The organism is Variovorax sp. CF313 (assembly GCF_000282635.1).
Lineage (GTDB): Bacteria > Pseudomonadota > Gammaproteobacteria > Burkholderiales > Burkholderiaceae_C > Variovorax.
The window spans coordinates 1-55493 of sequence record NZ_AKIW01000020.1; the positions used below are offsets into that span (position 1 = coordinate 1).

Annotated in this window: 51 protein-coding genes and 1 tRNA gene (1 of these 52 running past the window's edge); 28 read left to right on the top strand and 24 right to left on the bottom strand. The window is 66.7% G+C overall.

The window, feature by feature from the left end:
• Positions 1 to 46: 46 nt before the first annotated feature.
• The 5 genes from PMI12_RS06210 to PMI12_RS06230 all read right to left on the bottom strand — a co-directional run bounded on the left by PMI12_RS06210 (position 47) and on the right by PMI12_RS06230 (position 6798).
• A complete protein-coding gene (locus PMI12_RS06210) occupies positions 47 to 1057 on the bottom strand; it encodes an ABC transporter substrate-binding protein (protein WP_007830241.1) in 1011 nt (336 codons plus the stop codon).
• 43 nt (positions 1058 to 1100) lie between these two features.
• Complete coding sequence (locus PMI12_RS06215; RefSeq protein WP_007830244.1) at positions 1101 to 2120, bottom strand: LacI family DNA-binding transcriptional regulator; 1020 nt, start codon at positions 2118 to 2120, stop codon at positions 1101 to 1103.
• A 144-nt stretch (positions 2121 to 2264) separates the two neighbouring features.
• On the bottom strand, positions 2265 to 2780 hold the full coding sequence (gene lspA, locus PMI12_RS06220) for a signal peptidase II (protein WP_007830246.1): 516 nt from the start codon (positions 2778 to 2780) through the stop codon (positions 2265 to 2267).
• A complete protein-coding gene (gene ileS, locus PMI12_RS06225; protein WP_007830248.1) occupies positions 2780 to 5629 on the bottom strand; it encodes an isoleucine--tRNA ligase in 2850 nt (949 codons plus the stop codon). The genes lspA and ileS overlap by 1 nt, the downstream gene beginning before the upstream one ends.
• A 131-nt stretch (positions 5630 to 5760) precedes the next feature.
• Entirely contained in the window at positions 5761 to 6798 is a 1038-nt protein-coding gene (locus tag PMI12_RS06230) for a bifunctional riboflavin kinase/FAD synthetase (protein WP_007830250.1), read from the bottom strand.
• A gap of 165 nt (positions 6799 to 6963) precedes the next feature.
• On the opposite strand from PMI12_RS06230, the gene PMI12_RS06235 reads away from it, so the two are divergent.
• From PMI12_RS06235 to PMI12_RS06245, 3 genes are all read left to right on the top strand, one after another.
• Complete coding sequence (locus tag PMI12_RS06235) at positions 6964 to 7524, top strand: HNH endonuclease (RefSeq protein WP_007830252.1); 561 nt, start codon at positions 6964 to 6966, stop codon at positions 7522 to 7524.
• 143 nt (positions 7525 to 7667) lie between these two features.
• Positions 7668 to 8834, top strand: coding sequence for a DUF3182 family protein (locus PMI12_RS06240; RefSeq protein WP_237726051.1), 1167 nt, complete (start codon positions 7668 to 7670; stop codon positions 8832 to 8834).
• The gene (locus tag PMI12_RS06245; RefSeq protein ID WP_007830256.1) at positions 8818 to 9594 is read left to right on the top strand and encodes an alpha/beta hydrolase family protein; all 777 of its coding nucleotides are present in this window, start codon (positions 8818 to 8820) and stop codon (positions 9592 to 9594) included. Before PMI12_RS06240 ends, PMI12_RS06245 begins: the two co-directional genes overlap by 17 nt.
• Positions 9595 to 9628: 34 nt before the next feature.
• Here the strand turns inward: PMI12_RS06245 and PMI12_RS06250 are convergent, their stop codons facing one another.
• From PMI12_RS06250 to PMI12_RS06270, 5 genes are all read right to left on the bottom strand, one after another.
• Positions 9629 to 10060: a hypothetical protein gene (locus PMI12_RS06250; protein ID WP_007830258.1), complete on the bottom strand. Its 432-nt coding sequence runs from the start codon at positions 10058 to 10060 to the stop codon at positions 9629 to 9631.
• A 152-nt stretch (positions 10061 to 10212) separates the two neighbouring features.
• On the bottom strand, positions 10213 to 11001 hold the full coding sequence (locus tag PMI12_RS06255) for an enoyl-CoA hydratase (protein ID WP_007830261.1): 789 nt from the start codon (positions 10999 to 11001) through the stop codon (positions 10213 to 10215).
• Between the two features lie 13 nt (positions 11002 to 11014).
• The gene (locus tag PMI12_RS06260; protein ID WP_007830263.1) at positions 11015 to 12376 is read right to left on the bottom strand and encodes an alpha/beta fold hydrolase; all 1362 of its coding nucleotides are present in this window, start codon (positions 12374 to 12376) and stop codon (positions 11015 to 11017) included.
• A gap of 183 nt (positions 12377 to 12559) precedes the next feature.
• The gene (locus PMI12_RS06265) at positions 12560 to 13675 is read right to left on the bottom strand and encodes an acyl-CoA dehydrogenase family protein (RefSeq protein WP_007830269.1); all 1116 of its coding nucleotides are present in this window, start codon (positions 13673 to 13675) and stop codon (positions 12560 to 12562) included.
• 12 nt (positions 13676 to 13687) lie between these two features.
• Entirely contained in the window at positions 13688 to 14869 is a 1182-nt protein-coding gene (locus tag PMI12_RS06270; RefSeq protein WP_007830272.1) for an acyl-CoA dehydrogenase family protein, read from the bottom strand.
• A gap of 131 nt (positions 14870 to 15000) precedes the next feature.
• Here PMI12_RS06270 and purN point away from each other — a divergent pair, with 131 nt between their 5' ends.
• Both purN and PMI12_RS06280 read left to right on the top strand, forming a co-directional pair.
• Complete coding sequence (purN, locus tag PMI12_RS06275) at positions 15001 to 15597, top strand: phosphoribosylglycinamide formyltransferase (protein WP_007830274.1); 597 nt, start codon at positions 15001 to 15003, stop codon at positions 15595 to 15597.
• Between the two features lie 37 nt (positions 15598 to 15634).
• Complete coding sequence (locus PMI12_RS06280) at positions 15635 to 15952, top strand: I78 family peptidase inhibitor (RefSeq protein ID WP_007830276.1); 318 nt, start codon at positions 15635 to 15637, stop codon at positions 15950 to 15952.
• A gap of 69 nt (positions 15953 to 16021) precedes the next feature.
• Here PMI12_RS06280 and PMI12_RS06285 read toward each other — a convergent pair whose 3' ends face one another.
• Positions 16022 to 16255, bottom strand: coding sequence for a DUF1653 domain-containing protein (locus PMI12_RS06285; protein ID WP_007830278.1), 234 nt, complete (start codon positions 16253 to 16255; stop codon positions 16022 to 16024).
• Positions 16256 to 16305: 50 nt separating this feature from the next.
• Between PMI12_RS06285 and PMI12_RS06290 the strand changes: the two genes are divergently transcribed.
• The 3 genes from PMI12_RS06290 to PMI12_RS06300 all read left to right on the top strand — a co-directional run bounded on the left by PMI12_RS06290 (position 16306) and on the right by PMI12_RS06300 (position 20819).
• Complete coding sequence (locus PMI12_RS06290) at positions 16306 to 18159, top strand: M48 family metallopeptidase (protein WP_007830280.1); 1854 nt, start codon at positions 16306 to 16308, stop codon at positions 18157 to 18159.
• Between the two features lie 41 nt (positions 18160 to 18200).
• Positions 18201 to 19472, top strand: coding sequence for an RsmB/NOP family class I SAM-dependent RNA methyltransferase (locus PMI12_RS06295; RefSeq protein ID WP_007830283.1), 1272 nt, complete (start codon positions 18201 to 18203; stop codon positions 19470 to 19472).
• Between the two features lie 132 nt (positions 19473 to 19604).
• Positions 19605 to 20819: a DesA family fatty acid desaturase gene (locus PMI12_RS06300; RefSeq protein WP_007830285.1), complete on the top strand. Its 1215-nt coding sequence runs from the start codon at positions 19605 to 19607 to the stop codon at positions 20817 to 20819.
• A gap of 176 nt (positions 20820 to 20995) precedes the next feature.
• Here the strand turns inward: PMI12_RS06300 and rpmG are convergent, their stop codons facing one another.
• From rpmG to trxB, 3 genes are all read right to left on the bottom strand, one after another.
• Complete coding sequence (rpmG, locus tag PMI12_RS06305; RefSeq protein ID WP_007830291.1) at positions 20996 to 21169, bottom strand: 50S ribosomal protein L33; 174 nt, start codon at positions 21167 to 21169, stop codon at positions 20996 to 20998.
• An 11-nt stretch (positions 21170 to 21180) separates the two neighbouring features.
• Complete coding sequence (gene rpmB / locus PMI12_RS06310) at positions 21181 to 21414, bottom strand: 50S ribosomal protein L28 (protein ID WP_007830293.1); 234 nt, start codon at positions 21412 to 21414, stop codon at positions 21181 to 21183.
• A gap of 183 nt (positions 21415 to 21597) precedes the next feature.
• Positions 21598 to 22557: a thioredoxin-disulfide reductase gene (gene trxB / locus PMI12_RS06315; RefSeq protein WP_007830294.1), complete on the bottom strand. Its 960-nt coding sequence runs from the start codon at positions 22555 to 22557 to the stop codon at positions 21598 to 21600.
• A 180-nt stretch (positions 22558 to 22737) separates the two neighbouring features.
• On the opposite strand from trxB, the gene PMI12_RS06320 reads away from it, so the two are divergent.
• From PMI12_RS06320 to PMI12_RS06355, 8 genes are all read left to right on the top strand, one after another.
• Positions 22738 to 23412, top strand: a complete 675-nt coding sequence (locus PMI12_RS06320; protein ID WP_007830295.1) for a Crp/Fnr family transcriptional regulator — start codon at positions 22738 to 22740, stop codon at positions 23410 to 23412.
• Positions 23413 to 23512: 100 nt separating this feature from the next.
• Positions 23513 to 25945: a DNA translocase FtsK gene (locus PMI12_RS06325; protein WP_007830297.1), complete on the top strand. Its 2433-nt coding sequence runs from the start codon at positions 23513 to 23515 to the stop codon at positions 25943 to 25945.
• Between the two features lie 162 nt (positions 25946 to 26107).
• On the top strand, positions 26108 to 26740 hold the full coding sequence (gene lolA, locus PMI12_RS06330) for an outer membrane lipoprotein chaperone LolA (RefSeq protein WP_007830299.1): 633 nt from the start codon (positions 26108 to 26110) through the stop codon (positions 26738 to 26740).
• 10 nt (positions 26741 to 26750) lie between these two features.
• Positions 26751 to 28043 (top strand): replication-associated recombination protein A, encoded by a 1293-nt coding sequence (locus tag PMI12_RS06335; protein ID WP_007830301.1) that lies wholly within the window; start codon positions 26751 to 26753, stop codon positions 28041 to 28043.
• A 240-nt stretch (positions 28044 to 28283) separates the two neighbouring features.
• Complete coding sequence (locus tag PMI12_RS06340) at positions 28284 to 29213, top strand: branched-chain amino acid ABC transporter permease (protein WP_007830303.1); 930 nt, start codon at positions 28284 to 28286, stop codon at positions 29211 to 29213.
• 10 nt (positions 29214 to 29223) lie between these two features.
• A complete protein-coding gene (locus tag PMI12_RS06345; protein ID WP_007830305.1) occupies positions 29224 to 30432 on the top strand; it encodes a branched-chain amino acid ABC transporter permease in 1209 nt (402 codons plus the stop codon).
• 20 nt (positions 30433 to 30452) lie between these two features.
• The gene (locus tag PMI12_RS06350; protein ID WP_007830307.1) at positions 30453 to 31226 is read left to right on the top strand and encodes an ABC transporter ATP-binding protein; all 774 of its coding nucleotides are present in this window, start codon (positions 30453 to 30455) and stop codon (positions 31224 to 31226) included.
• Between the two features lie 16 nt (positions 31227 to 31242).
• Positions 31243 to 32004: an ABC transporter ATP-binding protein gene (locus PMI12_RS06355; protein ID WP_042672979.1), complete on the top strand. Its 762-nt coding sequence runs from the start codon at positions 31243 to 31245 to the stop codon at positions 32002 to 32004.
• Positions 32005 to 32013: 9 nt separating this feature from the next.
• On the opposite strand, the gene PMI12_RS06360 is transcribed toward PMI12_RS06355, so the two are convergent.
• Positions 32014 to 32472, bottom strand: coding sequence for a (2Fe-2S)-binding protein (locus PMI12_RS06360; protein WP_007830311.1), 459 nt, complete (start codon positions 32470 to 32472; stop codon positions 32014 to 32016).
• Between the two features lie 11 nt (positions 32473 to 32483).
• Complete coding sequence (locus tag PMI12_RS06365; protein WP_007830313.1) at positions 32484 to 34679, bottom strand: xanthine dehydrogenase family protein molybdopterin-binding subunit; 2196 nt, start codon at positions 34677 to 34679, stop codon at positions 32484 to 32486.
• A gap of 155 nt (positions 34680 to 34834) precedes the next feature.
• On the opposite strand from PMI12_RS06365, the gene PMI12_RS06370 reads away from it, so the two are divergent.
• A complete protein-coding gene (locus tag PMI12_RS06370; protein ID WP_007830315.1) occupies positions 34835 to 35611 on the top strand; it encodes a Crp/Fnr family transcriptional regulator in 777 nt (258 codons plus the stop codon).
• Here PMI12_RS06370 and PMI12_RS06375 read toward each other — a convergent pair.
• Entirely contained in the window at positions 35583 to 36563 is a 981-nt protein-coding gene (locus PMI12_RS06375; RefSeq protein ID WP_007830317.1) for a Bug family tripartite tricarboxylate transporter substrate binding protein, read from the bottom strand. The two genes, PMI12_RS06370 and PMI12_RS06375, sit on opposite strands and share 29 nt — an antisense overlap.
• Before the next feature lie 17 nt (positions 36564 to 36580).
• Positions 36581 to 37645, bottom strand: a complete 1065-nt coding sequence (locus PMI12_RS06380) for a CDP-6-deoxy-delta-3,4-glucoseen reductase (RefSeq protein WP_042672955.1) — start codon at positions 37643 to 37645, stop codon at positions 36581 to 36583.
• A gap of 76 nt (positions 37646 to 37721) precedes the next feature.
• Here PMI12_RS06380 and PMI12_RS06385 point away from each other — a divergent pair, with 76 nt between their 5' ends.
• Positions 37722 to 38663, top strand: coding sequence for an NAD-dependent epimerase/dehydratase family protein (locus PMI12_RS06385; RefSeq protein ID WP_007830321.1), 942 nt, complete (start codon positions 37722 to 37724; stop codon positions 38661 to 38663).
• Between the two features lie 124 nt (positions 38664 to 38787).
• On the opposite strand, the gene PMI12_RS06390 is transcribed toward PMI12_RS06385, so the two are convergent.
• A tRNA-Leu gene (locus tag PMI12_RS06390) sits at positions 38788 to 38872 on the bottom strand.
• Positions 38873 to 38914: 42 nt separating this feature from the next.
• Between PMI12_RS06390 and cysM the strand changes: the two genes are divergently transcribed.
• The 3 genes from cysM (at position 38915) to PMI12_RS06405 (ending at position 40678) form a co-directional block, all read left to right on the top strand.
• Entirely contained in the window at positions 38915 to 39817 is a 903-nt protein-coding gene (cysM, locus tag PMI12_RS06395) for a cysteine synthase CysM (protein ID WP_007830323.1), read from the top strand.
• 68 nt (positions 39818 to 39885) lie between these two features.
• Complete coding sequence (locus PMI12_RS06400; RefSeq protein ID WP_007830325.1) at positions 39886 to 40461, top strand: NUDIX domain-containing protein; 576 nt, start codon at positions 39886 to 39888, stop codon at positions 40459 to 40461.
• Positions 40451 to 40678, top strand: coding sequence for a sulfurtransferase TusA family protein (locus PMI12_RS06405; RefSeq protein ID WP_007830326.1), 228 nt, complete (start codon positions 40451 to 40453; stop codon positions 40676 to 40678). The genes PMI12_RS06400 and PMI12_RS06405 overlap by 11 nt, the downstream gene beginning before the upstream one ends.
• Before the next feature lie 70 nt (positions 40679 to 40748).
• On the opposite strand, the gene galU is transcribed toward PMI12_RS06405, so the two are convergent.
• Together galU and PMI12_RS06415 are read right to left on the bottom strand one after the other, a co-directional pair.
• Positions 40749 to 41639, bottom strand: a complete 891-nt coding sequence (gene galU / locus PMI12_RS06410) for a UTP--glucose-1-phosphate uridylyltransferase GalU (RefSeq protein WP_007830327.1) — start codon at positions 41637 to 41639, stop codon at positions 40749 to 40751.
• A 102-nt stretch (positions 41640 to 41741) separates the two neighbouring features.
• Positions 41742 to 44621, bottom strand: a complete 2880-nt coding sequence (locus PMI12_RS06415) for a valine--tRNA ligase (protein ID WP_007830328.1) — start codon at positions 44619 to 44621, stop codon at positions 41742 to 41744.
• Between the two features lie 105 nt (positions 44622 to 44726).
• Between PMI12_RS06415 and yaaA the strand changes: the two genes are divergently transcribed.
• The 6 genes from yaaA (at position 44727) to PMI12_RS06445 (ending at position 50128) form a co-directional block, all read left to right on the top strand.
• Positions 44727 to 45509 (top strand): peroxide stress protein YaaA, encoded by a 783-nt coding sequence (gene yaaA / locus PMI12_RS06420; protein WP_007830329.1) that lies wholly within the window; start codon positions 44727 to 44729, stop codon positions 45507 to 45509.
• Positions 45509 to 46351, top strand: a complete 843-nt coding sequence (locus tag PMI12_RS06425) for a 2OG-Fe(II) oxygenase (protein WP_007830330.1) — start codon at positions 45509 to 45511, stop codon at positions 46349 to 46351. The genes yaaA and PMI12_RS06425 overlap by 1 nt, the downstream gene beginning before the upstream one ends.
• A gap of 11 nt (positions 46352 to 46362) precedes the next feature.
• Positions 46363 to 47265, top strand: a complete 903-nt coding sequence (locus PMI12_RS06430; RefSeq protein WP_007830331.1) for an alpha/beta fold hydrolase — start codon at positions 46363 to 46365, stop codon at positions 47263 to 47265.
• Complete coding sequence (queF, locus tag PMI12_RS06435; protein ID WP_007830332.1) at positions 47262 to 48128, top strand: NADPH-dependent 7-cyano-7-deazaguanine reductase QueF; 867 nt, start codon at positions 47262 to 47264, stop codon at positions 48126 to 48128. Before PMI12_RS06430 ends, queF begins: the two co-directional genes overlap by 4 nt.
• Positions 48129 to 48252: 124 nt before the next feature.
• The gene (locus PMI12_RS06440) at positions 48253 to 49158 is read left to right on the top strand and encodes an SDR family NAD(P)-dependent oxidoreductase (RefSeq protein ID WP_007830334.1); all 906 of its coding nucleotides are present in this window, start codon (positions 48253 to 48255) and stop codon (positions 49156 to 49158) included.
• A 79-nt stretch (positions 49159 to 49237) separates the two neighbouring features.
• Complete coding sequence (locus PMI12_RS06445; protein WP_007830335.1) at positions 49238 to 50128, top strand: LysR substrate-binding domain-containing protein; 891 nt, start codon at positions 49238 to 49240, stop codon at positions 50126 to 50128.
• 62 nt (positions 50129 to 50190) lie between these two features.
• Here the strand turns inward: PMI12_RS06445 and PMI12_RS06450 are convergent, their stop codons facing one another.
• From PMI12_RS06450 to PMI12_RS06460, 3 genes are read right to left on the bottom strand one after another with little or no spacing between them, the layout of a single operon-like run.
• The gene (locus PMI12_RS06450; RefSeq protein WP_007830337.1) at positions 50191 to 51552 is read right to left on the bottom strand and encodes an MmgE/PrpD family protein; all 1362 of its coding nucleotides are present in this window, start codon (positions 51550 to 51552) and stop codon (positions 50191 to 50193) included.
• A gap of 18 nt (positions 51553 to 51570) precedes the next feature.
• A complete protein-coding gene (locus tag PMI12_RS06455; protein ID WP_007830338.1) occupies positions 51571 to 52734 on the bottom strand; it encodes an acyl-CoA dehydrogenase family protein in 1164 nt (387 codons plus the stop codon).
• A gap of 13 nt (positions 52735 to 52747) precedes the next feature.
• Positions 52748 to 53530: a citryl-CoA lyase gene (locus PMI12_RS06460; RefSeq protein WP_007830339.1), complete on the bottom strand. Its 783-nt coding sequence runs from the start codon at positions 53528 to 53530 to the stop codon at positions 52748 to 52750.
• A gap of 107 nt (positions 53531 to 53637) precedes the next feature.
• Between PMI12_RS06460 and PMI12_RS06465 the strand changes: the two genes are divergently transcribed.
• Positions 53638 to 55493, top strand: partial view of an acyl-CoA dehydrogenase gene (locus tag PMI12_RS06465; RefSeq protein ID WP_042672959.1) — the 5' portion only. Its footprint extends 472 nt past the window's final position; only the first 1856 of its 2328 coding nucleotides appear in the window; the start codon lies at positions 53638 to 53640; its stop codon lies off the right edge, out of view.

Sequence of the window (55493 nt, forward strand, 5' to 3'; positions counted from 1 at the left end):
CAAGGTACCCCGTCGGCGTGATCGAGCCCCGAACGAGCGCCGAGGCTTAGCGCACTTCCTTCAAATACTCATCAGAGAAGGCCTTCTGCGCGGCAGCCATCCGCCCGTAGTCCACGCTCTTGGCGCGGGCGTATTCGCTCGCCGGCAGGAACTGCGCTTCGATGTCCTTGGGCATGGCGCTCGCGCGCACCGGCCGCAGATAGGCCTTGGCCCAGATCGCCTGGCCTTCGTCGGACAGCGTGAAGTCGAGCACCTTCTTCGCATCGGCCGCGTGCGGGGCCTTGGCGACCAGGCTCATCACGTAGGGCACGGCCAGCGTGCCTTCGCTCGGGATCACGAAGGCGACGTTGGCCTTGTCCTTGTACTTGGCGCGGTAGGCGTTGAAGTCGTAGTCGAGCAGGATCGCGATCTCGCCCGACAGCACGCGCGCGTACGAGGTCTGCTTCGGCACGATGGGCTCGTTCTTCTGCAGCGCCTTGAAGTAGTCGATGGCCGGCTTGAAGTTGTCGAGCGTGCCGCCGCGTGCTTCGTTCACCGCCACCGCGCCGACATAGCCCACGAAGGCCGAGGCCGGGTCGAGGTAGCCGATCAGGCCCTTGTACTCGGGCTTGAGCAGGTCGGCCCACGACTTCGGGATCGGCTTGCCCTTGAGCGCGTCGACGTTGACCATGAAGCCGAGCGTGCCCGAGTGAATGGTGAACCAGTTGCCGGCCGGGTCCTTCAGGCCGTCGGGAATGTCTTTCCAGGCGGCGGGCTTGTAGGGCTCGACCACGCCGTCTTTCGCGGCCTGCACCGCGAAGGTCACGCCGAGGTAGGTGACGTCGGCCACGGGGCTGGCCTTCTCTGCGACCAGCTGCGCGAGCGACTGGCCCGAGTTCTTGTTGTCGGCCGGCACGGTGATGCCGGTCTTGGCCTTGATGGCCTTCAGCTGCGTGCCCCAGTCGGCCCATTCGGTCGGGCAGTTGTAGCAAATGGCGGTCTGGGCCATGGCGCTGCCGGCGGCGAGCGCGGCGGCCAGGATGCCGAGGCGAGCCAGGCGGTTGAAGCGAAGTGACATGGTGGGACTCCTTGGATGGATGTGGTCGGAGAACGAGGGAAGGTCAGGGAATCGCGGCGTTGTTGTCCTCGCGCGCCGAAGCGCACGACTCGCCGTCTCGGAAGGCATGGGCAAGCAGCAGGCTCGCGTCGGGCTGCAGCGTCGCGCCCCCGGCGATGGCCGGGATCAGCAGCTCGACGCTGTGGCGGCCGATGTCGCTGTTGGGCTGCGCGATGGTGGTGAGCGCAGGTGTGAGGTCTTCGCCGAGCGCGATGCCGTCGAAGCCGACCACGCTGAGGTCGTCGGGCACCGCCAGGCCGCTCAAGTGCGCGGCGCGGATGCTGCGGATGGCCAGCAGGTCGTTCGAGCAGATCAGCGCGGTGGGGCGGCGGCGCGCCTGCAGCTGGTGCGAGAGCGCATCGACCGCGGTTTCGACGAAAGGCACTTCGATCAGCGCGGGCGCGGCGAGCCCGGCCTCCGCCATGCCCCTGAGGTAGCCGCGATAGCGCTGCTGCGCACGGTCCGACGCGGCGAGCGTGCCGCTGACCATCGCGATGCGGCGATGGCCCAGCAGCACGAGGCGCGCGACGGCATCGGCCACGGCGCCTTCGCTGTCGACCGACACGCAGGGGTGGTCCGCGTGGCGGTTGTAGGCCAGCACATAAGGCACCTCCGCCGCCTGGAGCCGGGGCAGCGCGGCCGATGTCGAAGGATTCGACACTACGAGGATCAGCCCGTCGACATTGCCGGCCAGCAGCAGTTGCACCGCGCGTTCTTCTTCATCGAGCCGGTAGCCGGTGGTGACGGGAATGATCGCGTAGCCGCCCGCGATGGCCGCGCGCGCGATGCCCTGCAGGCACTCGGCGAAGGTCGGGTTGAGCAGTGTGGGGAGCACCACGCCGAGCACACGGCTGCGCTGGGTGCGCAGCGTGCGCGCGCTGGCGTTCGGCACATAGTTGAGCTCCCGCGCCACGCGCTCCACGAGTTCGCGGGTGACGGGCGTCACCTTGCCGGGAAAGTTGAAGGCCCGCGACACGGTGGCCACGGAGACCCCGGCTTTGGCTGCAACGGCTTGGATGCTCATCGTGCGGTGTTCATGTAATCGATTACATTGGACCGCCGCAGTATGACTTTGTTATGACATCGCGAGAAAGCGGGGAGAAACCCTCGGACTTTCGCGAGAGGGCAGACCCAAATAAGAAGGGGCCCGTAGGCCCCTGAGAACAAGTTACTTGCCCCGGCGAACCCGCCGGATCTCGTCCAGGATCAGGCAGATGGCGCCCAGCGTGATGGCGCTGTCCGCGGCATTGAAAGCAGGAAAGTACCAGTTGCCGGCGTGGAAGCTCAGGAAGTCCACGACATAGCCGTGCATCATCCGATCGACCACGTTGCCGATGGCGCCGCCCAGGATGCAGGCCATCGAAAACGAGAACAGCTTCTGCCCGGCGTGGGACTTCAGCATCCACACGATGAACACCGCGGCGCCCACGCCGATCACTGTGAACAGCCAGCGCTGCCACCCCGAGTGATCCGCCAGGAACGAGAAGGCCGCCCCGGTGTTGTGCGCACGCACGACGTTGAAGAAGCCCGTCACGTACGTTGCGTCACCGAGCTTGTAGTAGCCCAGGATCAGCGTCTTGGTGAACTGGTCGATGATCACGATGATCACTGCCAGCCCGAGCCAGGGCCAGATGCTGCTGCCGCCGCGTGAACGCGATGCCGACATGGAACGTGCCGCCGCCATCAGGCAACGCTCCGCGATTCGCCGGCGCCGAACAGGTTGCTCGTGCAACGGCCGCAGATCGTGGGATGCGCCGGGTCGTGGCCCACGTCGTCGCGGTAGTGCCAGCAGCGCTCGCACTTCTGCGCGGCGCTCGGCGTGACCACCGTCGACAGCGCGTCGCCGGCCGCCAGTTCGATGGCCGAGGCGATGAAGACGAACTTCAGGTCCTCGCCCAGGGTGCCCAGCAGCGCGAAGTCGTCGGCCGGTGCCGTCAGCTGCAGGTTGGCCTGCAGCGACGAGCCGACCTTGCCTTCGGCGCGCACGGCTTCGATGTCCTTGTTCACCGCGTCGCGGATCTCGCGGATGCGCGTCCACTTGGCGAGCAGGGCTTCGTCAGATGCGGGGAACTGGCTGTAGGTCTGCGCGAAGATCGATTCGCCCGGCTTGCCCGTGCCCACGATCTTCCAGGCCTCTTCGGCCGTGAAGCTCAGGAACGGCGCCATCCAGCGCAGCATGGCTTGCGAGATGTGCCACAGCGCGGTCTGTGCGCTGCGGCGCGCCAGCGAACCCGGGGCCGTCGTGTAGAGGCGGTCCTTCAGGATGTCGAGGTAGAAGCCGCCCAGGTCTTCCGAGCAGTAGATCTGCAGCTTGGCCACCACCGGGTGGAACTCGTACACCTTGTAGTGCGCGAGGATCTCGGCCTGGAACTGCGAAGCGCGCGCGAGCGCATAGCGGTCGATCTCGAACAGCTGGTCGAGCGGCACCGCATCCTTCTGGATGTCGAAGTCGCTCGTGTTCGCGAGCAGGAAGCGCAGCGTGTTGCGGATGCGGCGGTACGCATCGACCACGCGCGCCAGGATCTTGTCGTCGCCCGCGATGTCGCCCGAGTAGTCGCTCGCGGCCACCCACAGGCGGATGATTTCCGAGCCCAGCTTGTTGCTGATCTCTTGTGGGTCGATGCCGTTCTTGAGCGACTTGCTCATCTTGATGCCCTTGGCATCGACCGTGAAGCCGTGCGTCAGCAGGCCCTTGTACGGCGCACGGTCTTCCAGCATGCAGGCGATCAGCAGCGACGAATGGAACCAGCCGCGATGCTGGTCGTGGCCTTCGAGGTACAGGTCGGCCTCGGGGCCGGTGTCGTGGTGCACCGTGGGGTGCGTGCCGCGCAGCACGTGATAGAAGGTCGAGCCCGAGTCGAACCACACCTCCAGGATGTCGGTGCTCTTGGTGTAGTGCGGCGCGTCTTCGGCGCCGAGGATCTCTTCGACCGTCACGCGGCTCCAGGCCTCGATGCCGCCCTTCTCGACGATGTCGGCGGCCTGGTCGAGGATTTCCATGGTGCGCGGATGCAGCTCGCCCGAATCCTTGTGCAGGAAGAACGGGATCGGCACGCCCCAGCTGCGTTGTCGGCTGATGCACCAGTCGGGCCGCCCGGCGATCATGTCGTGCAGGCGGGCCTTGCCGTTCTCCGGGTAGAAACTGGTCTGTTCGATGGCGTCGAGCGCGGTCTGGCGCAGCGTCTTGGGTGCCTTGTCCTTGGTGAACACGCCTTCGCCCTCGTCCATGCGCACGAACCACTGCGCTGCGGCGCGGTAGATCACAGGCGTCTTGTGGCGCCAGCAGTGCGGATAGCTGTGGGTGATGGTCTCGGTGGTCAGCAGGCGGTTGGCATCGCGCAGCGCCGCGATGATGACCGGCACGGCTTTCCAGATGTTCTGCCCGCCGAAGAGCGGGAAGTCGGGGGCGTAGCTGCCGTTGCCCTGGACCGGGTTCAGGATGTCGTCGTACGCCACGCCATGGGCGATGCAGGAGTTGAAGTCATCCACGCCGTAGGCGGGCGAGGAGTGGACCAGGCCGGTGCCGTCGGTGGCGGTGGCGTAGTCGGCCAGGTACACCGGCGACAGGCGCTGGTAGCCGGCGTCCACGTCGTACAGCGGATGCTCGAATTCGAGCCCGCCGAGCGCCTCGCCCTTGACCGTGGCCAGCACCTTGCCGTCGAGCGCGTAGCGCGTCATGCACATCTCGACCAGCGAGTTGGCCAGGATCAGCAGGCCGCGCTCTGTGTCGACCAGCGAGTACTCCAGCTCGGGGTTCAGGTTGATCGCCTGGTTGGCCGGGATGGTCCACGCGGTGGTGGTCCAGATCACGGCGAAGATGTCGCCGAGGATCGTGTGGTCGGTGCCGAAGGCCTTGAGCACCTTCTCGCGCTCGTGCGCCTTGAAGGCCACGTCGAGGGTCTGGCTCTTCTTGTCGGCGTACTCGATCTCGAATTCGGCGAGCGAGGAGCCGCAGTCGAAGCACCAGTACACGGGCTTCAGGCCGCGGTACACGAAGCCGCGCTCGATCACGCGCTTGAACGCGCGCAGCTCGCCGGCTTCGTTGGCGAAGTCCATCGTCTTGTAGGGATGATCCCATTCGCCCAGCACGCCCAGGCGCTGGAAGTCGGCCATCTGCTGCGCGATCTGTTCCGTGGCGTAGGCGCGGCTCTTGGCCTGCATCTCGTCGCGGCTGAGGTTGCGGCCGAACTGCTTTTCGATGGCGTTCTCGATCGGCAGGCCGTGGCAGTCCCAGCCGGGCACGTAGAGCGCGTCGTAGCCTTCGAGCTGGCGCGCCTTGGTGATCATGTCCTTCAGGATCTTGTTCACCGCATGGCCCATATGGATCTGGCCGTTGGCGTAGGGCGGGCCGTCATGCAGGATGAACTTGGGCGCGCCGTGGCGGGCGTCGCGCAGGCGGTGGTAGCGGCCCTCGTCATTCCATTCCTTCACCCAACCCGGTTCGCGCTTGGGCAGGTCGCCGCGCATCGGGAAGGGGGTGTCGGGCAGGTTCAGCGTGGAACGGTAGTCGGTGGAGGTGGCAGCGTCAGACATGTTGGGGTGCGAAACAGGGGGCTTCGACAGGCTCGGCCCGAACTGCCCGGAAAAAAAGGAGCGCGTCGGTGCGGAAGGTAAAGCCGTTCACCCTGAGCTTGTCGAAGGGCGGCAGCACGGTGCGTGCAGGGCTAAATTCGATCGCGCGTGGTCTGGCGGTGGGTTTCGGCGTGGGTCGATGCAAAGAACGCACGTGCGTCGCGCCCATCCTTCGCGATGCCCGCAGTGAGGGCCTCGAGGCTGGTGTAGCGCAATTCGTCGTGCAGTTTGTGCAGGAGTTCCACGCGGACGATTTTACCGTAGGCCCCTTCGGCGCCCAGATGCGAGGGCCACTCAAGGCAATGCGTCTCCAGCAGAACCCGACCGGCGTTGACGTCGTTGGCGTCGAGCGAGGGCCGCACGCCGAGGTTGGCCACGCCCGGCAGCGGTTGCTCGGCCAGGCCGTGGACCAGCACCGCGAAGATGCCGCTGGCAGCCGGCTTCCAGTGCTTGAAGCGCAGGTTGAGGGTGCGAAAGCCATCGTCCTTGCCCGGCGAGGAGGCGCCCAGCGCGCGGCCCAGCTTGCGGCCATGGACCACGTGGCCCGAGATGGTGTACGGGCGGCCCAGCAGGGTGTGGGCGTCGGCCATGCGGCCTTCGGCCAGCGCATCGCGCACGGCGGAGCTGGACACCCGCAGGCCATGCACTTCGTAGCTGTTCATGCGTGCGACGTCGAAACCGCGGGCCTCGCCGGCCGCGTCGAGCATGGCGTAGTCGCCGGCCCGCTTGGCACCGAAGCGGAAGTCGTCGCCGACCAGCACGTAGCGCGCGCCCAGGCCGTCGATCAGCACGTTCTGGATGAACGCCTCGGGCGATTGGGACGCCAGCCGGCCGTCAAACGGCAGCACGATGGTCTGGGCCACGCCGCAGGCCGCCAGCTCGGTCAGCTTGTCGCGCAGCGTGCCGATGCGCGCCGGCGCCAGGTCGGGTTTCCTGGTGACGGCGGCGAAATAGTCGCGCGGGTGCGGCTCGAAGGTGAGCACGCAGCTCGGCAGCCCGCGGTGGCGGGCCTCGGTCTGCAGCAGCGCCAGCATGGCCTGGTGGCCACGGTGGACGCCGTCGAAATTCCCGATCGTGAGGGCGCAGGCCGGAGCTACGCCCGGGTGCCGGAAGCCGCGAAAAACCTGCATCGGTGAGTATCTTTTTGATAGCGCCTTTCGCCCGTCGAATGGGCGAATCAGGCCGATTTGTCACAAAGCCGGTATATTGTGACGCAGTGCGTGGTCTGGCGTGAGTCGCCGATGCACCCCGAGTCTCTGGTCTCTGCGTGGTTTTCTCGTTTCGAGGAGTCGTGTGTGAAGGTCTTGAAGCTGTCGGCCCAAGGGCTGCCCCAGTCATGGATTTCGCTGGAACAGGCGGTGATCCACTACGCGGCGGACGAAGTTCGCTGGGAAGTGGGCGCGCAGGTGGCGGTGTTCCGCGGCGGCCACAACGCGATCACGGGCGAGCAGTCGCAGATCGCGATCAACAGCATCATCGGCACCAAGGGCGTGCCGCGCATCAATCCCTTCACGCAGCGGCCCGGGCTCACCAACAGCAAGCTGTTCTCGCGCGACCGCAACGTTTGTGCTTACTGCGGCGGGCATTTCCATGAAGACGAACTCACGCGCGAGCACATCATCCCGTTTGCCCAGAGAGGCATCGACACCTGGATGAACGTGGTCACGGCCTGCAAGCCGTGCAACCATCGCAAGAGCAGCCGCACGCCCGAGCAGGCGAACATGCCGCTGCTCTACGCGCCCTACGTGCCCAGCCTCTGGGAAGACTTCATTCTGCGCAACCGCCGCATCCTGGCCGACCAGATGGAATTCCTGATGGCGCACCTGCCACAGAGTTCGCGGCTCCACGACGGCTAGGCCGAGGCGCTTCGCGCCAGACTGCTCCCACGCGCATCCGCTGCGCCCTCCGACCGGGCGCAGCATCGTTTTGCCGAACATGGCGGAACTTCTTCCTCCGTCGAGGAGGGGTGCACATGCGAGGAGGCGCCATGAGCATCGCCTTGAAACCGCTCCCCGGCTCCGGCCCCGAGGTGTCGGGTTCGTCCCGTCTGCCGCCAGGCCTTCGCAGCGTCGTGACCTGGGACGTGGACCCGCACGGCTACTGCACCGAGCACGAGCATGCCACGCGCGCCCACTTCGCACGGCGGCTGGCGGCCCTCAAGGGCTGCACTTTCGCGGGCGTCTACGATCCTCGGCAAGCCTACGGCAGCGTGCCCTACTTCGTGCCGAGCGACACCCTGACCGATCCGGCGCTCGTGCGCGCGACGGGCATCACCGGCGTGGACGACCTTTTCGGCGGGGTGGTGCCATACCCCTTCGTCGCCACCAAGGCGCTCACCCATCCGTTGATCGGTGCCGATGCTTCGCGGCCGGCGGGCTGGTCCCCGCGCTTCGCGACCGAGGCCGCGGAGGCGGTACTCCCCGGCTATTCGTGCTTCTCACGCGAAGAGGCGCGCAAGGCGGGGCGCATGCTGCTCGACGGCGGCCTCGCACGGGTCAAGCCGGTGATCGCGACCGGTGGACGTGGGCAGGTCGTCGTGGGAAGCGTCGATGCGCTCGACCGCTGTCTCGATGCCATGGACGAGACCGAGATCACGACCCGAGGCCTCGTGCTCGAGGAGAACCTCGACCGGCCGAGGACGTACAGCGTCGGACAGGTGAGCGTGGAGCACCTTGTCGCCAGCTATTGCGGCGAGCAGCGTTCGACCCGGGACAACGCCGGGCAGGAGGTCTACGGTGGTTCCGACCTCATGCTCGTGCGCGGCGATTTCGACAGGCTGCTCGCCGTCGTGAATCCGGCGCCGCCGCTTCGCCGTGCGATCGAGCAGGCGCGGCACTACCACCGGGCCGTGTCCGGTTGCTACCCGGGCTTCTTCGCCTCGCGGGTGAACTATGACGTGGCGCAGGGCATGGGCAGCCGAGGCGACTGGCGTTCGGGGGTGCTGGAGCAGTCGTGGCGCGTGGGTGGCGCCACGGGCGCGGAGATCGCGGCGCTCGAAGCGTTCCACGCGCATCCGAAGTGCGACCGCGTGCGCGCGTCCTCCTTCGAGGTCTACGGAGCGGCCGCGCCACCCGCGGATGCCATCGTGGCCTACCACGGCATCGACCGCGAGATCGGGCGGCTTTCGAAATTCACACTGCTGAAGCGACATGCCGACACGCCATAGCCTCATCGACATTGCCGTGGACGGCCAGCACATCCAGGGCACGCTGTTTGCCGCGTCGACCATGGTGCCCGGTGTGCTCCTGGTCCACGGCTGGGATGGAAGCCAGGAGCAATACCTGAAGCGGGCCAATGAAATCGCGGCGCTGGGCTGCGTGTGCCTGACTTTCGATCTGCGAGGGCATGCGCGCCACGCGGCGCAGCGCCTGGAGGTGACCCGCGAAGACAATCTGCGCGATGTGTTGGCTGCGTACGACGTGCTGGTCGGCCATCCGACCGTCGACCCCGGCGCCATCGCCATCGTCGGCAGCAGCTATGGCGGGTATCTCGCTTCGCTGGTAAGCGCCCTGCGGCCGGTGCGCTGGCTCGCGCTGCGTGCGCCGGCGCTCTACCGCGACCGCGAGTGGGACACGCCCAAGGGAAAGCTGAGCCGGTCCGACCTCGTGGCCTACCGCCGCTCGCTCGTGGGACCCGGCGACAACCGGGCACTGGCGGCATGCGCGGCCTTTGCCGGCGACGTCCTCATCGTCGAGTCGGAGGACGACCAGATCGTCCCCCACCCCGTGGTGGAGAACTACCTGGCTGCCTTCAAGCGGGTGAAATCGGTGACCTACCGCGTGCTTTCCGGCGCGGATCACGCGCTGTCCAAACAGGAGTCGCGGCAGGCCTACGGCTCGTTGCTGGTCTCGTGGATCACCGAAATGACGCTCGGAGCCCGGGCGACGGCGACCATCACGAAGCCGGTTGCCAGCAGTTCGGCCTGAGCAGGCGCGCGCCGCCAAGCCGAAAGCCGGCCAGCTACTTTTTCATCGCCTTGACTTCGGCCATGCCCCTGGCCTCGTCGGCCTTGGCCTGCTTCACGCATGCGGACTTCGCATCGCCCTTCTGGTCGTCGCATTTTTCCTTCGCGATACTGTAGGCCGCTTCCACCTTGGCCTCCGCCACCTTGCGTGCATTGCTGTCGCTGGGCTTCAGCTTCTGGTCGAGTTCAGCCTTGGCGATCTTTTCCTTGCCCTTGGCCTCTTCGATGCAGACGTCCTTGGCGTTGTCCTTCATGGCATCGCATGCCGCCCGGTCGGCCTTGTAGTCGGCGGCGATCTTGTCGCGGCCAGCCTTGAGTTCGGCGATGGCGGGGTCGACGGAGGCCGGCGGTGGCGTGTTCACTTGAGCTTGCGCGGGCAGCATCGCAAGGAATGCGATTGCCGCGCAGATCTGCATGAGCTTTTCCATGATCAATCTCCTTGACGTCGGCATCGGATCTCCAGCAAAAGGCATGGGGGATCCGACACCGAAAATCCATCTTAGGAATCGAGGTCATGGAGGCGGTAGGACGCCTTTCGGTGCGGCCGTAAGCGCATGCCGACGGGCAGTGGACTTTCTTCTCAGCGCTTCCAGTCCGGCGGGCGTTTGTCGATGAAAGCTTGCACGCCTTCGAGTGCGCTCTCGTCCATCATGTTGCAGGCCATGGTCTGGCTGGCATCGGCCAGCGCGGCCTCGATGCCGGTTTCGATCTGGCGATAGAACAGGGCCTTGCCCAGCGCTAGCGCCTTGCGGGGCTTGGCGACGATGCTGGCCACCAGTGTCTCGACGGCCGCGTCGAGTTCCTCGGGCGGCGCCACGCGGTTGACCAACCCCTTCTCGCGCGCTTCCCGCGCGTCGATGAAATCGCCCGTCACCAGCATCTCGAAGGCTTCCTTGCGGCCGAGGTTGCGCGAAAGCGTGACGCTCGGCGTGGCGCAGAACAGCCCCACGTTCACGCCGCTGACCGCGAAGCGCGCCTCGCTCGACGCCACCGCCAGGTCGCAGACAGCGACGAGCTGGCAGCCCGCCGCCGTCGCGATGCCGTGCACGCGCGCGATCACGGGCACCGGCAGCTTCTGGATCGACAGCATCATCGCGCCGCAGCGTTCGAACAGCTGCCGGTAGTAGCCGAGCGAGGGTGCGGCGCGCATTTCCTTCAGGTCGTGGCCCGCGCAGAAGGCCTTGCCCGCTGCCGCGATGACGACCGCGCGAATGCTGTCGTCTGCCGCGATCTCGCCGAGCGCCTGCTCGAGCGCGCCGAGCATGCCTTCCGACAGCGCGTTGAACGAGGCCGGCCGGTTCAGCGTCAGCGTGGCCACGCCGCGGCTGTCGCGCGCCTGCAGGACGAAGGGCGTGCTCGCGTCGTTCATGGCCGGCCTCGCTTCAGTAGGTCAGTTCGAGCACGGTCGTGTGCTCGCTCGCGGCCGGCCACGTGAGGCCCGTGATGCGCTCGCCGTTGAATTCACCGGTCACCGCGCGCGGGGCGCCACCGCCCTCGATGCGCAGCCGCGAGGTCGAAACGCCCGAGCCCTGGGGTGGCACACCTGTCGGAGGGCTCTTGCCGTCGAAGCGCATGGTGTCGCGCTGTGCGTCGAAGTAGCCGCGCGGCCGCGTGAACACGACGACCGCGCTGGCTCCGTTGTCGGCCGGAATGATGCGTTCCGGCCGCAGGTTCACGACGCTGCTGCTGCGCGGAAAGGGGCTGCGGTAGATGTGCGTGGTGCCGTAGCTCGGCGTGGCCAGGACAAATTCGTAGGCCGCGTCGCCGCGCGCCTTGAAAGGCCCCCAGCGGCCATCGGCGCCGACCGACTTGGTGAAAACGGCCTCGCCGAGCCGCACGCCGGTGGCAGGGGCGACGGCGTACACGGTGACCTTCGCGCCGTTCAGCGGAAGATTTTCCGCGCCGAGCGCACGACCGTTGAGCACGACATCCGCCTCGGCCGCAACGTCGGTGCTGCGCGGCGCCTGCCCGGTCAGGAACTGCCAGGTCGCTGCGAACGCCGCGGGCGAGAACGAGGTCTCGCGATGATCGACGCGCGGCAGCACCACATTGGTCGCGCCCTTGAGCGCCGGCCCGTCGAAGCCGATGTTCGTCGGCTTGCCGGGCGCGCCGATCCACACGCCATCGGGCTGCGCATACTTGTCGTTGTTGTCCGAGCGCAGGGTCATCCACTTCACGCCCGGCGTGACCTCCTCGCCGTTCGGCCCCTTCGGCGCATTGAGCTGCTGCATGAAGCCGGACAGTCCCGAGAACTCGTTGTTCTCGCGGAAGCCCTTCACCACCCAGATGCCGTGCGCCGGGTTGCCGCCCAGCACCACATGGCTCACCACGGCCGCGCCGCCGCCGTTCTGCACGTAGTTGCGGATGGTGTTGCCGCCGCGCGAGTTGCCGATCAGCACGACCTTGCTGGCGCCGGTGGCCTTCAGCACCTTGTCGACCTCGGCCTTCAGGAACACCGCCGAATCGCCGGTCGAGCTGCGCCCGGCCTGGGCCACGGCGTCGTCGTCGCGCGCGACCGGGTTCGGCTGGTCGACAGCGAAGAGCCGCTCGCGCGGCCAGCCGTTCGACTCGAAGCGCCAGATCGTCGTCTGCCAGAGCGCGGCCGAGTCGCCGTTGCCGTGCATGAACACGATGGGCGGGCGCTCGGTGTAGGAAGGCGTGGGAGAGGTGGCGCAGGCGGTCAGCATGGCGGCAGTGGTTCCGGTGGCGGCCATGGCGACCAGAAGAGAGCGGCGAGTCTGCATGTTTCGTTCCTGGGGTCCGGGAGTGAGGGGCCAAGTGAAAAACGCCCGCCGGCGCGAAGCGAGCGGGCGTTGGATGCTAGCGGAACACCGCGGAACCGGCTTTGCCGGGCCGCAGGTGTTGCCCCCGGTAGGGGGGTGGCGCAGCGACACGAAGTGCGCGCAGCCCTGGGGGCGAGCCTTGTCCTAGGCGAAGACGCCGGCGGTGTCCTGCATGCGGGCCGACACTTCGCCCAGGTGGTGCAGCGTGTCGCCGAAGGTCATTTCCATCTGTGTGAGCTTGCGGAAATAGTGGCTGCCGATGTATTCGTCGGTCACGCCGATGCCGCCGTGCAGCTGCACCGAGTTCGCGGCCACGAAGCGCATCGACACGCCGAGCTGGTACTTGGCTCGTGCCAGCGCCTGGCGGCGTTCGTCCGCCGGGGCGTTGAGCTTGAGCGTCGCGTAGTAGCTCATCGAGCGCGCGAGCTCGAGCTGCATCTTCATGTCGGCGACGCGGTGACGCAGCGCCTGGAAGGTCGAGATGGCCACGCCGAACTGCTTGCGCTGGTTCATGTAGTCGACGGTGACGGCCATGGTCTTGTCCATCACGCCGACGGCTTCGGCACAGGTGGCGGCAATGCCGACGTCCACCGCGTATTCGAGCGCGGCCAGGCCATCGAGCGTGACCAGCGTCGCATCGGCCTTGTCGAACACCACTTCGGCCGCGCGGCCGCCGTCCTGCGTGCCGTAGCCGCGGGCCTCGACGCCGCTGGCACTGCGCTCGACCAGGAAGAGGGCGATCTTGCCGCCGACCTTGGCGGGCACCAGGAAGGCGTCGGCTTCGTCGCCCACCGGCACCACGCTCTTGGCGCCGGTCAGCGCATAGCCGTCGCCCGACTTGGCGGCCGTGGCCTCGCACACGTCGAGGCGCCAGCGTGCCTTGCGCTCCTGGTACGCCAGCACCACGATGGCCTGGCCGCCCGCGATGCGCGGCAGCCAGCTGTCCTTGGTGTCTGCGCCGGCATAGCCGCTGAGCACCGCACCGGCGATCAGCGTCTGCGCAAAGGGCTCCAGCACGATGCCGCGGCCCAGTTCTTCCATGACGACCATGCCTGCCACGGGGCCCATGCCCAGTCCGCCGTCGTCCTCGCTGATGTACAGGCCGCCCAGGCCAAGCTCGGCCAGTTCGTCCCAGGCCTCGCGCGAGAAGCCGCCCTTGGCCTCGATGCCGCGGCGGCGCTCGAAGTCGTAGCCCTTGTCGACCCACTTGCGAACGGCGTCGCGCAGTTGTTCCTGGTCGTCGGTGAAGTTGAAATCCATGTTCTTGTCTCCTCAGCCCAGAACCGTCTGCGCGACGATGTTGCGTTGCACTTCGTTCGAGCCACCGTAGATGGTGGTCTTGCGCATGTTGAAGAAGGTGGACGTCAGCGGCGCGAGCGCCGGGTTGCCGCCCGGGAAGTTGCCCTGCCAGCCGGCTTCCATCGCCTCGCGGATCAGCGGCAGCGAATACGGGCCGCCGGCCAGCATCATCAGTTCGCTGTAGCGCTGCTGGATCTCGCTGCCGCGGATCTTGAGCAGGCCCGCGACGTCGAGCGAGTTCTTGCCCGAAGTGGCGGCCGACAGCACGCGCAGCACCATCATCTCGAGCGCGACGATGTCGACCTCGAGCTTGGCGATCTCGTCGCGGAAGCGCTGGTCGTCGTAGACGCCTTCGCTCTTCGCGATGCGCTTGAGGCGCTCGAGTTCGCGCTTGGCGCGATTCACGTCGGCGATGTTGGTGCGTTCGTGCGAGAGCAGGTGCTTGGCGTAGGTCCAGCCCTTGTTCTCCTCGCCGATCAGGTTCTCGGCGGGCACTTCGACGTTGTCGAAGAACACCTCGTTCACTTCATGGCCGCCGTCGAGCAGCTTGATGGGGCGCACGGTCACGCCGGGCGACTTCATGTCGAGCAGCAGGAAGCTGATGCCCGTTTGCGGCTTGCCTTCGTTGCTGGTGCGCACGAGGTTGAACATCCAGTCGCCGTGCTGGCCGAGCGTGGTCCAGGTCTTCTGGCCATTGACGATGTACTTGTCGCCCTTGCGTTCGGCCTTGGTCTTCACGGACGCGAGGTCGGAGCCCGAACCTGGTTCGCTGTAGCCCTGGCTCCACCAGACTTCGCCGCTGGCGATGCCGGGGAGAAAGCGCTTCTGCTGCTCGGCATTGCCGAAGGCCATGATCACCGGCGCCACCATCACCGGGCCGAACGGGATGATGCGCGGCGCGCCAGCCAGGGCGGTTTCTTCCTCGAACAGGTGGCGCTGCACGGCGGTCCAGCCCGGGCCGCCGAATTCCTTCGGCCAGCCGTAGCCGAGCCAGCCCTTCTTGCCAAGGATCCTGGCCCAGCCTTGCAGATCGTCGCGCGTCAGCTCGAGCGCGTTGTGCACCTTGTGCGAAATCTCTTGGGGAAGGTTCTCTTTGACCCAGGCGCGAACCTCTTCGCGGAACTTCTGTTCTTCGGGTGTGAAGCTCAAATCCATGCGTGCCTCGCTGTGTTGATCGGTTCACCGCAGACGCGGTGTGTCTCCGGAACCGTGAGTTTTAGCACGGTCGTGCTGTGAAACGGTGTCCGCGCCGCGACAAGCGTGGGCACAGATAATCCCGCCTTCCCATGAAGAACATCGTGATCCTGATCTCCGGCGGCGGCTCCAACATGGCAGCCATCGTGCGCGCCGCCGAGCGCGACCGCTGGGCCGAGCGCTTCGGCGCACGCATCGCCGCCGTGGTGAGCAACAAGGCCGAGGCCGGCGGACTGGCAATCGCCAAGGCGCACGGCATCGACACCGCAGTCATCCCGCACAAGGATTTCGCCACCCGCGAAGCTTTCGACGCAGCGCTGGCGACGGCGGTCGACGGCTACGCGCCGGCCCTGGTGGTGCTGGCGGGGTTCATGCGCATCCTGACGCCGGGCTTCGTTGAACGCTACGCCGGCCGGCTGGTGAACATCCATCCCTCGCTGCTGCCGGCGTTCCCGGGACTCCACACGCACCAGCGCGCCATCGAGGCGGGCTGCAAGGTGGCGGGCGTGACGGTCCATCAGGTGACCACCGAGCTCGACCACGGACCGATACTGGCCCAGGCCGTCGTGCCCGTGCTGCCCGACGACACGGCGGTCACCCTGGCCGGGCGGGTGCTGGCGCAGGAGCATCTGTTGTATCCGTGTGCTATTGCCGGGTGGCTGGCAGATACATCGAGTCACAATCGGTAAAGTTGTTTATATTCGCGGGTTTTCGGGAGCTTAGAAAGTGAAAACCCAATCGTTGCTGCTGGCCGTTGCCAGCGCCGCCCTGATGGCGGCCTGTGCCGCTCCGGCGCCCGCGCCCGCCCCGGCACCTGCTGCGCCGCCGCCTGAACCGGTCTACCAGTGCAACGCCGATGGCGCCCGCTTTGCCGTGGGCCAGCCGCTGACGCCCCAGCTCGAAGCCGCCGCCCGCGTGCGTGCAGCCGCCGGCACGGTGCGCGTGCTGAAGCCCGGCGACGCGGCCACGACAGAACTCAATGGCGGTCGGCTCAATCTCGACGTCGACGCCCGCAGCCGCGTGACGGACGTCCGCTGCGGTTGATGGAACCGGAATTGCTACGAAAAATGTAGCAGTTCATTCAGGCAAGGCGGGCATGCACTGCCTGCCTGGCTAGATCGGGGTGAATCTTTGCCGGGGCGTACCGTCGATCTCGACGGTTTCGCCGAACATGGCGGCCGGCCGGACCCAGAGGCCATGGGCGCCGTACAGGGCGCGATACAGCGTCATCGGCTCCAGCGTCTCGCTGTGGCGCACGGTGCCGATCACTTCGTATTCGCCACCCTTGTAGTGGCGGTAGCGGCCGGGGGGCGTTTCGATCAGGGGCGGGAGGTCTTCGTCGTTCAACGGGGCTTCTTTCTTCAAAAACTGTCGGGGCTTGATTTGACGGGAGTCGGATGGATCGCGCTGATTTTGTTCACCTGGTTCGACTGAGCGAGCACGCCAGCGCGGACGACGGTGCGCGCTATCGACGCAGCGTCGCGGCCTTTGCCGCGCTCGGCTACCTGTGGGTACTGGGCTGTCTCGGGCTTTCGGTGGGCATCATTGTCTGGGTGGTTTCCTCGATCGGGGGAGCGCGCTCCAATTTCACGCGGGGCTGGCTGCTGCTGTTCGCCCTGGGGCTGCTGTGGGCCACGCTGCGCGCGCTCTGGGTGCGCTTCGACGAGCCCGAGGGCGTGGAAATCCGCAGGGCCGACGCGCCGGCACTCTTCGAGGCGCTGGACCGCATCCGCGGCAAGATCAAGGGGCCGCCGGTCCACCACGTCTATCTCGATGACGAATTCAATGCCAGCATCCGGCAGGTGCCGCGCTTCGGGCTGTTCGGCGGCGCCGTCAACTCGCTGAGCATCGGCCTGCCGCTGATGATGATGCTCGACCGGCGGCGGCTGCTGTCGGTGCTGGCGCACGAATACGGCCATCTGCGCGGCAACCACGGCAAGCTGAGCGCCTGGATCTACCGCACCCGCCTGTCGTGGCTCAAGCTCGATGCCGACCTGCAGCGCAACGAGGGCGTGATGGCGCTGTTTTCGCAGGCCTTCTTCCGCTGGTACTTCCCACGCTTCGCGGCCAAGACCTTCGCGCTGGCTCGCCAGGACGAGTACGAAGCCGACCGCATCTCGGGCCGGCTGCTGGGCGCTTCCGTGGCGGCGGCTGCACTGACCGAGATCGCGATCAAGGGCAACTGGTACGCCAACGAGTTCTGGCCCTGGCATTGGGCCCGCGCCGAGCATGAGCCGCAGCCTCCGGGCCCGTTCGAGGCCCTGCGCAAGCGCGTGCATACGCCGCCCGGCGAAGACTTCGCCCGCCAGGCGCTGCGCGAGGCGATGCGCCGCGTCAGCGACCTCGAAGACACCCACCCCGTCTTGCGGGATCGCCTGGAGGCGCTCGACCAGAAGGCGGTCATGCCCGAGTGGTCGATGCGCCCGGCACTCGAGCTGTTGGCCGACGAAAAGCAATGGATCGAGCATTTCGACCAACAATGGCGCCGCGCCCACGCCTCCGACTGGAAGCAGCACCATGCACACCGGTCGCGCATCCGCGAGCGCATCACCGTGCTGGCCGCGCGTGGCGAGCGCAATACGCCCGACGAGATGGTCGAGTGGGCCGATTCCGAGCGGCGGCTCGATCCCGCCGCCCCCGTGCGCGTGCGCTACGAGAGCGCCCTGCAGATCGCGCCGGAGCATCCCGGCGCGCTGCGCGGGCTGGCCCAGATGCTGCCGGCGAGCGATCGGGAAGCGCGTCTTGCCGTGCTCGAACGGCTGCACGGCTCCGGCGCCGCCAGCCGCTGGTGGGCGGCCAGGAGCGCCGTGGCCTCGCTCGAAGATCCCGACGCGGGGCCGCACGATGAAGAGGCGCTGAAGCTGTGGCGCGGCCGTCTCAAGGAGGCGGAAGAGGCCGAGACGCGTGCTTGGGAAGAGATCACCGGCACCCCGGTCTTCAGCCAGATCTCGCGGCACGACCTGAACGATTTCGAGCTGGGCGAACTGCGGGCCGACCTGGTGCGCTGCCTGCCTGCCTCGCGGGCCTGGCTGGTGCGCAAGAACCTGCACGAATTCCCGTGGCGCCGAGCCTATATCGTGTTCGTCGAGCTACCGGGGCTCGACGACGAAGACCGCTGGAACCTGTGCCGCCAGCTGGAGCAGACCCTCACGCTGCCGGGCGCCGCGCTGGTGCTGTGGGCTGGCCATTCGCCCAAGCTGGAAGACGTCGAGCGGGAGGCCTTCGGAGCCGTCTGGATGCGCGGCGCATAGCCCTTCGGACTGGACGGGGCGGCGGCTGAGACAATCGGGGGATGCACCCCAAAGCCCTGTTGGAGGCCACCGCCGATCTGGTCGGCCTTGTCCTGAAATTCGATCACCCGGCCGACCAGGTCGTTTCGCGGTTCTTCCGCGACCACCGCGAGTTCGGCCCGCGCGAGCGCGCGACGCTTGCCGAAACCGTCTACACCGTGCTTCGCAAGAAGCTGCTGTTCGATCACCTTTCGCCCTCGGGCAGTGGCTCGAAGGAGCGCCGCATGGCGATCCTGGGCTTTCATGGCCCGCGCGATTTTCTGAAGAGCGCGCTCAACGACACCGAAAAGCGCTGGCTCGACAACTGCGACGCCGTCAAGCCGGACGACCTGCTGGAACGCCATCGCCACAACCTGCCCGAGTGGTTGGTGGCGCCGCTCAAGGCGCAGCTGGGCGACGGCTTCTGGCCGCTGGTCGAAGCACTGCAGCAGCCCGCACCGCTCGATCTGCGCGTCAATGCGCTGACCGACAAGCGCGCGGATGTGAAGGCGGAGCTTGCGAAGGCTGCTATCAAATCGGAAGCAACCCCGTTCTCGCCCTGGGGCCTGCGCATCGACGGCAAGCCGGCACTGACCAAGCTGGACGCCTTTGCCCGTGGCGCCATCGAGGTGCAGGACGAAGGCTCCCAACTGCTGGCGCTGCTGCTGGACGCCAAGCGCGGCGAGATGGTGGTCGATTTTTGCGCCGGTGCCGGCGGCAAGACGCTGGCCATCGGCGCGACGATGCGCAACACCGGCCGGCTGTATGCCTTCGACACCTCGGCGCACCGCCTCGACGCGCTCAAGCCGCGGCTGGCGCGCAGCAAGCTCTCGAACGTCCATCCGGCCGCGATCGCGCACGAGCGCGACGACCGCATCAAGCGCCTGGCGGGCAAGATCGACCGCGTGCTGGTCGACGCGCCCTGTTCGGGGCTGGGCACGCTGCGGCGCAATCCTGACCTGAAATGGCGCCAGTCGCTCAAATCGGTCGAGGAACTGACGGTCAAGCAGACGGCAATCCTGCAAAGCGCGGCGCGGCTCGTGAAATCGGGCGGCCGTCTGGTTTATGCCACGTGCAGCGTGCTGCCGGAGGAAAACGAGGCGATTGCGGAGGCCTTCGGCGCCGCCAACCCCGATTTCGTGCCCGTGGATGCGGCGGAGCTGTTGCAGGGCCTGAAAGTCGAGGGCTCCGAGGCGCTGTGCGCCGGCGGGGAGGGCGGCCGCCGCTACCTGCGGCTGTGGCCGCACCGTCATTCGACCGACGGTTTCTTCGCCGCGGCGTGGAACCGGAAATAGAGGCGGAACTCCAAACTAGGGTTAATCTGCGCTTTTCTTGAAGGTTTAAAGGCTTTGCTTTAGGCCTGCCGCTTTAAAATCGCGGGTTATCTAAAGGCTGCACCTTCGTGTGGCCATGGAGTACCTGACTCAATGTTGCTTCCTGACTCGGCCGTCCTGAATGCGGCTATCCAATGGCTCGGACACGGCCTGTGGGACCTCGCATGGTGGCAAGTCGTGCTGTACACGCTTGTCACCACGCACATCACGATTGCCGCGGTCACGATCTTCCTGCACCGCACGCAGACGCACCGGGCCATGGATCTGGGCCCGATCCCATCGCATTTCTTCCGCTTCTGGCTGTGGCTCGGCACGGGCATGGTGACGAAGGAATGGGTCGCCATCCACCGCAAGCACCACGCCAAGTGCGAAACCGTCGACGACCCGCACAGCCCGCAGGTCAAGGGCATCGACGAAGTGCTCTGGCGCGGCGCCGAGCTGTATCGCGCCGAGTCGAAGAACAAGGAAACGATGGAGCGCTACGGCCACGGCACGCCCGATGACTGGATCGAGCGCAACCTGTATACGCGCTACAGCTGGCAGGGTGTGGGCTTGATGCTCGTGATCAACCTGGCGCTGTTCGGCACGCTTGGCATGGCCGTGTGGGCCGTGCAGATGCTCTGGATCCCCATCACCGCCGCCGGCGTCATCAATGGCATCGGCCACTACTGGGGCTATCGCAACTTCGAGGCGCCGGACGCCAGCCGCAACATCATGCCCTGGGGCCTGATCATCGGTGGCGAAGAGCTGCACAACAACCATCACACCTATCCGACCTCGGCCAAGTTCTCGGTCAAGAAGTACGAGTTCGACATCGGCTGGATCTACATCCAGGTGTTCCAGAAGCTCGGCTGGGCCAAGGTCAAGAAGGTGCCGCCGAAGATGCTGATGGGTGATATCCAGCCCGTGGCCAACGAGAAGACGCTCGAGGCCGTCATCGCCAACCGCTATGAAGTCATGGCTGGCTATGCGCGCGAAATGCGCCGTGCCACCAGCCAGGAGCTGGACGCGCTGAAGACCAAGGGGGCCGACCTGTCGGTGCTCAAGGCTGCCAAGCGCTGGCTGCACCGCGACGACGACAAGGTGCCTGCCGCGGCCCGTTCGCATGTGGTGCAGGCCCGCGCCGCCCACCCCGTGCTCGACAAGATGGCCACGATGCGCGAAGAGTTGCGCCAGCTGTGGCTGAACACCTCCCAGTCGCGCGAGCAGCTGGCCGCCGATCTGGCAGCTTGGTGCCACCGGGCGGAAGCCAGCGGCATTGCCGGCCTGCGCGACTTCTCGACCCGCCTGCGCGCTGCACGCGCCTGACGCGAGCCACGCGCCAATCAAAAGGCCGGCTTGATTGCCGGCTTTTTTACGCCTGTCGTTTCTTGCGGCATGCTCCGCTTTTCCGATGAGGGGAGGGCGAGAGCGAAAACTGCAGGCAACAAAAAACCCGCTGGGTAAGCAGCGGGTTTTTTGTTTGGGAGAACCAGAGGGCCGAATTACTTCAGCTTGATTTCCTTGTATTCGACGTGCTTGCGCGCCTTCGGGTCGAACTTCATGATCGACATCTTTTCAGGCATCGTCTTCTTGTTCTTGCTGGTCGTGTAGAAGTGGCCGGTACCCGCGGTGGATTCCAGCTTGATCTTTTCGCGTCCGCCTTTGCTCGTTGCCATGTTTCAGCTCCTTAAGCTTGGCCGCGTGCGCGCAGGTCTGCGAGCACGGCGTCGATACCGTTCTTGTCGATCAGGCGCAGTGCAGCGCTCGAAACGCGCAGGCGAACCCAGCGATTTTCAGTCTCGACCCAGAAACGGCGGTATTGCAGGTTCGGCAGGAACCGGCGCTTGGTTTTGTTGTTGGCGTGGGAAACGTTGTTTCCGACCATCGGGCCTTTGCCCGTTACGTCGCATACGCGTGCCATGTGGACACTCTTTCTTGAACAGCTGGCACCGGCGCAATCGTGGCGATTGCAGGTGTTTTGCAGCTTGACCTCGCCAGAAAACGGGTGGCGGTACCCCGGCTTTGCCTGTATGCCAGGAATCCCCATGAGAGGGCCCTGTTTCGGCAAAGCCTTGGATTATAGCCCTTTTGGGGCTCGCACCGGTTACAGCGTGCCGTCCTGCTCCAGGAATCGCTGAGCGTCGAGTGCCGCCATGCAGCCGGTGCCCGCGCTCGTGATGGCCTGGCGGTACACGTTGTCCTGCACGTCGCCGGCGGCAAAGACGCCCGGAATGCTGGTCATCGTGGCGAAGCCCTGCAGGCCCGAGCGGGTCAGGATGTAGTTGTCCTTCATCTCCAGCTGGCCCTGGAAGATGTCGGTGTTGGGATGGTGCCCGATGGCAATGAAGCAGCCCTTGAGGTCGATCTGCTCGGTGGCTCCGCTCTGTGTGTTCTTGATCCGGATGCCCGTCACGCCCGAGTCGTCGCCGAGCACCTGGTCGAGTTCGTTGTGCAGCTTCAGCACGATCTTGCCTTCGGCGACCTTCTCGTTGAGCTTGTCGATCAGGATGGGTTCGGCGCGGAACTTGTCGCGGCGATGCACCAGCGTCACCTTGTTCGCGATGTTGGCGAGGTAGAGCGCTTCTTCGACAGCGGTGTTGCCGCCTCCGATCACGCAGACCTCCTGCTCGCGGTAGAAGAAGCCGTCGCAGGTCGCGCAGGCGGAGACGCCGCGGCCCATGAACTTCTGTTCGGAATCGATGCCCAGGTACTTCGCGGAAGCACCCGTGGCAATGATCAGCGAGTCGCAGGTGTAGGTGCCGCTGTCGCCGGTGAGGGTGAAGGGGCGCTTGCCCAGGTCGACCTTGTTGATGTGGTCGAAAACGATCTGCGTCTTGAAACGCTCGGCGTGCTCCAGGAAGCGCTGCATCAGGTCGGGGCCCTGCACGCCGTGGACGTCGGCCGGCCAGTTGTCGACCTCGGTGGTGGTCATCAATTGCCCACCCTGGGCGATGCCGGTGATGAGCAGGGGCTGAAGGTTTGCGCGGGCTGCGTAGACGGCTGCGGTATAGCCGGCCGGGCCGGAGCCGAGAATCAAAACCTTGGCGTGTCGAGGAGCGGACATGAGTAGAAAACCTAAGATATACGCTGCTTCAGCGTGTACATTTTCAGGGTGGTAGCGATATATATGGAGTATCACTGCCCGGTTCAACACCGGGTAAACGGTGTTTTCAATGCGCGCGATTGTAGTAATCCATCGGCTTGCTCTTCGGACTGCTCTGCGCGCTGTATCAGGGATTGATAAATGTCGATGCTTTCCAACCTCGAATTGCTTCGGCGCGTTCCGCTGTTCGCGTCGCTGACGGCCACGCAGTCCGCCAGCATCGCGGACGCGATCATCAAGAAGCGCTTCAAGCGCGCGGAGGTCGTGGTGGAGCAGGGCAAGAAGTCCGATGCGCTCTACATCATCCTGACCGGCCGCGCGCGCGTCACCAGCGCCGACAGCCGCGGGCGCGAGGTCATCCTCGCCACGCTGCACCCCGGCGACTACCTGGGCGAGATGAGCCTCATCGACGACGAGCCGCACTCGGCCACGGTGCGCACCGAAATCCAGTGCGACGTGCTCATGCTGGGCCGCGACGCCTTCGCGCGCTGCCTGCCCGAGAATTCCTCGATGGCCTACAACATCATGCGTGGCCTGGTGCAGCGCCTGCGCCATGCCGACCGCAAGATCGAGTCGCTGGCGCTGATGGACGTCTACGGCCGCGTGGCCCGCTCGCTGCTCGAGTTCGCCGTCGAGGACGGCGCCGGCAATCTCAAGGTGCGCGACAAGATTTCCCGCCAGGACCTGGCCAAGATGGTGGGCGCTTCACGCGAAATGGTCAGCCGTGTGATGAAGGACCTCGAAGAGCGAGGTTTCGTGCAAACCCTGGATGACGGGTCGATGATCGTCAAGGAACGGCTCCTGTCGTTGGCTTGAACCTCCAGGGCCGGGTCCGCCGCTGCCGGCGGTCCTGGCCTTTTGTTGTAGTGTTCGTGCTTCCGGCCCCCGCTTTTCCGGGCCGGGCGCCGTGTTTTTCATGACCTATTCGCTCAATACGCTTCAATCTTCTTCCGCCGCCGAGGGGCAACCCGTGCGCATGCGCGCCATGCGCTTCGCCCATGAGATCACGCTGATCGCAGGATTCGCGGCGCTGTTGTTCTGGCTGCTCGCGATGCTGAGCTTCACGCCTTCGGACGCCGCCTGGTCGACCTCGGGCACAGGGGGAGAAATCAAGAACTGGGGCGGCCGCATCGGCGCCTGGCTGGCCGATGGCAGCTATTACCTTGCCGGCTATTCCGTGTGGTGGTGCCTTTTCGCCGGACTGCGCGCATGGCTCTCTTCGCTGGCCAACTGGCTGCGCGGCGGCGAGCCTGCATCCGCCGAGCAACCGGCGCCGCGTGGGCGCTTCAATCGCAGCCGTCTTGCCTTCTGGTTTGGCCTCGTCCTGCTGCTGTGCGCAAGCACCATGCTCGAATGGTCGCGCCTGTACCGGCTCGAGGCGCATCTGCCGGGTTCCGGCGGCGGCGCGCTGGGCTATCTCGTGGGGCCGGCCAGCGTGCGCTGGATGGGCTTCACTGGATCGGCGCTGGTGGCCATCGCCGGCGGCGTGATCGGCTCGGCGCTGGTGTTCCGTTTCTCCTGGAGCCTGATCGCCGAGCGCATCGGCGCGCGTGCCTATTCGCTGTTCGAGTCGCGTCGCGAGAAACGCGAAATGGCGGCCGACATCGCCATGGGCAAGCAGGCCGCCCGCGAGCGTGCCGAGGCCGACGAACCAGCGTTCACGCGCGACGACGCGGCCAGGGCGGAGCCCTCGCTGGTTTCGTCGTCAGGTGGCGCCTTCGACGACGAGGACGAAATCCATATCGAGCCGCGCCCCAAGCGCCGCCCGCCATCGCCGCCGGTGCAGATCGAGCCCGCGATGACCGAAGTGCCCAGGAGCGACCGCGTCGTCAAGGAGCGCCAGAAGCCGCTCTTCAAGGAACTGCCCGACAGCAAGCTGCCGCAGGTCGACTTGCTCGACGCCGCGCAGGCGCGCCAGGAAACAGTGTCGGCCGACACGCTCGAGATGACCTCGCGCATGATCGAGAAGAAGCTCAAGGACTTCGGCGTCGAGGTGCGCGTGGTGCTCGCTTCGCCCGGTCCCGTCATCACGCGCTACGAGATCGAGCCCGCCACGGGCGTCAAGGGCTCGCAGATCCTCGGTCTTGCCAAGGACCTCGCACGCTCGCTCTCGCTGGTGTCGATCCGCGTGGTCGAGACAATCCCGGGCAAGAACTACATGGCGCTTGAGCTGCCGAACGCCAAGCGCCAGTCGATCAAGCTCAGCGAAATCCTGGGCTCACAGATCTACAACGAAGGCAAGTCGATGCTCACCATGGGCCTCGGCAAGGACATCATCGGCAACCCGGTGGTGGCCGACCTCGCGAAGATGCCGCACGTGCTGGTGGCCGGTACCACCGGTTCGGGCAAGTCGGTGGGCATCAACGCGATGATCCTCTCGCTGCTCTACAAGGCCGAGGCACGCGACGTTCGCCTGCTGATGATCGACCCGAAGATGCTCGAAATGTCGGTCTACGAAGGCATTCCGCACCTGCTGGCGCCCGTGGTCACCGACATGCGCCAGGCGGCGCACGGCCTGAACTGGTGCGTGGCCGAGATGGAGCGCCGCTACAAGCTCATGAGCAAGCTCGGCGTGCGCAACCTGGCCGGCTACAACACCAAGATCGACGAAGCCAAGGCGCGCGAGGAGTTCATCTACAACCCCTTCAGCCTCACACCGGACGATCCGGAGCCGCTGCGGCGCGAACCGCACATCGTCGTGGTCATCGACGAGTTGGCCGACCTGATGATGGTGGTCGGCAAGAAGATCGAAGAGCTGATCGCCCGTCTCGCGCAGAAGGCGCGTGCCGCCGGCATCCACCTCATTCTTGCCACCCAGCGCCCGAGCGTCGACGTGATCACCGGCCTCATCAAGGCCAACATCCCGACCCGCATCGCGTTCCAGGTGTCGAGCAAGATCGACAGCCGCACCATCCTCGACCAGATGGGCGCCGAGGCGCTGCTGGGCATGGGCGACATGCTCTACATGCCCAGCGGCACGGGCCTGCCGATCCGCGTGCACGGGGCCTTCGTCAGCGATGAGGAAGTGCACCGCGTGGTGGCCTATCTCAAGAGCCAGGGCGAGCCCGACTACATCGAGGGCGTGCTCGAAGGCGGCACGGTCGATGGCGACGGTGAAGGCGACCTGCTGGGCAGTGGCGACGGCGAGAAAGACCCGATGTACGACCAGGCGGTCGAAGTCGTGCTCAAGAACCGCAAGGCCAGCATCTCGCTGGTGCAGCGCCACCTGAAGATCGGCTACAACCGCGCCGCGCGCCTCGTCGAGGACATGGAAAAGGCCGGCCTGGTCAGTGCGATGAGTGGCAGCGGCCAGCGCGAAATTCTGGTGCCCGCGCGCGCGGCAGAGTAATTCGCCGCGCTGTGGTTCTCAAGATTCAGGTTACGTGCTGAAAGGCAATTTGCAAAAACGCCCATCGGCATTGCAAATCTTCATGAAGCCCTGCTGCTGCCGCAATTCGCGGCGGTTAGGGTCGATGCCAATGCCACAGCTTTTCCAAGCGAGGAATCCAAATTGAAATTGCGTCATTGGCTGTTGATCGGCCTCCTGAGTTCCGCCAACGCCTGGGCCGGCGGGCTCGAAAGCCTTGAAACCTTCGTCAGGACGGTCAAGTCCGGCCGCGCCGATTTCACCCAGACCGTGACCGCCCCGGCGCGCGAAGGGCAACCAGGCCGCACCAAGACCTCGAGCGGCACCTTCGAATTCCAGCGCCCCGGCAAATTCAAGTTCGACTACCAGAAGCCCTTTGCGCAGGTCATCGTGGCCGACGGCAAGACGCTGTGGCTCTACGACGCCGACCTGAACCAGGTCACGCAGCGCGCGCAGGCGCAGGCGCTGGGCTCCACGCCGGCGGCGCTGATCGCCGCGGCGCCCGACCTGAAGGCCCTGCAGGCCGATTTCACTCTCGAGGCCGCGCCGGAGCGCGATGGCCTGCAATGGGTCAAGGCCACGCCGAAGAACAAGGACGGCCAGCTGCAGAGCGTTCAGGTCGGCTTCCAGGGCGAGGCGCTGGCAGCGCTCGAAATCCTCGACAGCTTTGGCCAGCGCTCGGTGCTCAAGTTCGGCAAGGTCGAGGTGAATCCTTCGCTGCCGGCGAGCGTGTTCGACTTCAAGCCGCCGGCCGGCGCAGACGTCGTCAAGCAATAAACCCACAGGCTTGGCCACCACCGCCCACCAACCCCTTGCCGAGCGCCTGCGTCCCAGGACGCTGGGCGAGGTCATCGGCCAGCAGCACCTGCTCGGCCCGGGCATGCCGCTGCGAATCGCGTTCGAATCGGGCCAGCCGCATTCCTGCATCCTCTGGGGGCCGCCGGGCACCGGAAAGACCACCATCGCGCGGCTCATGGCCGATGCGTTCGACGCGCAGTTCCTGAGCATCAGCGCGGTGCTCGGCGGCGTGAAGGACATCCGCGAAGCGGTAGAGCGGGCCACTGCCGCGCGCGACGGACTGGAGCAGCAGCGCACCATCGTCTTCGTGGACGAGGTGCACCGCTTCAATAAGAGCCAGCAGGACGCCTTCCTGCCGCATGTGGAGTCGGGCCTCTTCACCTTCATCGGCGCGACCACCGAGAACCCTTCGTTCGAGGTCAACTCGGCGTTGCTTTCGCGCGCCGCCGTGTATGTGCTGCAGTCGCTCGGCGAAGACGACCTCAAGCAGATCGTGGCGCGCGCGCAGGCCATCCAGGCCGTGCCCGCCATCGACGCCGCGGCGGTCGATCGCCTCGTGGCCTATGCCGACGGCGATGCGCGCCGGCTGCTCAACACCCTCGAAACACTCGCGGTCGCGGCCCGCGCCGAAAAGCTCGACCACATCACCGACGAGTGGCTGCTGCGGGTGCTCGGCGAGCGCATGCGGCGCTACGACAAGGGCGGCGAACAGTTCTACGACACCATCAGCGCACTGCACAAATCCGTGCGCGGCAGCGACCCCGACGCCGCGCTCTACTGGTTCGTGCGCATGCTCGACGGCGGCGCCGATCCGCGCTACATGGCGCGCCGGCTGGTGCGCATGGCCAGCGAAGACATCGGCCTGGCCGATCCGCGCGCACTGCGCCTGGCGCTCGATGCGGCAGAGGTCTATGAGCGGCTGGGTACCCCCGAGGGCGAACTGGCGCTGGCCGAGTGCGTGGTCTATCTCGCCATCGCTCCCAAGTCGAATGCCGTCTACAAGGCCTACAACGCGGTGCGCGCCCTCGTGAAGACGGACAGCACGCGACCCGTGCCCATGCACCTGCGAAATGCGCCCACCAAGCTCATGAAAGAGCTCGACTACGGCAAGGGCTACCGCTATGCGCACGACGAGGAGGGCGGTTTCGCCGCCGGCGAGCGCTACCTTCCGCAGGGGCTGGAAGGCCAGGTCTTCTACGAGCCCGTCGAGCGTGGACTCGAGATTCGCATCGCGGAAAAGCTGCGCGATCTGCGCCGCCGGAACGCCGAAGGCAACGGCTGATACTTGCTTGCAGCACGCTTGCAAAGCGTGCATGGCCCCACGCGCATACAGCATGACGTGAGCGGGTAAACCCCGGTCGCCGCGCACCAAATCGACGCTGGTGCATGACTACAATCCCGCCCACAAATCCGCCGGCGACACATGTTGGCTGGTTTTTTGCTTGTCAACCCAGGGGCGCCAAACCGGTGCCCGGCGGGTGAATGGCACCCCGCAACGGTGCAACACATAGGAAATCGCGTTATGGACATTTTGCTGCAGCAGATCATCAACGGTCTGGTACTGGGCAGCATGTATGCCTTGATAGCCTTGGGCTACACCATGGTGTACGGCATCATCAATCTGATCAACTTCGCGCACGGAGAAGTGCTGATGGTGGGGGCGCTCACGAGCTGGACCATCATCGGGCTCATGAAGGACGGCATGCCCAACACCCCGGGCTGGCTGATCCTCCTCATCGCGTTGATCATTGCCTGCGTCGTCGCGGCAACCCTCAACTTCGTGATCGAGAAGGTGGCCTACCGACCACTGCGCAACAGTCCCAAGCTCGCGCCGCTGATCACGGCCATCGGCATGTCGATCCTGCTGCAGACGCTGGCAATGATCATCTGGAAGCCGACCAACAAGGCCTATCCCAATCTCCTACCCACCGATCCCATCCATGTGGGCGGCGCGGTGATCTCGCCGACGCAGGTCATGATCCTCAGCGTCACGGCGTTCTCGCTCGTGGTGCTGATGTGGCTGGTCAATTACACCAAGCTCGGCCGCGCGATGCGCGCCACCGCGGAGAACCCGCGTGTGGCGGCACTCATGGGCATCCGGCCAGACATGGTGATCTCGGCCACCTTCATCATCGGTGCCGTGCTCGCAGCCATTGCCGGTGTGATGTACGCGTCGAACTACGGCATCGCGCAGCACGCGATGGGCTTCCTGCCCGGCCTCAAGGCCTTCACTGCGGCCGTGTTCGGCGGCATCGGCAACCTCGCCGGTGCGGTGGTCGGCGGCATCCTGCTGGGCCTCATCGAAGCCATCGGCTCGGGCTACATCGGGACGCTGACGGGCGGCGTGCTCGGCAGCAACTACAGCGACATCTTCGCGTTCATCGTGCTGATCGTCATGCTCACGCTGCGTCCGTCCGGCCTGCTCGGCGAACGCGTGGCGGACCGTGCCTGAGGAACGAGCCATGAAAAACAGCAAGAACCTCGCCTTCTACATCATCGGCATCGTCGCCGTGCTCGCGCTGCCCCTGCTGCTGCAGATGCAGGGCAACGCCTGGGTGCGCATCGCCGACATCGCATTGCTCTACGTGATGCTGGCACTGGGCCTGAACATCGTGGTCGGCTATGCCGGCCTGCTCGACCTGGGCTACGTGGCCTTCTTCGCGATCGGGGCCTACCTGTACGCACTGATGGGCTCGTCGCACCTGAGCGAGACCTTCCCGTGGTTCGCACAGATGTTCCCGAACGGGCTGCACACCTCGCTGCTGATCGTGATTCCGCTGGCCCTTGCGGTGGCTGGTTGCCTGGGCGTGCTGCTCGGCGCCCCCACGCTCAAGCTGCGCGGCGACTACCTCGCCATCGTCACGCTCGGCTTCGGTGAAATCATCCGCGTGTTCCTGAACAACCTCGACCAGCCGGTGAACATCACCAACGGTCCGAAGGGCATCACCGCCATCGACTCCATCAAGTTCTGGGGCCTCGACCTCGGCAAGGCATGGAAGTTCGACGGCTTTTCGATCTCCTCGGTCTCGCTGTACTACTACCTGTTCCTGGCGCTGGTGATCGCCACGATCATCATTTCACACCGCCTGCAGACTTCGCGCGTCGGCCGTGCCTGGATGGCCATTCGCGAAGACGAGATCGCGGCCAAGGCAATGGGCATCAACACCCGCAACATGAAGCTGCTGGCCTTCGGCATGGGCGCCAGCTTCGGCGGCGTGTCGGGCGCGATGTTCGCGGCCTTCCAGGGCTTCGTGTCGCCCGAGTCCTTCAGCCTGATGGAGTCGGTGATGATCGTCGCGATGGTGGTGCTCGGCGGCATCGGGCACCTGCCCGGCGTCGTCCTCGGTGCCGTGCTGCTGGCCGCACTGCCCGAAGTGCTGCGCTATGTCGCCGGCCCGCTGCAGTCGCTGACCGATGGCCGCCTCGACGCCTCCATCCTGCGCCAGCTGTTCATCGCGCTGGCCATGATCGTCATCATGCTGGTGCGTCCGCGCGGCCTCTGGCCCTCGCCGGAACACGGCAAGACGCTGACCAGGAAGGGCGCAGTGCCCGTCGACCCGGCCCACGCGGCCGTGGCCCCCGGATCGCTGCAAACGCATGCGCCGGGCATCGATACGCCCGCCGACGAATTGCCGGGTGCGGCTTCGCGTCCCATGTCGATCAATCCCTGAACGCCGAAGGAAAAATCAACATGACGACAGACACCATCCTCGACGTCCGCGGCATTTCCAAACGCTTCGGCGGGCTGCAGGCCCTCTCCGACGTGGGCATCACCATCAAGCGCGGCCAGGTCTACGGACTGATCGGCCCGAACGGCGCTGGCAAGACCACCTTCTTCAACGTGATCACCGGGCTGTACACGCCCGACAGCGGCACCTTCGAGCTGGCCGGCAAGCCCTACCAGCCGACGGCCGTGCATGAAGTGGCCAAGGCAGGCATTGCGCGCACCTTCCAGAACATCCGCCTCTTCGCCGAAATGACGGCGCTGGAGAACGTGATGGTCGGGCGCCACATCCGCACGCACTCGGGCGTGCTCGGCGCGATGTTCCGCACCGGCGGCTTCAAGGCCGAGGAAAAGGCCATTGCCGACCGCGCGCATGAACTGCTCGACTACGTCGGCATCGGCAAATTTGCTGACTACAAGGCGCGCACGCTGTCGTACGGCGACCAGCGCCGCCTGGAGATCGCCCGCGCACTGGCCACCGACCCGCAGCTCATTGCGCTCGACGAGCCGGCCGCCGGCATGAATTCCACCGAGAAGGTCGCGCTGCGCGAGCTGATCGACCGCATTCGCCGCGACAACCGCACCATCCTGATCATCGAACACGACGTCAAGCTCATCATGGGCCTGTGCGACCGCGTCACCGTGCTGGACTACGGCAAGCAGATTGCCGAAGGCACCCCGGTGGACGTGCAGAAGAACGAGAAGGTGATCGAGGCCTACCTCGGCACCGGAGGCCACTGACATGAGCACCGCAACCATGAGCGAACAAGAAACCTCGTCCACCGCCGCGCAAGCCAAGGCGGCCGGCAAGACGCTGCTGAAGGTCACCGGCCTGAGGGTCGGCTACGGCGGCATCCAGGCCGTGAAGGGCGTGGACTTCGAAGTGCGCGAAGGCGAACTGGTGTCGCTGATCGGCTCCAACGGCGCCGGCAAGACCACCACCATGAAGGCCATCACCGGCACGCTGCCGGCCGGAGCCGGCAACATCGAATTCCTGGGCCGCAGCATCAAGGGCCGCGGTGCGTGGGACCTAGTGGAAGAGGGCCTCGTGATGGTGCCCGAAGGCCGTGGCGTGTTCACGCGCATGACCATCACCGAGAACCTGCAGATCGGCGCCTACATCCGCAAGGACAAGGCCGCCATCGCGAGCGACATGGAGCGCGTGTTCGTCACCTTCCCGCGCCTGCGCGAGCGCAAGGACCAGCTGGCCGGCACGATGTCGGGCGGCGAGCAGCAGATGCTGGCCATGGGCCGCGCGCTGATGGCTCGCCCCAAGGTGCTGCTGCTCGACGAGCCGACGATGGGCCTGTCGCCGATCATGTGCGACAAGATCTTCGAGGTGGTGCAGACCGTGGCCTCGCAGGGCGTGACCATCCTGCTGGTCGAGCAGAACGCCAACCGCGCGCTGCAGCTGGCCGACCGCGGCTACGTGATGGAGTCAGGCCTGATCACCATGAACGGTGAAGCCAAGGCCCTGCTGAGCGACCCGCGCGTGCGGGCCGCCTACCTCGGCGAATAAGCAAGCCTCCTACCCCATTGCCGCCGCCGCAGCCTTGATGGCCTCGCGGATGCGGCCGTAGGTGCCGCAGCGGCACACGTTCTCGATGGCGTCGATGTCGGCGTCCGTCGGGTTGCGCGTGCGGCGCAGCAGGTCCACCGCCGCCATGATCTGCCCCGGCTGACAGAAGCCGCATTGAGGCACGTCGAGGTTCATCCAGGCCTGCTGCACCGGGTGCAGCGTGTTGCCGTTGGCCAGGCCCTCGATGGTCGTCACCTGGCGGCCGCGCACGTCGGACACGCGCACCGAGCAGGTCGTCACGGCCTTGCCGTCGACGTGGCAGGTGCAGGCCTTGCACACGTTGATGCCGCAGCCGTACTTCGGGCCGGTGATGCCGAGCTTGTCACGCAGCACCCACAGCAGCGCCAGGTCGTCGGGCGCCTCGACGTCCACGTTCTGGCCGTTCACCTTGAAAGATTGCACAGGCATGGCGGGTCTCCTCAGGCGGGGATCGGAACGTTGACGGGCGTGGGCAGCTTGCCCGGCGGGATCGGCGTGAAGTCGACCGGAAAGTTCAGCGGGAAGCTGCGCGGCTTGATGCCGGTGGCGCGCGCGTAGGCATTGGCGATGGCGCCCGAGCTCGCCGACAGGCCGACCTCGCCCAGCCCGCCGATGGCCTCGCCGTTGGCCGGCAGGATGATGACCTTCACGTCCTTCGGGTAGTGCTTCATGCGCGAGAAGTGGTACTGCGAGTAGCTGCCTTCCAGCGGCAGGCCGTTCTGGATGTGCAGCCCCGCCGACAGCACCAGCGCGATCGATTCGCACAGGCCGCCCTGGAGCTGCGCCTCGATGCCCGAGGGGTTGATCGGCGTGCCGACGTCGATCGCGATCGTGGCGCGCACCACCTTCGCGGCAGACGGCACCCGCGCGTCGATCTCGACGATGCAAGCTGTGAACGACTTCGACTCCTGGTGCACGCCCACGCCCTGCGCAAAGCCCGCCGGCATCGCCTTACCCCACTGCGCCGCCTCCGCCACCGCCTTGAGCACCGCGCGGGCGCGCGGCAGGCGCAGGTACTCGAGCCGGAAGGCGACCGGGTCCTTGCCCGCGGCGCGGGCCATCTCGTCGACCAGGATCTCTTCCACCAGCCGTGCGGGCTGGATGTGCACCGAGCGGTACGAGCAGGTGTTCATGTCCATCGGCACCGGCGTCAGCAGCTTGGTCGTGACGCCGAAGTTGTAGGGCGAGGTCACCATGGTCTTGAACATCACCTGCTCGATCGCGAAGTTGCCCACCGTCTGCGGGAAGGCATTGGGCAGTGCGATGGCGGCGGCCTCGAGCATGTTGCCGAAGCCGTGGCGCGTGTCCAGCCGCACGCTGGCGATGCGCTGCTCGAAGGCGATGACCTGGCCCAGCAGCATCGTGGCGCGTGCCTTCTGGTAGATCGGCGGGCGGATGCGCGTGTGGCGCATGTCGTCGGTGCGGTGGTACATCAGGCGGCAGGGGCGCCCCAGCGCCTTCGCCACCTGGATCGCCTGCAGCACCGGGTCCCAGAACAGGCGCCGCCCGAACGAGCCGCCCGAGGGCACCACATGCACGACAACCTTGTTTAGCGGCAGGCCCAGCTCGGCGGCCACTGCCTGCTGGGTGACGATGGGGCTCTGCAGCCCGGCCCAGATTTCGGCACGATCCGCTCGCACGTCCGCAATCGCACATTCGACTTCCATCGGGCAGTGCGCGGCCGGCGCGAACTCGAACTCGGCCTCGACCGTCAGCGCGCCCAGCGGCGGCAGCGCAAAAGGCAGCAGCGACGACTTCAGCTTGCTCATGATGGTGGCGTTCGACTCGCCGTCGAGCGGGCCGGCGCCCCAGGTCACGTCGAGCGCGTTCACCGCGGCCCAGGCCTGGCCGAAGGTCTCGGCCATCACCGCCACGCCCGGCGGCGTCGGCGTGATGCCGTTGGTGGCGGGAATCGGCACCACGCCGATCACGCCCGGCATGCCCATCACCGTGTTCAGGTTGTTGATGCCGACGAACTTGCCGTTGATGGTCGGCGGGCGCCGCACCATCGTCGGCTTGGCGCCGGGCACCGCCTGGTCGAGCGTGAACTTCTTGCGGCCGGTGACGATGTCGAGTGCGTCGAGCCGCGTCACGCGCTGGCCGACCACCGAGGGCGTGGAGCCCGAGAGCAGGCCGCCGAGGCCGCCCAGCGTCGGCATGCCGGCATGCATCGAACGCACGCTCGACGAGCCGCCGGTGAGCTGGTTCCAGATCAGCTCGGGGCTCGCGTCGGCCGATGTGACCTCGATCGCGCTCAGCGGCAGGCGCAGCTTGTCGGCCAGCATCATCGCGCTGGCCGTGGCGATGCCCTGGCCCACTTCGAGGCGCGGCAGCGCCAGGCGCACGCGGCCGTCGCCGGTGTTCGTCACCTTCACCAGCGGCATGGTCGGCAGGGACGTCAGCGTGACCGCGTCGCCGATGTCGATCAGGTCGGTGGTGTCGGGCGGGGTCATGGGCAGCAGTGCGGCCACCGCGGAGGCGGGCGCCGTGAGGGCACCGAGCCCAGCGATGCCAGCCGCCGCCGATGCCAGCGGTGCGGCCGTGGCGTAGCCCAGCACGTCGCGCCGGCGCAGGCCGTGCGCATCCCCGCCGTCCGGTCCGCGCGCGGGGCGCGGGTCCTTGTTCGAACGCTTCATCGTTGTCTCCTTGTTGTTTGGCGAACGCGGATGACTGTGGCACCATCGCCGCGCCGAAGATGTCGTTGCAACGACATTTCTTACGGTCCCCGCCGACCGGCGCCTGCGACGGATCGGCCGATGCGATGTCACGAGGGACGACAGCAGGAGGCGCGATGTCGAACGCGTTGGAGAACATGCTTCGCGAGAGCTTGTGGGCGCGCGCGCTCACGGACGACGAACTCGACCACGTCGTCCAGGAGTCGCACGAGCGCGTGGTGCCGGCCGGCGGCTTCGTCGTGCGGCGCGGCGAGCCGGCCGATCATTGGATCGGCGTGATGGATGGCCTGCTGAAGATGTCGGTGTCGCTGCCCGACGGGCGCGTCTCAACCTTCACCGGCGTGACCGCTGGAGGCTGGAGCGGCGAAGGCTCGCTGCTCACCCCCGGATGCTGGCGCTACGACGGCGTGGCGCTGCGGCCCACGCGCGTGGCTTGCGTGCCGCGGCGCAGCTTCGAGCGGCTGATGTCCACCAGCATCGACTTCAATCGGTTTCTGTTGTTACACATCAATGCGCGACTGAGCCTGTTCATCGGCCTCATGGAATTCGATCGGCTGCTCGGCCCCGACGCGCGCGTGGCGCGCTGCCTGGCCAGCCTGTTCGACCCCATCCTCTATCCGCGTGCCACCCGCTTCGTGCGGCTGAGCCAGGACGAGATCGGCCTCTTGTCGGCGGTGTCGCGCCAGCGTGCCAACCGCGCGCTGCATGCGCTACAGCACGACGGCCTGTTGCGCATCGAACATGGCGGCGTGGAAGTGCTCGACCTCGCAGGCCTGCGCACGTACCAGAGCGGGGCGGCCGAAGCGGCGGCGGCCGTGGCTGCGGCCACCGACACGCAGGCCGCAGCGCCCCTGGACGACCTCGTCAGTCCACCTTCGCCCCGGTGGCCTTGACCACCTTCTCGTACTTGGCGAGTTCGCTCTTCATGAAGCTGCCGAACTGCTCGGGCGAGTTGCCGACCGGCTCGGCCAGCATCGAGGCGAAACGGGTCTTCGTTTCCGGCGCATTCAGCGCGGCGACGAAGGCCCGATTCAGCTTCACGACCACCTCGTGCGGCGTGCCGGCCGGCGCCACCAGGCCCCACCACGTGTCGATCGAGAAGCCCTTGAGCGTGTCGGCGATCGGCGGCACGTCGGGCAGCGCGTTGCTGCGCTGCAGAGTCGTCACCGCAATGGCCTTCAGCTTGCCCGAACGGATGTTCGGCGCCGCCGTGGCGAGGTTGTCGAAGTTGAAGTCGACCTGCCCCGAGATCAGCGCCAGCTGCGCCGGGTTGCCGCCGTTGTACGGGATGTGCAGCGCGAAGATGCCCGCTTCCTTCTTGAACAGCTCGCCCGCGAGATGGCCGGCGCTGCCGTTGCCGCCGCTGCCATAGTTGAGCTTGGCCGGGTTGGCCTTGGCATAGCGGATCAGGTCGGCCACGCTGTTGATATTCAGGCGCTTGGCCGTGTCGGCATTCATCACCAGCACGTTGGGCACGCGAACCATCTGCGTGATCGGTGCGAAGTCGGTCGCGGCGTTGAACGGGATCTTGCTGTAGAGCCACGGGTTCACCGCGTTGGTCGCGGTGGCCGCGATGCCGATCGTCAGGCCGTCGGCGGGTGCCTTCGCCACGATGTCGGCGCCGATGTTGCCGCCAGCGCCGGGCTTGTTGTCGATGATGACCGGGCCCAGCGAGTCCTTGACGCGCTCGGCCAGGATGCGAGCGGTGTTGTCGATCGGGCCGCCTGCCGCGTAGGGCACGACGAGGCGGATCGGGCGCTGTTGCTGCTGCGCCATCGCCTGGCTGGTGCCCAGCAGGGCCGCGACGCCGGCGAGCAGGGTGAGGAGGAAGTGTCTCGTCTTCATTGTCTTTTTGGGGGGTCTCAGGGAAGGGCCTTGTCGGCCTCTGTGGTGAATGCGTCGGCAAAAAACTCTTCTTCGGGCAGGCCCGCCAGCGCTACGTAATCGCGCTTGGCCGAGTCGACCACGATGGGCGCACCGCAGGCATAGACTTGGTAGCCCGACAGATCGGCGAAGTCTTCCAGCACGGCCTGATGGACGAAGCCGGTGCGGCCGGTCCAGTTGTCTTCGGGCGTGGCATTGGAAATGACGGGCACGTAGCGCAGGCTCGGCATCTGCGCCGTCTGCTCGCGCACCCAGGCGTCCATGTACAGGTCTTCGGGCCGCCGGCCGCCCCAGTAGAGCGTGGCGGGCCGCTCGATGCCCTTGAATTTCATGTGCTCGAGCAGCGCCTTGATCGGCGCGAAGCCCGTCCCCGAGGCCAGCAGGATCATCGGCTTGCCGGAATCCTCGCGCAGGAAGAAGCTGCCGAAGGGGCCTTCGATGCGCAGGATTTCCTTTTCCTTCATCGTGCCGAACACATGGTCGGTGAACTTGCCGCCGGGCAGGTGCCGCAGGTGCAGTTCGATGCCCGTGCCGGGCTGGCCCAGCGTGTGCGGCGCATTGGCCATCGAGTAGCTGCGGCGTGCGCCATCGCGCAGGATGAACTCCACGTACTGGCCGGCGTAGAACTGCAGCGGCTCGCCGGCCGGCAACTGCAGGCGCACCATCATCACGTCGTGCGACAGGCGCGTGAGGCCTTGCACCCGTACCGGCATCTTGCGGATCGGCAGGGCGCCGGCTTCCGTGACCTGTCGCGATTCGAGCACCACGTCGCTCCGGGCGTGCGCACAGCAGGTCAGCACGTAGCCGGCGAGTTGTTCTTCGGCACTCAGGGCCTTGCTCTGATGGGGGCCCAGGGTAACCTCTCCCGACAGCTTCTTGCACTTGCACGAGCCGCAGGCGCCGTCCTTGCAGCCATAGGGAAGGCCGATGCCCTGCCGGATGCCCGCCGCGAGGATGGTCTCGTCGCCGTGAACCATGAAATGGCGTCCACTGGGTTCGACGTGGATGGAAAAGCCCGCTTCGTGCGGTGCTGTAGCAGTCATCGGTATTCTTCGAGGTGAACTCTTCGCGGGCCGTACGAAGCCCGGTGAGCAACTGAATTGGGACAGGAACAGGATTTTGCCTTCAATCAATAGCCCCTCCGGCGCTCTGCCAGCGCGGTTCCGGCGCGAGCGCCTGCTGATCGTCGGATGCGGCGACATCGGCCAGCGCGTGGCGCGCGATCTGCGCGGCCGCATGCAACTGGTGGCACTTACTTCGTCGGCCGACCGCGTGGGCGCCCTGCGCGCGGCCCGCATCCGACCGCTGGTGGGCAATCTGGACGACGCGGCCACCCTGCGCCGGCTGGCGGGCGTCGCCACGCGGGTGTTGCACCTGGCGCCGCCCGCCCGCGATGGCGGTGCCGCCTGGTGGCGCGACCAGCGCACCACCGAGCTGGCGCGGGCATTGCGCCTGCGGTCGCTGCCTTCGGCTTTCGTCTACGGTTCGACCAGCGGCGTGTACGGCGATTGCGGCGGCGCCCGCGTCGACGAAACCCGCGGCGTGCGCCCCGACACGCCGCGCTCCCACCGCCGCGTGGATGCTGAACGCGCCGTGCGCTGGCTGGGCCGCAGCGCGGGCGTGCGCGCCAGCATCCTGCGCATTCCGGGCATCTACGCCCCTGACCGCGAAAACGGCACCCCGCGCGGCCGCCTGCAGCGCGGCACGCCGGTGCTGCGGCACGAAGACGACGTCTACACCAGCCACATCCACGCCGACGACCTCGCACGCGCCTGTATCGCCGCGCTGTTTCGAGGCAAGCCGCAGCGCATCGTGCATGCCTCGGACGACACCGAACTGCGCATGGGCGACTACGTAGACCTGGCCGCCGACATGTACGGCATGCCCCGCCCGCCGCGAGTGGCCCGTGGCGAGGCCGAGCGGCAACTGCCGCTGCAACTGCTGAGTTTCATGGGGGAATCGCGCCGGCTGGACAACACGCGGCTGAAGCGTGAACTGCGGGTGCGGCTTGCGCACCCGACGGTGCATACGGGGCTGCGCGAGCAGACCGAGCCAAGATAAAGGGGGGAAGGGGCCCATTCCAGGGACACCGTGGAACCGGCTTCGCCGGGCCACCGGTGTCGCCCCCGGAAGGGGGTTGGCGTAGCGACACGAAGTGCGCGAAGCCTGGGGGAGAGCAAAAGTGTGGTGCCCGGGGCCGGAATCGAACCGGCACACCTTTCGGTGGGGGATTTTGAGTCCCCTGCGTCTACCAATTTCACCACCCGGGCAGGGTTCTGAACGAAGCCCAAAATTATGGCACAGTGGCTGCCATGAATTATCCGACGATCGAAGACGCCATCGGCAAGACCCCCCTGGTCGCCTTGCAGCGCATCCACGCCGCAGAAAACGCCAAGCGCGGCAACGTGATTCTCGGCAAGCTCGAGGGCAACAATCCCGCAGGTTCGGTCAAGGACCGGCCGGCCCTCTCGATGATCAAGCGCGCCGAGGAGCGCGGCGAGATCAAGCCCGGCGACACCCTGATCGAAGCCACCTCCGGCAACACCGGCATTGCCCTGGCCATGGCCGCTGCCATCAAGGGCTATCGCATGGTGCTGATCATGCCGGAGGACCTCTCGATCGAACGCGCCCAGACCATGAAGGCCTTCGGCGCCGAGCTCGTGCTCACGCCCAAGAGCGGTGGCATGGAATACGCCCGCGATCTCGCCGAACAGATGGTGGCGCAGGGCAAGGGCCGGGTGCTCGACCAGTTCGCCAACCCCGACAACCCGCGCATCCACTACGAGACCACGGGCCCCGAGATCTGGGCCGACACCAAGGGCAAGATCACGCACTTCGTGAGCGCCATGGGCACCACCGGCACCATCACCGGCGTGTCGCGCTTCCTCAAGGAGAAGAACCCGGCAGTGCGCATCATCGGCGCACAGCCGGCCGAAGGTTCGCGCATTCCCGGCATCCGCAAGTGGCCTGCCGAGTACATGCCGAAGATCTACGACCCGAGCTGCGTCGATGAAGAAATCAGCGTGAGCCAGGACGACGCCGAAGAGATGTGCCGGCGCCTCGCGCGCGAAGAGGGCATCTTCGGTGGCATCTCGGCGGCCGGTGCGCTGTGGGCCGCGCTCCAGGTGGCGAAGACGGTGGAGAACGCCACCATCGTGTTCGTCGTATGCGATCGCGGCGACCGCTATCTCTCCACCGGCGTCTTCCCCGCATAAGCGGCAGGCAACCGCCGCAGCGCGCCATCCAGGTGCGTTCGTGGCCGGAAAGAAAAGAAAGAGACTTCATGCCCCACCCCAAGTTCTGCCAAGTCTGTGCCACGCCCCTCGAGTGGATCGCGCTGATGGAAGACGGCGGCCCCAAGGAGCGACTGCGCTGCCCCAACTGCGGCCACACGCACTGGAACAACCCGACCCCGGTGCTCGCGGCCATCGTCGAGTACCGCGGCCAGGTGCTGCTGGCGCGCAATGCGGCCTGGCCCGGCAAGATGTTTGCGCTGATCACCGGCTTCATGGAGGCCGGCGAGACGCCGGAGGAGGGCATTGCGCGCGAGGTGAAGGAAGAAACCAACCTCGACATCAGCGCCGCGAAGATCGTCGGCGCCTACGACTTCCAGCGCATGAACCAGATCATCATTGCGTACCACGTGGTGGCCGATGGCGAGGTGAAGCTTTCGCCCGAGCTGGTGGATTACCGCCTCTATGACCTGCCCGACCTCAAGTGCTGGCCCGCTGGCACTGGCTATGCGCTGGCCGACTGGCTGCGCACGCGCGGCCATGAGCCCGTGTTTTTCACCGCGGCCGAGAACGAAGAGCGCCGCCGCGGCCTGAACCTGCCGCCGGAGCCGGGCAATGCAAGTTGATCACGAGCTCGACACGCGCGGGCTGAACTGCCCGCTGCCGATCCTCAAGGCGAAGAAGTCGCTCAACGAGATGGCGAGCGGGCAGCTGCTGAAGGTGGTGTCGACCGATCCGGGATCGATCCGCGACTTTCAGGCCTTCGCACGCCAGACGGGCAACGAGCTGATGGCACAGGAAACCGTGGGCGGCGACTTCATCCACGTGCTGAAGCGGCGCTGACAAAAAGAAAAGAAAAGGGCCGCGTCAGCGGCCCTTCCTTCGTTCGCGATGGCGCCCGAAGAAGAAGCGGCTACAGCTTCAGGCTCTTGAGGTATTCGCGAAACTCCGCGCCCACCTCGGGGTGGGCCAGCGCCAGTTCCACCGACGCCTGCAGGAAGCCTTCCTTGCTGCCGCAGTCGTAGCGGATGCCCTTGTACGAATAGGCGTAGACCGATTCCTTCTTCATCAGCGCGGCGATGCCGTCGGTCAACTGGATCTCGCCGCCCGCGCCCTTGGGCTGGTTGCGGATCTCGTCGAACACGCCCGGCGTGAGGATGTAGCGGCCGGCCACGCCCAGGCGCGAGGGCGCGTCTTCGGGCTTGGGCTTCTCGACCATGCGGTTGACCTTCACCAGGCCTTCCTCGATCACGTCGCCGGCCACGATGCCGTAGCGCTTGACGTGCGCCAGCGGCACTTCCTGCACCGCAAGCAGCGAGCCGCCGAGGCGGCTGAAAACCGCGGTCATCTGCGCCAGCACGGGCTGGCCGCCCTCGGGGCCGACCATCAGGTCGTCCGCCAGCAGCACGGCGAAGGGTTCGTTGCCCACAAGGTGCTCGGCACACAGCACCGCATGGCCCAGGCCCAGCATGCGCGGCTGGCGCACGTACGAGCATGTCATGTCGTCGGGCGACACCGAGCGCGCGATGTTGAGCAGCGCATCCTTGCCGCTGGCTTCGAGCTGGCTCTCGAGTTCGTAGGCGGTGTCGTAGTGATCTTCGATCGCACGCTTGTTGCGCCCGGTCACAAAAATCATGTCGCGGATGCCCGCGGCGTAGGCTTCCTCGACGGCGTACTGGATCAGCGGCTTGTCGACCACGGGCAGCATTTCCTTCGGCTGTGCCTTGGTGGCTGGCAGGAAGCGAGTACCAAAGCCTGCAACGGGGAATACGGCCTTGCGAATGCGGGTCGAGGAAGTGGACATGGGCAGTACAGCGTCTTTCTTCAAAAGGGGGTGCAGGATGATGTGACGGCGCGGTGCGAAACCGTTCTCAACATCCTAAACGCCTTCCCGGCCCCTCGTGTGTCAGCCAAGACGCACAAGCTGATCGCGCAAACGCTCCAGCATGGCCGTGAAGTCAGCCAGGCGTTTGCGTTCCTGCTCGATCACCGCTGGCGGCGCCTTCGCAACGAAGGCTTCGTTGCCGAGCTTGCCGTTTACCTTCGCGATCTCGCCTTCGATGCGCGCGATTTCCTTGCCGATGCGAAGCTTCTCGGCTGCCTTGTCGATCTCCATGTGCAGGCACAGGCGCGCAGCGCCGACCACCGCCACGGGCGCCGCCTCGGCCGCGGCCGACCACGAAGCCTCGTCGTCGAAGACCTTCACTTCCTTGAGCTTTGCCAGCGCCTGGAGCACCGGCGCCGATTCGCGCAGGAAGGCCGCGCCTTCGGCGTCGTCGGCCACCGCGTAGAGCGGCAGTCGCGTGGCCGGCGACACGTTCATCTCGCCACGCAGCGTGCGGCATGCATCGACCAGCGCCTTCAGCCGCGCCACGTGCGCCTCGGCCGCCTCGTCGATCTTCTCGGGCTGGCTCTTCGGATAGGCGGCGACCATGATCGACTCGCCCTCACGTCCTGCAACCGCCGATACCTTCTGCCACAGCTCTTCCGTGATGAACGGAATCACCGGATGCGCGAGGCGCAGCAGCGTCTCGAGCGTGCGGATCAGCGTGCGGCGCGTGGCGCGCTTCTGCGCCTCGTCGCCGGTCTGGATCTGCACCTTGGCGATTTCCAGGTACCAGTCGCAGAACTCGTCCCAGGCGAACTGGTAGATCGCGGTGGCCACGTTGTCGAGTCGGTATTCCTCGAAGCCCCTGGCCACCTCGGCCTCGACGCGCTGCAGCTGCGACACGATCCAGAAATCGGCGCGGCTGAACTTCAGGTAGCCGTGGGCCTTGCCACCCACCTTGCAGTCTTCCTTCGTGTGTTCCAGCAGGCCGCAGTCCTGGCCTTCGCAGTTCATCAGCACGAAGCGCGTGGCGTTCCACAGCTTGTTGCAGAAGTTGCGATAGCCCTCGCAGCGCTTCGAGTCGAAGTTGATGCTGCGGCCCAGCGAGGCCAGCGACGCGAAGGTGAAGCGCAGCGCATCGGCGCCGAAGGCCGGAATGCCGTCCGGAAACTCCTTCTGCGTGTTCTTGCGCACTGCGGGTGCTGTCTCGGGCTTGCGCAGGCCCTGCGTGCGCTTGTCGAGCAGCGCGGGCAACTGGATGCCGTCGATCAGGTCCACCGGGTCGAGCACGTTGCCTTCCGACTTGCTCATCTTCTTGCCATGCGCGTCGCGCACCAGGCCGTGGATGTACACGTCCCTGAACGGCACCTTGCCGGTGAAGTGCTTGGTCATCATGATCATCCGGGCGACCCAGAAGAAGATGATGTCGTAGCCCGTCACCAGCACGGTCGAGGGCAGGTACAGGTCGAGGTCTTGCGTCTTCGCGGGCCAGCCCAGCGAGGAGAAGGGCACCAGCGCCGCCGAGTACCAGGTGTCGAGCACGTCCTCGTCGCGCACGAGCTTCTTGCCCGGCGCCTTGGCCTGCGCGTCGGCCTCGGTCTCGGCCACGTACACCTTGCCATCCTCGTCGTACCAGGCCGGAATCTGGTGGCCCCACCAGAGCTGGCGCGAAATCGTCCAGTCCTGGATGTTCTCCATCCAGTGGTTGTAGGTGTTGACCCAGTTCTCGGGCACGAAGCGCACCTCGCCCGACTTCACCACGTCGATGGCCTTCTGCGCGATCGACTGACCATCGGCGCCGGGGCGCGTCATGGCCACGTACCACTGGTCGGTGAGCATCGGTTCGACGATGGCGCCCGAGCGCGCGCAGCGCGGCACCATCAGCTTGTGCTTCTTCACCTCGACCAGCAGGCCCAGCGCGTCGAGGTCGGCCACGATGGCCTTGCGCGCCACGAAGCGGTCCAGGCCGCGGTACTTCTCGGGGGCGTTGTCGTTGATGGTCGCGTCGAGCGTGAGCACGCCGATCATCTCGAGCTTGTGGCGCTGGCCGACGGCGTAGTCGTTGTAATCGTGCGCGGGCGTGACCTTCACCACGCCGGTGCCGAATTCCTTGTCGACGTAGTCGTCGGCAATGATCGGGATCAGCCGGTCGACCAGCGGCAGCTTCACGCGCTGGCCGATCAGGTGCTTGTAGCGCTCGTCTTCCGGATGAACCATCACGGCCGTGTCGCCGAGCATGGTCTCGGGCCGGGTGGTGGCCACGGTCAGCGTGCCGCTGCCGTCTTCCAGCGGATAGGCGATGTGCCAGAGCGAGCCGTCTTCCTCTTCGCTTTCGACTTCGAGGTCGCTCACCGAGGTCTTGAGCACCGGGTCCCAGTTGCCCAGGCGCTTGCCGCGGTAGATCAGGCCTTCTTCATACAGCTTCACGAAGGTGTGCGTGACCACCTTCGAGAGATCGTCGTCCATCGTGAAGTATTCGCGGCTCCAGTCCACCGTGTCGCCCATGCGGCGCATCTGCTCGGTGATGGTGTTGCCCGACTTCTCTTTCCATTCCCACACGCGCGCCACGAAGTTCTTGCGGCCCAGGTCATGGCGGCTGAGCTTTTGCTCCTGCAGCTGGCGCTCCACCACGATCTGCGTGGCGATGCCCGCGTGGTCGGTGCCCGGCAACCACAACGTGTTGTCGCCCTTCATGCGGTGGTAGCGCGCGAGGCTGTCCATGATCGTCTGGTTGAACGCATGGCCCATGTGCAGCGTGCCCGTCACGTTGGGGGGCGGCAGCTGGATCGCGAACGATTCGGCGCCTTCCTTCGGTTGCTGCGTGCCTCTGAAGCCGGCCTTGGCGTAGCCGCGCTTCTCCCATTCGGGGCCCCAGTGCGCCTCGATGGCGGCGGGCTCGAACGATTTGGAAAGGCTGTCCAGGCCAGGCTGGGCGGGAGAAGTGGTGGGTTCGCTCATGGGAATACGGAACGGCCCTTCAGGGAGCCGTGGGGAGGCAGGGTGGGATAGCCCGCGATTTTACCGGCGCGGCCCGGCGTCACGGCCGCCACTGATAATTCCGCCATGCTGTTCCTGCTTTCCCCTGCGAAGTCGCTCGACTACGACACTCCGGTTCCCTCTGAAATCCCCGCCACTCAACCCCATTTCGAATCTCCGCGCGGCCCCTCTGTCGAGCTGATCAGGCTGCTGCGCGAGAAGTCGCCCCAGCAGATCTCCGAGCTGATGCACCTGTCGGACAAGCTCTCCGCCCTGAACGTGGCCCGCTACCAAGCCTGGTCCGGCAAGAGCACCGAGAAGAACGCCCGCCAGGCCGCCTTCGCCTTCGACGGCGACGTCTACGGCGGCCTCGATGCCCGCACGCTCACCAAGGGGCAGTTGGCCTGGGCGCAGGACCACGTCTGCATCCTCAGCGGCCTCTACGGCCTGCTGCGCCCGCTCGACCTGCTGCAGCCATACCGCCTCGAGATGGGCACGCAACTGGCCAATCGCCACGGCAAGGACCTTTACGCCTTCTGGGGTTCGCGCATCGCCGAGCACCTCAACGAGCGCCTCGCGGCCGACCGCACGCCGGTGGTCGTCAACGTCGCCTCGCAGGAGTACTTCAAGTCGGTCGACAAGAAGGTGCTCAAGGCCCGTGTGGTCGAATGCGTGTTCGAGGAGTGGAAGGGCGACAGGTACAAGATCGTGAGCTTCTTCGCCAAGCGCGCGCGCGGCCTGCTGGCCCGCTGGGCCGTGCAGCACAAGGCGGCGACGCCCAAGGCACTGGAAAAATTCGACCTCGAGGGTTATGGTTTCGACGCCCAGGTGTCGACAGCCGAAAGGCTGGTGTTCAGGAGGAAAGTCTGATGTCGCAACCGATCAGTCCGGAACTGCGCGAGTGGCTGGTGGCCCAGCTCGCGGCCGGGCACTCGGTGCCAGCGCTGCGCGCTTCCATGCGTGCGGCCGGCTGGCACGATGCCGCCGCCGACACGGCGCTGGCCCAGCTCGAGGCCGGATTCCCCAACGTGGAGGTGGCCCTGCCGCCCGTGCGCACCAAAATGCCCGGCCCCGACCTCGACGGTGCGCCGCTGTACCTCGATGCCGGCGACCGCCGCGTGCAGGTGCTGCAGACCATGCGGCATCCGCGTGTCGTCGTGTTCGGCAACCTGCTGTCGGCCGAGGAGTGCGAAGGCCTGATCGCTGCGGCGCGTGTTCGGCTCGCGCGTTCGCTCACCGTGGAGACCCGCACCGGCGGCGAGGTGCTCAACGTCGACCGCACCAGCGACGGCATGTTCTTCGAACGCGGCGAGAACGAGATCGTCGCGCGGCTGGAGCAGCGCCTCGCCACGCTGCTGCGCTGGCCGCTCGAATACGGCGAGGGCCTGCAGATCCTGCGCTACGCCCCCGGCGCACAGTACCGCCCGCACTACGACTACTTCGACCCCGGCGAACCCGGCACGCCCACCATCCTCAAGCGCGGCGGCCAGCGTGTCGCCACGCTGGTGATGTACCTGCAGGAGCCCGAAGGCGGCGGCGCCACCACCTTCCCCGACGTGGGCCTCGAAGTGGCGCCGGTGCGCGGCTGCGGCGTGTTCTTCAGCTATGACCGGCCCGACCCCGTCACTCGCACGCTGCACGGCGGCGCGCCGGTGCTGGCGGGCGAGAAGTGGGTCGCCACCAAGTGGCTGCGCGAGCGCGAGTTCAAGTAAGCAAGAAGCCGATGAAAGTCACCGCCAACGGCCTGCAGATCGAAGTCGACGACACCGGAGGCGAGGGTCGCCCCGTGATCCTGCTCATCATGGGCCTGGGCATGCAGCTGGTCGCATGGCCCACGGGCTTCGTGCAGCAGCTGGTCGACGCGGGCTTTCGCGTGGTGCGCCACGACAACCGCGACATCGGCCTGAGCCAGGGCTTCGACCATGCGGGCGTGGGCAACGTCGTGTGGGAAACCATCCGCCATCGCCTCGGCCTGCCGGTGCGCTCTGCCTACACGCTGCAAGACATGACCCTTGATTCGCTCGGTGTACTCGATGCGCTGGGCATTGAAAGGGCCCACATCGTCGGCGCCTCCATGGGCGGCATGATCGCCCAGCGCATGGCCGCTACCGCACCGCAGCGCACGACCAGCCTCGTGAGCATCATGAGCTCCAGCGGCGCACGCGGCCTGCCCGGGCCGCGCCGCGAGGTGGCCTCCATGCTCATGCGCCGTCCGGTGGGCCGCGACGAGGCTGCGCTGGTCGCGCACAGCATTCGGCTGCTGCGGCTGATCCAGAGCCCCGCCTACCCGCAGAGCGACGAAGAGCTGGCCGCGCGCCTCACCTTCAGCATGCGCCGCGCATACCGCCCGGCCGGGCTGATGCGGCAGATGCTGGCCGTCGGCGCCGATGCCGACCGGCCGCAGGTGCTGGCGCGCATCCAGTCGCCCACGCTGGTGCTGCACGGCGACGCCGATGCGCTCGTGCCCATTGCCTGCGGCGAGGACACCGCCAGGCGCATTCCCGGTTCGCAATTCGTCGCCATCCCCGGCATGGGCCACGACCTGCCGCCCGAGGTGTGCACCATCCTCGCCAACCACATTGCTCCGTTCGCGCATGCAGCGGAGGCCAGAAACGCCACACCATGAGCCACGACCCGAACTCCAACACGCCCGAGCAATCGCAGCTCGGCCGCGCCTCGGCCTACGCCGACCGCTACGACCCCACGCTGCTGTTTCCCATCGCGCGCGCCACGCAGCGCGAGGCCATGGGCATCAGGTCCGATGCCTTGCCCTTCTTCGGCGCCGACCTCTGGACCGCGTTCGAGGTGAGCTGGCTCAACCTGCGCGGCAAGCCGCAGCTGGCCATCGTGCACTTCACCATTCCGTGCGAGACGCCCAACATCATCGAGAGCAAGAGCTTCAAGCTCTATCTCAACAGCTTCAACAACAGCCAGTTCGCGAGCGCCGACGCGGTGCGCGAGCGCCTGCGCGCGGACCTGTCCGAAGCCGCGTGGCGCGGCAGCGACCAGTCGGCCGGCATCGGCGTGAAGCTGATGGCGCCCGACATGTTCGACCGCGAGCCGGTGCACGAACTCGACGGCCTCGACCTCGACCGCCTCGACATCGAGTGCACCCACTACCAGCCCGCGCCGGAGCTGCTGAGCAGCGATGCCACGCAGGTGCATGTGAACGAAACCTTCACCAGCCGCCTGCTCAAGAGCAACTGCCTTGTCACCGGCCAGCCCGACTGGGGCAGCGTGCAGATCCGCTACAGCGGCCCGCCCATCGACCAGGCCGGGCTGTTGGCGTACATCGTGAGCTTTCGCAACCACAACGAGTTCCACGAACCGTGCGCCGAGCGCATGTTCACGGACATCTGGAGCCGCTGCAAGCCGACCAAGCTGGCGGTGTATGCGCGCTATACGCGGCGCGGCGGGCTGGACATCAATCCGTTCCGCACGAGCTGGCCGCAGGCGCTGCCGGCGAACATCCGCACGGCGCGCCAATAGCCGTCCCCGGGGCCGCGCCGAAGGCCCTCTTCGGAAACCTGAAACCCGCTTTCGCTTCGCCTGTGGCATTCTGAAATATGCCCGCGAACCCGCGGTCGAAAGAACCTCCGGAGCACAGACAAACATGGTTGAAGGAAAAGTGGTCGTCGTCACGGGCGCGGGCGGCGGCATCGGGCGCGACATCGCGCTGGCCATGGCGGCCCACGGCGCGAAAGTGGTGGTCAACGACATCGGCGCCGCGCTCGATGGCGCCGGCGGCAGCGCCGGCCCCGCGCAGCAGGTGGTCGACGAGATCCGCGCGGCCGGCGGCCAGGCCGTGTCCAACACCGACAGCGTGGCAGATGCCGCCAGCGCGGCGCGTATCGTGCAGTGCGCGCTCGACAGCTTCGGCCGCATCGACGCGGCGGTCAACAACGCGGGCATCCTGCGCGACCGCTTCTTCCACAAGATGTCGGTCGACGAGTGGGACTCGGTGCTCAAGGTGCATCTCTACGGCGCATACCACGTGAGCCGCGCGGCGGCCGTGCACTTCAAGGAACAGAACGCGGGCGCGCTGGTGCACATGACCTCCACCTCGGGCCTGATCGGCAACTTCGGCCAGGCCAACTACTCGGCCGCCAAGCTCGGCATCGTCGCGCTGTCGAAGTCGATCGCGCTCGACATGCAGAAATTCAACGTGCGCTCGAACTGCATCGCGCCCTTTGCCTGGAGCCGCATGATCGGCGCGATTCCCACCGACACCGACGAGCAGCGCGCCCGCGTCGACAAGATCAAGCAGATGACGCCGGCCAAGGTCGCACCTCTGGCGGTGTACCTCGCGAGCGAGGCGGCGGGCGCGGTCAACGGCCAGATCTTCTCGGTGCGCAACAACGAGATCTCGCTCATCAGCCAGCCGCGCCCGGTGCGCTCGATCCACCGCTCCGAGGGCTGGACGCCGCAGAGCATCGCCGAGCACGCCATGCCCGCGATGCGCGCGAGCTTCTTCCCGCTCGACCGCTCGGCCGACGTGTTCAGCTGGGACCCCGTCTGAGGACAAACCCGCAAGCGGGCGCGCACGGCGCCATTCGCCGGACAATGCGCGTTACTTTCCTTCCTCGCGCGCCTGACCGGTGAACCTGCATTTCGACCTGTTCGACCTGAAACTGTTCGTCTACGTGGCGGAGGCGCGCAGCCTCACGCGCGGCGCCGAGAAGGCCTGTATCTCGCTGGCCGCAGCCTCCACGCGCATCAAGCAGATGGAAGAGGCCGTGGGCGGCAAGCTGCTGCATCGCAGCGCGCAGGGCGTGAGCCTCACGGCCGCGGGGCAGGCCGTGCTCTACCATGCCAAGCGCGTGATGCAGCAGATGGAGCACCTGCGCTGCGACATGCAGGACTTCGGCAAGGGCATCAAGGGCCATGTGCGCGTGTTCGCCAATACCACCTCGATCACCGAGTACCTGCCGCAGAAGCTCGCGGGCTTCCTCACGCAGCATCCGGCCGTGCAGGTGGACCTGCGCGAATACCTCAGCGAAGAGATCGTGCGCGCCGTGGCCGACGGCGAGGCCGACATCGGCATCCTTGCCGGCGACGTGCATACCGGCGAGTTCGATGCGCGCGCGTTCGGGCGCAACCACCTCGTGCTGGTGGTGCCGCTCACGCACCACCTCGCGGGCGCCCCTTCGGTGGCCTTCGCCGACACGCTCGACGAACAGCACGTGGGCCTGCACCACGGCAGCGCCATCCACCGCTTCCTGCAGCGCCGCGCCGAACTGGCGGGGCGGGGCTTCAACCCGCGCATCCAGGTCAGCAGCTTCGAGGCGATCTGCCTGATGATCGAGGCGGACGTGGGGGTGGGTGTGTTACCCGCGTCTTCCGCCCAGCGGCTGTCGATGGCGATGCGCATCTCGACTGTGGCGCTCAGCGATGCGTGGGCCGAGCGGGAGCTGAAGTTGATCGCACGTGATCGGGAACAGCTGCCTGCATCTGCTCGGGAGCTGTTCGATCACCTGATCGCTTCCTGAGCCTGGGCGTTCCATCCGGCACCGCAGACCGGGCCCGGGGCGGGCCTGAGGCCCTTCCTGCCTCAGGGCAACCAGCGCGTCACTTTCCGGGTCTCGCCCAGTTGCCAGATGCGGTTGCATAGGGCCTTTGCTTCTTCTGCCGTCACGCCTTCACCGTAGTGCGCGAGGCGCTGCATCTTGTCCTCGATCTCGGTGCGGCTCAGGCTGTTGCCGGGGTCGCCCTTGGGTTCGTCGACGCGGCCCTGCAGCGTGCGGCCGTCGGCGGTGTGTACGCTGACCTTGCCGATCCAGCGCGCGGGGTAGGCAGTGTCGACTTCGGCGTCGAGTTGCATCGTCACCTTGTCGCGGAAGGCCGAGACTTCGGGCGCGAGAAAGTCGCGGTCGAACTCGCCGAGGCCTGCGCGGCCGTGCACGGCAATGAGGCCCAGCACCGTGCCCATCGAGAACTTGCCCTGGTGCACGGTCGCGGGCACCGTCACGCGGCCCAGCACGTCGATGGCGCCCTGGTGCACGTGCGTGGTCACGCGCGACACGTCGGCGGGCTTGAGCTTGTTCTGCGTCATCACCTGCAGCAGCGCGTCGGCGGCGGGGTGGGTGTGGCGGCAGGAGGCGTGGTACTTGAAGGAGGTTTCGGCCAGTGTCCAGCGTGTGCCGAGGCCATCGACGAGCTTCGCCGGATCGGCATCGCTCGACATGCCGACGCCCAGGCCCTGCGCGCCCTCGAGGATCTTCGCCGCGCCGGTGAAGCCGTCCTGCGCAAGGTAGGCCGACATCAGCCCGCTCGCCGCCGCGTGCGCGCAGTGCAGTTGCTTCGAGTCGGCCGCGTCGCGCAAAAACTCCCATACGCCGGCCGACTGCGTGCCGGCCGAGCCGAAGGCGTGCAGCATCTGCTGCGGCGTGAGGTCCAGCAGGCGGCCGACCGCTGCTGCAGCGGCGAGCGTGCCCGCCGTCGCGGTCGTGTGGAAGGTCTTGTAGTGCGAGCGGCCGAGAAATTCGCCGACGCGGATGCCGACCTCATAGCCCGCGACCACGGCCGTCAGCAGTTGCGCACCGCTTGCGCCGAGGCTCTGCGCCACGGCCAGCGCGGGCGCTATGACGACGGCAGCGGGGTGGAACACCGAGCCGTTGTGCACATCGTCCTGCTCCACATAGTGCGAGGCCGCCGCATTGACCAGCGCCGCGAACACCGGCGAACTGGTGCGGCGCGAGGTCAGTATCTCGCTGGGCCCGTCGGCCGGCCCCATCATCTGCGCGAAGCGCTCGATGCTGCGCACCGGCCGTGCCGTGCGGGCGGCGAGCACCGAGCCCAGCCAGTCGAGCATCAGGTCCTCGGTGCGGCGAAGCACGGAGGCGGGGATGTCACCGAACTTCAGTTCGGCGGCGAAGGCGGCGAGCACCTTGCTCGGGTGGTCCACAGCGTTCATGGCAATCGCATCCCTCATTTAGAACGAGCGGGGCAGGCCGAGCATGTGCTCCGCCACGTAGCTCAGGATCAGGTTGGTGGAAATCGGCGCCACCTGGTAGAGCCGCGTCTCGCGGAACTTGCGCTCGATGTCGTATTCGCAGGCGAAGCCGAAGCCGCCGTGGAACTGCAGGCAGGCGTTGGCCGCCTCCCAACTCGCCTTGGCCGCCAGGTACTTCGCCATGTTGGCCTGTGCGCCGCAGGGCTGGTGCGCGTCGAACAGGCGGCAGGCTTCATAGCGCATGAGGTTCGCTGCTTCCACTTCGATGAACGCTTCGGCAATCGGAAACTGCACGCCCTGGTTCTGCCCGATCGGGCGGCCGAACACCACGCGCTCCTTGGTGTAGGCCGTTACCCGGTCGATGAACCAGTAGCCGTCGCCGATGCACTCCGCGGCGATCAGCGTGCGCTCGGCGTTGAGCCCGTCGAGGATGTACTTGAAGCCCTGGCCTTCCTCGCCGATCAGGTTCTCGGCCGGAATCTCGAGGTTCTCGAAGAACAGCTCGTTGGTCTCGTGGTTCACCATGTTCAGGATGGGCTGCACCGTCAGTCCCTTGCCGATGGCCTCGCGCAGGTCGACGATGAAGATCGACATGCCTTCGGACTTCTTCCTCACGTCGGCCAGCGGCGTGGTGCGCGCCAGCAGGATCATCAGGTCCGAATGCTGGATGCGCGAGATCCACACCTTCTGCCCGTTGATGACATAGCGGTCGCCCTTCTTCACAGCCGTGGTCTTGATCTTGGTGGTGTCGGTGCCGGTGGTGGGTTCGGTCACGCCCATCGACTGCAGGCGCAGTTCCCCGTTGGCGATCTTCGGCAGGTAGGCGCGCTTCTGCGCCTCGCTGCCGTGGCGCAGCAGCGTGCCCATGTTGTACATCTGGCCGTGGCAGGCGCCGGAGTTGCCGCCGCAGCGGTTGATTTCTTCCATGATCACCGAGGCCTCGGTCAGGCCCAGGCCGGAGCCGCCGTACTCCTGCGGGATCAGCGCGGCCATCCAGCCGGCCTTGGTGAGCGCGTCGACGAATTCCGCGGGGTAGCCGCGCGCCTCGTCGATCTTGCGGAAGTAGGCATCGGGAAACTGCGTGCACAGGTCGCGCACGGCGTCGCGGATGTCGGGGAAGTTCTTGTCGTTGGCGTTGTTCATTGTTTGCTGCTGCTCAGTCCCGGCGCGGGCCGCCGGCTTCCTTCTCCACGCGCTGCCAGATCTCGACCGCCATCGGATCGTCGATCTCCTCGAGGATGTGGCCCACGAGGCCGATGGCGCGCGCCATCACGCCGAAGCCGCGGATGATCTTCCACGGAAAACCGAACTCGGCCGCGATCGCGCCGATGGCACCGGTCGCGTTGATCGGTAGCGATTTGCCCGACACGCGCTCGGCTTCCTCCTGCACCGCCTGCATCAGCGCGACATAGTGGCTCGACAAGCCGTTCTGCGCCGCGATCTGGAACAGCCGCGGCGTGCGCGGGTCGATGGGCTTGTGCAGCGGATGGCCCAGCCCCGGCACGATCTGCTTGCGCGCGCGATGATCGGCCACGATGTCCTTCGCCATGTCGGCGAGCGGGCGCGTGGGCTTCTCGCCGAAGGGAATTGCTTCGTAAAGCATCTTCGCCGCGCCCTCGGTGCTGCCGACGAACACCGTGCCCAGGCCGCAAAGACCCGCTGCCACAGCGGCTTGCAGCGCTTCGGGGGCGCCTGCGTACGTGAGGCGCGCAGCCAGCGCGCTGGGTGTAATGCCGTGCTCCACCAGCGTGACGACGATGGCGTTGAAGGTGACGGATTCCTGCGGCGTCGGGATGCGGCCCGTGAGTTCCAGGAAGGCCATGTCGCCGAGGTTCAGGTGGCCGAGGATTTCCGAAGGCAGGTCGCGCCCGCGCACGGTGATCTTGTCCGGCGTGCTGTGGCCCAGCTCGGTGTGCAGGGATTTCTTGATCTTGGTCATGGCGCCGAATCTAGCCCTCCATCGCGCGAGGCGGCTGCGTGATTGCAAAACCCTCCCTTCGGCAAATGCGAATGCCGCCCGGCGGGGCCTTCTGTCACGCTGCGGCGATGGACTTCGAATCACTTTCGGCGATGCGCGAAGCGGCGCTCGACTACTTCGTTCGCAGCCGCGCCATCCAGCGGCGGCGCGAGCGCATGGAACAAGCTGATGCCGATGAGGCGCACGGTTGGCGCGCAATCGCCGAGCTCGGCTGGCCCGGCATGCTGGCTCCCGAATCGGCCGGCGGTCTTGCACTGGAGCTCGACGGCGCAGCGGAAATCCTGCGGGCCGCGGGCGAGCATGTGGCACCCGAGCCGCTGCTGGCCGTGGCAGGCCTCAGTGCGCTGCTGCTGGCGCGGCTCGGTACGCCGGGCGCGAACGCCTTGCTCGCCGAACTGGTTACAGGCCGCAGCCTGCCCGCGCTGGCATGGCAGGAGAGCGCTGGCGACCTCAGCGCCGTGCCGCTGGCCTGCGGCTGCGAGCCGCGGCCCGGCCACATTGGCGGCGTGCTGCTGCAGGGCGAAAAGCTCATGGTGCTGCCCGGCGCGGGCGCCAGCGGCTGGCTGGTGTCGGCGCGCGGCGACGACGACGCGGTGCTGCTGTGGGTGCCGCGCGGCACCGAAGGCGTGACGGAGGCGCTGGTGCCGCTGGTCGATGGTGGCCAGGCCTCGAACCTGCGCTTCGAGCAGGTCGCCTTGCCGCCGGAGGCCGTGCTGGCCGAAGGGCCGGCTGCGCAGGATGCCTTGCGCCATGCACTCGCGGCCGGCCAGATCCTTCAATCCGCCGAACTGCTGGGTGCGGGGCAGGCCATGCTGGCGCAGACGCTGGCCTACCTGCGCACGCGCTCCCAGTTCGGCAAGCCCATCGGCAGCTTCCAGGCGTTGCAGCACCGTTGCGTCGACATGTTCATCCATCTCGAAGTGGCGCAGGCCACGCTGAACGAGGTGCTGGCGGTGGCAGGGCAGGGGTTGACGGTCGACCGGCTCGAAGCGGAGGCAAGCCGCGTCAATGCGCGCTGCACGGCCGCCGCGCTGCAGGCTTCGCGCACCTCGGTGCAACTGCATGGCGCCATCGGCTATACGCAGGAGTGCGACCTGAGCCTGTTCTACAAGCGGGTGCTGTGCCTGTCGGCGTGGCTTGGGAATGTCAGTGCGCATCAGCGGCGGCATGCCGTGCTGGCTGGAGATGCCGAAGCGACCACGGGCGCGGCCACCTGGAAAGGCGAGTTCCCGCGCACGGCAGACTGGTCCACCATGCCCGAGGCCGAGTTCCGCCGCATGGTGCACGCCTTCCTGCAGCAGCGCTATCCGCAGCAGCTGCGCTACCTCTCGCACCGCGCACGCTGGAGCGAGATGCGCGAGTGGTACCTCACGCTGTCGGCGCAGGGCTGGATCGCGCCCGCCTGGCCGCAGGCGCACGGCGGCATGGGCCTGCCCGCCGACAAGCTCATCGCGTGGATCGAGGAGCTGGAGCAGTACGGCGTGGCGCGCGCACCCGACCAGGGCATCGTGATGATCGGGCCGCTGCTCATCCAGCACGGCACGACCGAACAGCAGCAGCGCTTTCTGCCGCGCATCTTGAGCGGCGAGCATGTGTGGTGCCAGGGCTATTCGGAGCCCAACGCCGGCTCCGACCTCGCGGGCCTGCGCACCGAAGCCCTGCCCGCGCGCGATGCGCAGGGCGATCACTTCGTGGTCAACGGCCAGAAGATCTGGACCACGCTCGCGCAGGACGCCAACCACATCTTCATGCTGGTGCGCACCGACAAGGAGGCGCGCAAGCAGGAGGGCATCAGCTTCCTGCTGTGCGACCTGCGCACACCGGGCATCACCATCCGGCCGATCCGCACGCTGGCGGGCGAGCCCGAGTTCTGCGAAGTGTTCTTCGACAACGTGCGCGTGCCGGCCGAGAACCTCGTGGGCAA

Excerpts from the sequence above, each read along its gene's own strand:
- PMI12_RS06215 (WP_007830244.1), bottom strand. The coding sequence starts at position 2,120 with ATGAGCATCCAAGCCGTTGCAGCCAAAGCCGGGGTCTCCGTGGCCACC.
- PMI12_RS06260 (WP_007830263.1), bottom strand. The coding sequence starts at position 12,376 with ATGCAGACTCGCCGCTCTCTTCTGGTCGCCATGGCCGCCACCGGAACC.
- PMI12_RS06430 (WP_007830331.1), top strand. The coding sequence starts at position 46,363 with ATGAAAGTCACCGCCAACGGCCTGCAGATCGAAGTCGACGACACCGGA.
- rpmG (WP_007830291.1), bottom strand. The coding sequence starts at position 21,169 with ATGGCAACGAGCAAAGGCGGACGCGAAAAGATCAAGCTGGAATCCACC.
- PMI12_RS06295 (WP_007830283.1), top strand. The coding sequence starts at position 18,201 with ATGCACCCCAAAGCCCTGTTGGAGGCCACCGCCGATCTGGTCGGCCTT.
- PMI12_RS06455 (WP_007830338.1), bottom strand. The coding sequence starts at position 52,734 with ATGAACAACGCCAACGACAAGAACTTCCCCGACATCCGCGACGCCGTG.
- PMI12_RS06265 (WP_007830269.1), bottom strand. The coding sequence starts at position 13,675 with ATGGATTTCAACTTCACCGACGACCAGGAACAACTGCGCGACGCCGTT.
- PMI12_RS06355 (WP_042672979.1), top strand. The coding sequence starts at position 31,243 with ATGAGCGAACAAGAAACCTCGTCCACCGCCGCGCAAGCCAAGGCGGCC.
- PMI12_RS06325 (WP_007830297.1), top strand. The coding sequence starts at position 23,513 with ATGACCTATTCGCTCAATACGCTTCAATCTTCTTCCGCCGCCGAGGGG.
- PMI12_RS06210 (WP_007830241.1), bottom strand. The coding sequence starts at position 1,057 with ATGTCACTTCGCTTCAACCGCCTGGCTCGCCTCGGCATCCTGGCCGCC.
- PMI12_RS06415 (WP_007830328.1), bottom strand. The coding sequence starts at position 44,621 with ATGAGCGAACCCACCACTTCTCCCGCCCAGCCTGGCCTGGACAGCCTT.
- lspA (WP_007830246.1), bottom strand. The coding sequence starts at position 2,780 with ATGGCGGCGGCACGTTCCATGTCGGCATCGCGTTCACGCGGCGGCAGC.
- PMI12_RS06320 (WP_007830295.1), top strand. The coding sequence starts at position 22,738 with ATGTCGATGCTTTCCAACCTCGAATTGCTTCGGCGCGTTCCGCTGTTC.
- PMI12_RS06255 (WP_007830261.1), bottom strand. The coding sequence starts at position 11,001 with ATGAACGACGCGAGCACGCCCTTCGTCCTGCAGGCGCGCGACAGCCGC.
- yaaA (WP_007830329.1), top strand. The coding sequence starts at position 44,727 with ATGCTGTTCCTGCTTTCCCCTGCGAAGTCGCTCGACTACGACACTCCG.
- purN (WP_007830274.1), top strand. The coding sequence starts at position 15,001 with ATGAAGAACATCGTGATCCTGATCTCCGGCGGCGGCTCCAACATGGCA.
- queF (WP_007830332.1), top strand. The coding sequence starts at position 47,262 with ATGAGCCACGACCCGAACTCCAACACGCCCGAGCAATCGCAGCTCGGC.
- PMI12_RS06365 (WP_007830313.1), bottom strand. The coding sequence starts at position 34,679 with ATGAAGCGTTCGAACAAGGACCCGCGCCCCGCGCGCGGACCGGACGGC.
- PMI12_RS06440 (WP_007830334.1), top strand. The coding sequence starts at position 48,253 with ATGGTTGAAGGAAAAGTGGTCGTCGTCACGGGCGCGGGCGGCGGCATC.
- PMI12_RS06230 (WP_007830250.1), bottom strand. The coding sequence starts at position 6,798 with ATGCAGGTTTTTCGCGGCTTCCGGCACCCGGGCGTAGCTCCGGCCTGC.
- PMI12_RS06245 (WP_007830256.1), top strand. The coding sequence starts at position 8,818 with ATGCCGACACGCCATAGCCTCATCGACATTGCCGTGGACGGCCAGCAC.
- PMI12_RS06400 (WP_007830325.1), top strand. The coding sequence starts at position 39,886 with ATGCCCCACCCCAAGTTCTGCCAAGTCTGTGCCACGCCCCTCGAGTGG.
- PMI12_RS06270 (WP_007830272.1), bottom strand. The coding sequence starts at position 14,869 with ATGGATTTGAGCTTCACACCCGAAGAACAGAAGTTCCGCGAAGAGGTT.
- PMI12_RS06460 (WP_007830339.1), bottom strand. The coding sequence starts at position 53,530 with ATGACCAAGATCAAGAAATCCCTGCACACCGAGCTGGGCCACAGCACG.
- ileS (WP_007830248.1), bottom strand. The coding sequence starts at position 5,629 with ATGTCTGACGCTGCCACCTCCACCGACTACCGTTCCACGCTGAACCTG.
- PMI12_RS06345 (WP_007830305.1), top strand. The coding sequence starts at position 29,224 with ATGAAAAACAGCAAGAACCTCGCCTTCTACATCATCGGCATCGTCGCC.
- PMI12_RS06300 (WP_007830285.1), top strand. The coding sequence starts at position 19,605 with ATGTTGCTTCCTGACTCGGCCGTCCTGAATGCGGCTATCCAATGGCTC.
- PMI12_RS06290 (WP_007830280.1), top strand. The coding sequence starts at position 16,306 with ATGGATCGCGCTGATTTTGTTCACCTGGTTCGACTGAGCGAGCACGCC.
- PMI12_RS06375 (WP_007830317.1), bottom strand. The coding sequence starts at position 36,563 with ATGAAGACGAGACACTTCCTCCTCACCCTGCTCGCCGGCGTCGCGGCC.
- PMI12_RS06450 (WP_007830337.1), bottom strand. The coding sequence starts at position 51,552 with ATGAACGCTGTGGACCACCCGAGCAAGGTGCTCGCCGCCTTCGCCGCC.
- PMI12_RS06350 (WP_007830307.1), top strand. The coding sequence starts at position 30,453 with ATGACGACAGACACCATCCTCGACGTCCGCGGCATTTCCAAACGCTTC.
- PMI12_RS06360 (WP_007830311.1), bottom strand. The coding sequence starts at position 32,472 with ATGCCTGTGCAATCTTTCAAGGTGAACGGCCAGAACGTGGACGTCGAG.
- cysM (WP_007830323.1), top strand. The coding sequence starts at position 38,915 with ATGAATTATCCGACGATCGAAGACGCCATCGGCAAGACCCCCCTGGTC.
- PMI12_RS06340 (WP_007830303.1), top strand. The coding sequence starts at position 28,284 with ATGGACATTTTGCTGCAGCAGATCATCAACGGTCTGGTACTGGGCAGC.
- PMI12_RS06425 (WP_007830330.1), top strand. The coding sequence starts at position 45,509 with ATGTCGCAACCGATCAGTCCGGAACTGCGCGAGTGGCTGGTGGCCCAG.
- PMI12_RS06405 (WP_007830326.1), top strand. The coding sequence starts at position 40,451 with ATGCAAGTTGATCACGAGCTCGACACGCGCGGGCTGAACTGCCCGCTG.
- PMI12_RS06370 (WP_007830315.1), top strand. The coding sequence starts at position 34,835 with ATGTCGAACGCGTTGGAGAACATGCTTCGCGAGAGCTTGTGGGCGCGC.
- rpmB (WP_007830293.1), bottom strand. The coding sequence starts at position 21,414 with ATGGCACGCGTATGCGACGTAACGGGCAAAGGCCCGATGGTCGGAAAC.
- galU (WP_007830327.1), bottom strand. The coding sequence starts at position 41,639 with ATGTCCACTTCCTCGACCCGCATTCGCAAGGCCGTATTCCCCGTTGCA.
- trxB (WP_007830294.1), bottom strand. The coding sequence starts at position 22,557 with ATGTCCGCTCCTCGACACGCCAAGGTTTTGATTCTCGGCTCCGGCCCG.
- PMI12_RS06380 (WP_042672955.1), bottom strand. The coding sequence starts at position 37,645 with ATGACTGCTACAGCACCGCACGAAGCGGGCTTTTCCATCCACGTCGAA.
- PMI12_RS06250 (WP_007830258.1), bottom strand. The coding sequence starts at position 10,060 with ATGGAAAAGCTCATGCAGATCTGCGCGGCAATCGCATTCCTTGCGATG.